The organism is Candidatus Tisiphia endosymbiont of Thecophora atra, assembly GCF_964026395.1.
Taxonomy (GTDB): domain Bacteria; phylum Pseudomonadota; class Alphaproteobacteria; order Rickettsiales; family Rickettsiaceae; genus Tisiphia.
On the sequence record NZ_OZ032145.1, the window covers coordinates 1,787,814 to 1,845,484 of the forward strand.

General features: G+C 31.4%; 51 protein-coding genes and 1 tRNA gene (1 of these 52 only partly in view). 25 read left to right on the plus strand and 27 right to left on the minus strand.

The window, feature by feature from the left end; all coding sequences use genetic code 11:
- Positions 1-52 precede the first annotated feature (52 nt).
- Positions 53-652, plus strand: coding sequence for an IS110 family transposase (locus AAGD45_RS08370; protein WP_341761420.1), 600 nt, complete (start codon positions 53-55; stop codon positions 650-652).
- A 16-nt stretch (positions 653-668) separates the two neighbouring features.
- Complete coding sequence (locus tag AAGD45_RS08375; RefSeq protein ID WP_341761421.1) at positions 669-797, plus strand: hypothetical protein; 129 nt, start codon at positions 669-671, stop codon at positions 795-797.
- Positions 798-929: 132 nt separating this feature from the next.
- Here AAGD45_RS08375 and AAGD45_RS08380 read toward each other — a convergent pair whose 3' ends face one another.
- Entirely contained in the window at positions 930-1,130 is a 201-nt protein-coding gene (locus AAGD45_RS08380; RefSeq protein ID WP_341761422.1) for a hypothetical protein, read from the minus strand.
- Positions 1,131-1,237: 107 nt separating this feature from the next.
- Here AAGD45_RS08380 and lepB point away from each other — a divergent pair, with 107 nt between their 5' ends.
- The 4 genes from lepB (at position 1,238) to recO (ending at position 4,636) form a co-directional block, all read left to right on the plus strand.
- On the plus strand, positions 1,238-2,041 hold the full coding sequence (lepB, locus tag AAGD45_RS08385) for a signal peptidase I (protein ID WP_341761423.1): 804 nt from the start codon (positions 1,238-1,240) through the stop codon (positions 2,039-2,041).
- Complete coding sequence (rnc, locus tag AAGD45_RS08390; RefSeq protein ID WP_341761424.1) at positions 2,038-2,748, plus strand: ribonuclease III; 711 nt, start codon at positions 2,038-2,040, stop codon at positions 2,746-2,748. The genes lepB and rnc overlap by 4 nt, the downstream gene beginning before the upstream one ends.
- Before the next feature lie 10 nt (positions 2,749-2,758).
- On the plus strand, positions 2,759-3,664 hold the full coding sequence (gene era / locus AAGD45_RS08395) for a GTPase Era (RefSeq protein WP_341761425.1): 906 nt from the start codon (positions 2,759-2,761) through the stop codon (positions 3,662-3,664).
- Positions 3,665-3,910: 246 nt separating this feature from the next.
- A complete protein-coding gene (gene recO / locus AAGD45_RS08400) occupies positions 3,911-4,636 on the plus strand; it encodes a DNA repair protein RecO (RefSeq protein WP_341761426.1) in 726 nt (241 codons plus the stop codon).
- A gap of 19 nt (positions 4,637-4,655) precedes the next feature.
- On the opposite strand, the gene rpoD is transcribed toward recO, so the two are convergent.
- From rpoD to AAGD45_RS08415, 3 genes are read right to left on the minus strand one after another with little or no spacing between them, the layout of a single operon-like run.
- Positions 4,656-6,584: an RNA polymerase sigma factor RpoD gene (gene rpoD / locus AAGD45_RS08405; RefSeq protein ID WP_341761427.1), complete on the minus strand. Its 1,929-nt coding sequence runs from the start codon at positions 6,582-6,584 to the stop codon at positions 4,656-4,658.
- A gap of 17 nt (positions 6,585-6,601) precedes the next feature.
- On the minus strand, positions 6,602-8,374 hold the full coding sequence (dnaG, locus tag AAGD45_RS08410) for a DNA primase (protein WP_341761428.1): 1,773 nt from the start codon (positions 8,372-8,374) through the stop codon (positions 6,602-6,604).
- The gene (locus AAGD45_RS08415) at positions 8,371-8,991 is read right to left on the minus strand and encodes a diacylglycerol/polyprenol kinase family protein (protein ID WP_341761429.1); all 621 of its coding nucleotides are present in this window, start codon (positions 8,989-8,991) and stop codon (positions 8,371-8,373) included. Before AAGD45_RS08415 ends, dnaG begins: the two co-directional genes overlap by 4 nt.
- Before the next feature lie 76 nt (positions 8,992-9,067).
- On the opposite strand from AAGD45_RS08415, the gene greA reads away from it, so the two are divergent.
- A complete protein-coding gene (gene greA / locus AAGD45_RS08420; protein ID WP_341752303.1) occupies positions 9,068-9,559 on the plus strand; it encodes a transcription elongation factor GreA in 492 nt (163 codons plus the stop codon).
- Between the two features lie 288 nt (positions 9,560-9,847).
- Entirely contained in the window at positions 9,848-10,540 is a 693-nt protein-coding gene (locus tag AAGD45_RS08425) for a hypothetical protein (protein WP_341761430.1), read from the plus strand.
- Positions 10,541-10,614: 74 nt separating this feature from the next.
- On the opposite strand, the gene AAGD45_RS08430 is transcribed toward AAGD45_RS08425, so the two are convergent.
- From AAGD45_RS08430 to AAGD45_RS08445, 4 genes are read right to left on the minus strand one after another with little or no spacing between them, the layout of a single operon-like run.
- On the minus strand, positions 10,615-11,100 hold the full coding sequence (locus tag AAGD45_RS08430) for a PD-(D/E)XK nuclease domain-containing protein (protein WP_341761431.1): 486 nt from the start codon (positions 11,098-11,100) through the stop codon (positions 10,615-10,617).
- A gap of 39 nt (positions 11,101-11,139) precedes the next feature.
- Positions 11,140-12,435, minus strand: coding sequence for an AAA family ATPase (locus tag AAGD45_RS08435; protein WP_341761432.1), 1,296 nt, complete (start codon positions 12,433-12,435; stop codon positions 11,140-11,142).
- A 33-nt stretch (positions 12,436-12,468) separates the two neighbouring features.
- Complete coding sequence (locus AAGD45_RS08440; RefSeq protein ID WP_341761433.1) at positions 12,469-12,702, minus strand: hypothetical protein; 234 nt, start codon at positions 12,700-12,702, stop codon at positions 12,469-12,471.
- Positions 12,702-15,989, minus strand: a complete 3,288-nt coding sequence (locus tag AAGD45_RS08445) for a hypothetical protein (protein ID WP_341761434.1) — start codon at positions 15,987-15,989, stop codon at positions 12,702-12,704. Before AAGD45_RS08445 ends, AAGD45_RS08440 begins: the two co-directional genes overlap by 1 nt.
- A 974-nt stretch (positions 15,990-16,963) precedes the next feature.
- Between AAGD45_RS08445 and AAGD45_RS08450 the strand changes: the two genes are divergently transcribed.
- On the plus strand, positions 16,964-17,326 hold the full coding sequence (locus AAGD45_RS08450) for a hypothetical protein (RefSeq protein ID WP_341761435.1): 363 nt from the start codon (positions 16,964-16,966) through the stop codon (positions 17,324-17,326).
- A 232-nt stretch (positions 17,327-17,558) separates the two neighbouring features.
- On the plus strand, positions 17,559-18,377 hold the full coding sequence (locus AAGD45_RS08455) for a HEPN domain-containing protein (RefSeq protein ID WP_341761436.1): 819 nt from the start codon (positions 17,559-17,561) through the stop codon (positions 18,375-18,377).
- A gap of 149 nt (positions 18,378-18,526) precedes the next feature.
- Here the strand turns inward: AAGD45_RS08455 and AAGD45_RS08765 are convergent, their stop codons facing one another.
- Entirely contained in the window at positions 18,527-18,706 is a 180-nt protein-coding gene (locus AAGD45_RS08765; protein WP_375331530.1) for a type II toxin-antitoxin system RelE family toxin, read from the minus strand.
- 35 nt (positions 18,707-18,741) lie between these two features.
- On the opposite strand from AAGD45_RS08765, the gene AAGD45_RS08460 reads away from it, so the two are divergent.
- Entirely contained in the window at positions 18,742-18,867 is a 126-nt protein-coding gene (locus AAGD45_RS08460) for a hypothetical protein (RefSeq protein ID WP_341761437.1), read from the plus strand.
- A 269-nt stretch (positions 18,868-19,136) separates the two neighbouring features.
- On the plus strand, positions 19,137-21,341 hold the full coding sequence (locus AAGD45_RS08465) for a tetratricopeptide repeat protein (protein WP_341761438.1): 2,205 nt from the start codon (positions 19,137-19,139) through the stop codon (positions 21,339-21,341).
- 170 nt (positions 21,342-21,511) lie between these two features.
- Here the strand turns inward: AAGD45_RS08465 and AAGD45_RS08470 are convergent, their stop codons facing one another.
- On the minus strand, positions 21,512-21,727 hold the full coding sequence (locus AAGD45_RS08470; protein WP_341761439.1) for a hypothetical protein: 216 nt from the start codon (positions 21,725-21,727) through the stop codon (positions 21,512-21,514).
- Positions 21,728-22,206: 479 nt separating this feature from the next.
- On the opposite strand from AAGD45_RS08470, the gene AAGD45_RS08475 reads away from it, so the two are divergent.
- Positions 22,207-22,677 (plus strand): recombinase family protein, encoded by a 471-nt coding sequence (locus AAGD45_RS08475; RefSeq protein ID WP_341761440.1) that lies wholly within the window; start codon positions 22,207-22,209, stop codon positions 22,675-22,677.
- Positions 22,678-22,760: 83 nt separating this feature from the next.
- Here the strand turns inward: AAGD45_RS08475 and AAGD45_RS08480 are convergent.
- A tRNA-Ser gene (locus AAGD45_RS08480) sits at positions 22,761-22,850 on the minus strand.
- Positions 22,851-23,067: 217 nt separating this feature from the next.
- Between AAGD45_RS08480 and AAGD45_RS08485 the strand changes: the two genes are divergently transcribed.
- Complete coding sequence (locus AAGD45_RS08485; RefSeq protein ID WP_341751650.1) at positions 23,068-23,481, plus strand: helix-turn-helix domain-containing protein; 414 nt, start codon at positions 23,068-23,070, stop codon at positions 23,479-23,481.
- Here the strand turns inward: AAGD45_RS08485 and AAGD45_RS08490 are convergent.
- The 5 genes from AAGD45_RS08490 to AAGD45_RS08510 form a co-directional block, all read right to left on the minus strand.
- Positions 23,478-25,715, minus strand: coding sequence for a tetratricopeptide repeat protein (locus AAGD45_RS08490; RefSeq protein ID WP_341761441.1), 2,238 nt, complete (start codon positions 25,713-25,715; stop codon positions 23,478-23,480). The two genes, AAGD45_RS08485 and AAGD45_RS08490, sit on opposite strands and share 4 nt — an antisense overlap.
- Positions 25,708-27,141 (minus strand): hypothetical protein, encoded by a 1,434-nt coding sequence (locus tag AAGD45_RS08495; RefSeq protein WP_341761442.1) that lies wholly within the window; start codon positions 27,139-27,141, stop codon positions 25,708-25,710. The genes AAGD45_RS08490 and AAGD45_RS08495 overlap by 8 nt, the downstream gene beginning before the upstream one ends.
- A 255-nt stretch (positions 27,142-27,396) precedes the next feature.
- On the minus strand, positions 27,397-27,945 hold the full coding sequence (pgsA, locus tag AAGD45_RS08500; protein ID WP_341761443.1) for a CDP-diacylglycerol--glycerol-3-phosphate 3-phosphatidyltransferase: 549 nt from the start codon (positions 27,943-27,945) through the stop codon (positions 27,397-27,399).
- Positions 27,946-28,056: 111 nt separating this feature from the next.
- Complete coding sequence (locus tag AAGD45_RS08505) at positions 28,057-29,424, minus strand: ankyrin repeat domain-containing protein (protein ID WP_341761444.1); 1,368 nt, start codon at positions 29,422-29,424, stop codon at positions 28,057-28,059.
- A 256-nt stretch (positions 29,425-29,680) separates the two neighbouring features.
- A complete protein-coding gene (locus AAGD45_RS08510) occupies positions 29,681-32,296 on the minus strand; it encodes an AsmA family protein (protein WP_341761445.1) in 2,616 nt (871 codons plus the stop codon).
- Between the two features lie 150 nt (positions 32,297-32,446).
- On the opposite strand from AAGD45_RS08510, the gene AAGD45_RS08515 reads away from it, so the two are divergent.
- Together AAGD45_RS08515 and AAGD45_RS08520 are read left to right on the plus strand one after the other, a co-directional pair.
- Entirely contained in the window at positions 32,447-34,231 is a 1,785-nt protein-coding gene (locus tag AAGD45_RS08515; protein ID WP_341761446.1) for an ABC transporter ATP-binding protein, read from the plus strand.
- The gene (locus AAGD45_RS08520; RefSeq protein ID WP_341761447.1) at positions 34,209-36,011 is read left to right on the plus strand and encodes an ABC transporter ATP-binding protein; all 1,803 of its coding nucleotides are present in this window, start codon (positions 34,209-34,211) and stop codon (positions 36,009-36,011) included. The genes AAGD45_RS08515 and AAGD45_RS08520 overlap by 23 nt, the downstream gene beginning before the upstream one ends.
- A gap of 47 nt (positions 36,012-36,058) precedes the next feature.
- On the opposite strand, the gene AAGD45_RS08525 is transcribed toward AAGD45_RS08520, so the two are convergent.
- On the minus strand, positions 36,059-36,973 hold the full coding sequence (locus AAGD45_RS08525; protein ID WP_341761448.1) for a LysM peptidoglycan-binding domain-containing M23 family metallopeptidase: 915 nt from the start codon (positions 36,971-36,973) through the stop codon (positions 36,059-36,061).
- A gap of 90 nt (positions 36,974-37,063) precedes the next feature.
- On the opposite strand from AAGD45_RS08525, the gene rpiB reads away from it, so the two are divergent.
- Positions 37,064-37,498, plus strand: coding sequence for a ribose 5-phosphate isomerase B (gene rpiB / locus AAGD45_RS08530; RefSeq protein ID WP_341747329.1), 435 nt, complete (start codon positions 37,064-37,066; stop codon positions 37,496-37,498).
- Here the strand turns inward: rpiB and AAGD45_RS08535 are convergent.
- From AAGD45_RS08535 to AAGD45_RS08545, 3 genes are all read right to left on the minus strand, one after another.
- Entirely contained in the window at positions 37,495-38,946 is a 1,452-nt protein-coding gene (locus AAGD45_RS08535; protein ID WP_341761449.1) for an ankyrin repeat domain-containing protein, read from the minus strand. The genes rpiB and AAGD45_RS08535 overlap by 4 nt on opposite strands.
- A 378-nt stretch (positions 38,947-39,324) precedes the next feature.
- Positions 39,325-39,864, minus strand: a complete 540-nt coding sequence (locus tag AAGD45_RS08540; protein WP_341761450.1) for a DUF2497 domain-containing protein — start codon at positions 39,862-39,864, stop codon at positions 39,325-39,327.
- On the minus strand, positions 39,864-41,213 hold the full coding sequence (locus tag AAGD45_RS08545) for a TolC family protein (protein ID WP_341761451.1): 1,350 nt from the start codon (positions 41,211-41,213) through the stop codon (positions 39,864-39,866). Before AAGD45_RS08545 ends, AAGD45_RS08540 begins: the two co-directional genes overlap by 1 nt.
- Before the next feature lie 256 nt (positions 41,214-41,469).
- On the opposite strand from AAGD45_RS08545, the gene AAGD45_RS08550 reads away from it, so the two are divergent.
- The 3 genes from AAGD45_RS08550 to AAGD45_RS08560 all read left to right on the plus strand — a co-directional run bounded on the left by AAGD45_RS08550 (position 41,470) and on the right by AAGD45_RS08560 (position 46,574).
- Complete coding sequence (locus AAGD45_RS08550) at positions 41,470-42,723, plus strand: hypothetical protein (protein WP_341761452.1); 1,254 nt, start codon at positions 41,470-41,472, stop codon at positions 42,721-42,723.
- A 288-nt stretch (positions 42,724-43,011) separates the two neighbouring features.
- Positions 43,012-45,438 (plus strand): DNA topoisomerase (ATP-hydrolyzing) subunit B, encoded by a 2,427-nt coding sequence (gene gyrB, locus AAGD45_RS08555; protein ID WP_341761453.1) that lies wholly within the window; start codon positions 43,012-43,014, stop codon positions 45,436-45,438.
- 122 nt (positions 45,439-45,560) lie between these two features.
- Positions 45,561-46,574, plus strand: coding sequence for a DUF2608 domain-containing protein (locus AAGD45_RS08560; protein WP_341761454.1), 1,014 nt, complete (start codon positions 45,561-45,563; stop codon positions 46,572-46,574).
- Positions 46,575-46,749: 175 nt separating this feature from the next.
- On the opposite strand, the gene AAGD45_RS08565 is transcribed toward AAGD45_RS08560, so the two are convergent.
- Entirely contained in the window at positions 46,750-47,586 is an 837-nt protein-coding gene (locus AAGD45_RS08565) for a DUF2608 domain-containing protein (RefSeq protein WP_341761455.1), read from the minus strand.
- A 149-nt stretch (positions 47,587-47,735) separates the two neighbouring features.
- Here AAGD45_RS08565 and AAGD45_RS08570 point away from each other — a divergent pair, with 149 nt between their 5' ends.
- From AAGD45_RS08570 to AAGD45_RS08580, 3 genes are all read left to right on the plus strand, one after another.
- Entirely contained in the window at positions 47,736-49,988 is a 2,253-nt protein-coding gene (locus AAGD45_RS08570; RefSeq protein WP_341761456.1) for a tetratricopeptide repeat protein, read from the plus strand.
- A gap of 207 nt (positions 49,989-50,195) precedes the next feature.
- Positions 50,196-50,642 carry a PH domain-containing protein gene (locus AAGD45_RS08575; RefSeq protein ID WP_341761457.1) on the plus strand — a complete coding sequence of 149 codons (447 nt, stop codon included), beginning with the start codon at positions 50,196-50,198 and terminating at the stop codon, positions 50,640-50,642.
- A 34-nt stretch (positions 50,643-50,676) separates the two neighbouring features.
- Complete coding sequence (locus AAGD45_RS08580) at positions 50,677-51,717, plus strand: YhcG family protein (protein WP_341761458.1); 1,041 nt, start codon at positions 50,677-50,679, stop codon at positions 51,715-51,717.
- Between the two features lie 19 nt (positions 51,718-51,736).
- On the opposite strand, the gene AAGD45_RS08585 is transcribed toward AAGD45_RS08580, so the two are convergent.
- From AAGD45_RS08585 to AAGD45_RS08610, 6 genes are all read right to left on the minus strand, one after another.
- Positions 51,737-51,979, minus strand: coding sequence for a palindromic element RPE1 domain-containing protein (locus tag AAGD45_RS08585; RefSeq protein WP_341761459.1), 243 nt, complete (start codon positions 51,977-51,979; stop codon positions 51,737-51,739).
- The gene (locus tag AAGD45_RS08590) at positions 51,972-52,631 is read right to left on the minus strand and encodes a 7-carboxy-7-deazaguanine synthase QueE (RefSeq protein WP_341762252.1); all 660 of its coding nucleotides are present in this window, start codon (positions 52,629-52,631) and stop codon (positions 51,972-51,974) included. Before AAGD45_RS08590 ends, AAGD45_RS08585 begins: the two co-directional genes overlap by 8 nt.
- A gap of 165 nt (positions 52,632-52,796) precedes the next feature.
- Positions 52,797-53,633, minus strand: coding sequence for a rod shape-determining protein MreC (gene mreC / locus AAGD45_RS08595; protein ID WP_341761460.1), 837 nt, complete (start codon positions 53,631-53,633; stop codon positions 52,797-52,799).
- Between the two features lie 3 nt (positions 53,634-53,636).
- Complete coding sequence (locus AAGD45_RS08600) at positions 53,637-54,677, minus strand: rod shape-determining protein (RefSeq protein WP_341751642.1); 1,041 nt, start codon at positions 54,675-54,677, stop codon at positions 53,637-53,639.
- Positions 54,678-54,711: 34 nt separating this feature from the next.
- A complete protein-coding gene (locus tag AAGD45_RS08605) occupies positions 54,712-55,800 on the minus strand; it encodes an LptF/LptG family permease (RefSeq protein WP_341761461.1) in 1,089 nt (362 codons plus the stop codon).
- Between the two features lie 422 nt (positions 55,801-56,222).
- Positions 56,223-56,816 carry an ankyrin repeat domain-containing protein gene (locus AAGD45_RS08610; RefSeq protein ID WP_341761462.1) on the minus strand — a complete coding sequence of 198 codons (594 nt, stop codon included), beginning with the start codon at positions 56,814-56,816 and terminating at the stop codon, positions 56,223-56,225.
- A 23-nt stretch (positions 56,817-56,839) separates the two neighbouring features.
- Here AAGD45_RS08610 and AAGD45_RS08615 point away from each other — a divergent pair, with 23 nt between their 5' ends.
- Together AAGD45_RS08615 and pheS are read left to right on the plus strand one after the other, a co-directional pair.
- A complete protein-coding gene (locus AAGD45_RS08615; protein ID WP_341761463.1) occupies positions 56,840-56,986 on the plus strand; it encodes a hypothetical protein in 147 nt (48 codons plus the stop codon).
- 129 nt (positions 56,987-57,115) lie between these two features.
- A protein-coding gene (gene pheS, locus AAGD45_RS08620) for a phenylalanine--tRNA ligase subunit alpha (protein ID WP_341761464.1) crosses the window boundary here: on the plus strand, positions 57,116-57,671 show its 5' portion. It continues 494 nt past the right edge of the window; only the first 556 of its 1,050 coding nucleotides appear in the window; its start codon is at positions 57,116-57,118; the stop codon falls past the right edge of the window.

The following is a 57,671-nucleotide window of genomic DNA, read 5'->3' on the forward strand; positions in this document are numbered from 1 at the left end:
AATCTTCTAGAGTTAATATTCAATATATTAAAACAACAAACAGGAGGCTAAGATGGAAGTTACCACAATTGGTATAGATATTGCAAAAAGAATTTTTCAAATTCATGGTGTAGATAAAAATGGTAAGACGGTATTAAAGAAAAAATTGATGAGAGATCAGGTTTTAACATTTATGGCTAATACGCCAAAATGTTTGGTAGGAATGGAAGCTTACGGTGGAGCTAGTTACTGGGCAAGAGAAATAACTAAATTGGGACATATAGTAAAACTAATGACTCCACAATTTGTCAAACCGTATGTTAAAACTAATAAAAACGATCAAGCTGATACTGAAGCTATATGTGAAGCTGTGACAAGACCTAATATGAGGTTTGTACCAATTAAAACTATAGAACAACAAGATATTTTGTCAATTCATCTGGTAAGAGAGAGATTGGTAAAAAACCGTACGGCACTTGCGAATGAAACTAGAGGATTATTACATGAATTTGGTTTTATTATTCCTCAAGGGATCAATAAGGTTGTGATAAAATTAACTGAGATTTTAGATGAAGGAAATTTAAGTCAGCTAGGTTACCAAATATTTAGTGAACTGAAAGAGGAATTTTTGGATAATGATAAAAGAATAACAGAGATAGAAAAAAGATTATAGCAAGTTTACGCAGTGGATGTTTAATTTATCTGAGCGAAATGGGCATAATAAAACAGTGGTTGCCATAGCTAATAAACTGGCAAGAGTAGTGTTTGCAGTACTCAGGTCGGGGGATAATTATGTGGAAAGTAAAGTTTGTAGCTAAAGAGCATGCTATAAATAACTAACCAACTGATGTAATGAAATAACATTGTAGAGGTAAACAGAATATTAGGAGATTCCAACCTAGAATATGCGAAAGAAAATGATAATGATGGTAAATAAGACGAACCTTAGCTTACAAAAAAACTGATTTATCCAATAGCTCTTTGAAGGCAACGAGTTGATAAGTATAGTTTGTAAGCCAGCGAATTCCATCAGGGCTGTAGAGTAATATTTTATCTGTATTATTGAAAATATTAATAAAATTCACTTTGCTATAAGCCGGATACATGACTGCATTTGCTTTTTTGCTATTGACGTTATTTTTTTCTTGCATTATAGGGTATATCCATACATGAACTAGGGGCGATTCAAAAATTGCTGGATTTAAACATAGTAATAAGGTATTATAAGCTAAATTTAGTTCGTTATTAAATAATAATTATGCAAACAACAGCTGCGGTTACCAACAAAAAAACACAAATTAAAGAATATACGTCTTTTATCTTTACAATATTTTTGGCACTGATGATAAGATTTTTTATCATGGAACCTTTTTTTGTACCAACAGGTTCAATGAAAGCAACCGTGCTGGAGAATGATTATATTTTTTCAACAAAATATTCTTATGGATATAGTAATTATTCTTTTCCTTTTAGTCCCAATATTTTGAATGGAAGAATATGGACCTCACAGCCACAAAGAGGAGATGTAATAGTTTTTCGCCCACCAAATAATATGGATATTCGATTTATAAAAAGACTAATTGGCCTACCTGGAGATAAAGTACAATTAATCAATGACGTAGTATATATAAATGATAAAGCCATAGAACGCACTGAAATTGGTACATATACAAGTGAAGAAGGAAAAAATTATATAAAATATAAAGAAATATTACCTAATGGTGTAAGTTATTTTTCTTATAAATTAAAACAAAATAATCATTCATTAGTAAATAAATATGGTAATACGGAGAGCTTTTATGTACCAGAAGGTAAGTATTTCTTCCTTGGAGATAACAGGGATGAATCAAATGATAGTAGGATAGATTTAGGATTTGTACCGTTTAAGAATTTTATTGCCAAAGGACAATTTATTATTTTTTCTACAAAAGAAGAATTATGGCAAAGTGATATTGGGATAATTAATCAAATACTCCGTGTTGGTACTTGGCTGGCATCTATTAGATTTAACAGGATATTTATGTCCCTCTATACAGATAAGGTTTATACAAATACAAAATGATAACGAGTAAAGAATCAGCTCTTTCTGCTCCGGAAAAGCTTGAACAAGATATAGGATATAATTTTAATAATAAAGATATTTTACTTGAAGCGTTAAGTCATCCTTCCCTTAAGCAACATACCCTAAAGCATGGAATTCAAAAAAACTATGAACGTTTAGAATTACTTGGTGATGCAATAATTAATTTTATCATTACTGAAATTTTATTTAAAAATTTCTCTACTTATGATGAGGGGAAATTAGCAAAAATTAGAGCATATCTAGTCTGTAAAGAATCACTTTGCAAAGTAGCTGCAAAAATCAATTTGTCAGACTATATTATTATGACCCATGGCGAAGAAGTATTAGGGGGAAGACAAAATCCTAATAATATTGAGAATACTATGGAAGCATTAATTGCTGCCATTTATCTTGATAGTAATATTGATACGACCCAAAAAATAGTATATGATTTGTGGTATGAGTTTATATCTATTACTGATTTAGCTGATTATGACCCTAAAACTACTCTTCAGGAATTAGCACAAAGAAAGGGAATTGAAAGACCCGTGTATGAAGTGATAAAAAGAGAAGGATCACCACACGCATCTATCTTCACTGTATTAGTAAAAATGGAAGCCTACCAACAAACTGGTACTGGTCATTCAGTTAAAGAAGCAGAAAAAGTTGCTGCTCGTAAATTAATGAACTACCTCAACAAGTTGTAAGGTTTAATCCGTGGGAATATCTCAAAAGACAATTTCTCTATGTATAATCGGCAAACCAAATGCTGGTAAATCATCATTATTAAACAAACTTATTGGACAAAAAATCTCCATAGTAACGAATAAAGTTCAAACGACTCGCTCCATTATAACTGGAATAGTTACTATAAAAGATACGCAGCTGATAATACTAGATACTCCAGGTATATTTGAGCCAAAGAAACAACTGGAAAAAGCAATGGTACGGTGTGCATGGTCAAGTTTACATGGTGTAGATTTAGTTTTATTAATAATAGATAGTACGAAACCTATAGACCAATTTACTTTACAAATATTGAAAAAATTACAAAATCTTAAAATAAATTTAATGTTTTTATTAAATAAGATCGATATTCCTTCTCAATATATAGAAGAAATAGAAAATATTATAAGGTCTCAGTTCATAGATGCTAATATATTTAAAATATCCGTTTTAAACGGCGAGAATATCAATAACTTACTAAGTTACATACAAAGCCAAGCAGAGCTATCGCCTTGGCTATACGAAGAAGATGATGTTACTAACCTACCTATGCGATTTTTAGCAGCTGAGATAACTAGGGAACAATTATTCTTGAATCTCCACCAAGAATTACCTTATAATTTAACTGTTCAAACTGAAATGTGGCAGGAGAATAATGATAAGTCTATCAAAATTCATCAGGTAATAGTGGTTTCAAAGAATTCTTATAAGACTATTATTTTAGGAAAAAATGGTTGTAAAATTAAAGAAATAGGATATAAGGCAAGAATAGAGATGCAGCTAGCTTTTGATTGTAAAATTCACCTTTTCCTTTTTGTGAAAGTACGTGAGCTTTGGGAAAATGATCCGCACTCATATAGCCATATGAGATTGCAACAAACCTCAATTTCGGATTAATTTCATTAATCCGAAATTGGAATGAGAATGTAAACAATCAGGCTTAAAGCGGTTTGACGCCTGATTGTTAAATATTTCATTTGCTAATAATCTTATTTTTATTGGTATAAAAATAAGATTATTAGCGATAATAGATTAAAATGCATTCGTACCAGCCGCTTCAAGAATGCATTTTTCTGAATATTCTAGCCAGTTTTGGATTAAAATTTTTAAATTTAATCCAAAACTGAGGTAACAAGTTTAAATATGAATTTTAAAGATATAGGTATAATAATTGCCAAAAAACCACTAAAAGAAAATACGGCTATTATTACAGTTTTTACTGAAAATCATGGCTTATATTCCGGTGTAATACGAGAAACATCTAAAAAATTTGGCTCTGTAAATCAACAAGGTAATATTGTTGATTTTTTTTGGCAAGCTAGATTACACGAGCATCTAGGAATGGCTAAATGCGAATTAATAAAATCTTACGCTGGTCTTTTAATAACTAATAAAATTAAGCTTTACGCTTTTAATTCAATTATTAGCCTTATTAAGATGGCATTTCATGAAAGAGAAAATCACAATAAATTTTTTCCAATTTTTGTAGAATATTTAAGTAGTCTAGCAAATAGTTTTATTTTTGAGGAATATATTAAATTTGAATTAGCCATACTTCAAGAATCAGGTTATGGTCTTGATCTGTATAAATGTGCGGTAACAGGTACTAGGGAAAATCTAGGTTACGTCTCGCCAAAATCTGGAAGAGCTGTATGCTTATCAGAGGGGTTACCATATCAAGACAGGCTTCTAATCTTACCACAATTCCTAACCTCCACTAATAGCCAAATTACTAATAATGATAAAAAACAAGCTTTTAATTTAACTACATATTTTTTTCACCGGTATTTCTTTCACAACCAACAACAACTACATGCACGAGAGAATTTCATAGAATATATTATTCGATTCGCAACACTCACATTGTAAAAATAAAACCTATAGAAAATCATCCTCCAAAAGCAGAATCTGAAGAATTGTTTTGCTTTCTAGATCCCCCCCGGAAACTACTAAGTTTTTTAGATCTAGTCGGATGCTTCAATTTGCGTAGTGCTTTGGACTCTATTTGCCTAATACGTTCCCTAGTAACGTTGAATTGTTGTCCAACTTCTTCTAGTGTATGATCAGTACTCATTCCTATACCAAATCTCATTCTTAGAACTCTTTCTTCACGAGGAGTAAGAGTTGCTAAAACTCTAGTTGTGACCTCTCGTAAATTCGATTGAATTGCTGCGTCAAGCGGTAATACAGCATTTTTGTCTTCAATAAAGTCTCCAAGATAACTACCATCATCATCGCCTATTGGATTTTCTAAGCTAATTGGCTCTTTAGCTATTTTCATTACTTTTCGTACTTTATCAACTGGCATAGAAAGGCGAGCGGCAATTTCTGCCGGAGTCGGTTCATAACCTAGCTCGTTAAGCATCTGCCTAGAGGTACGAATAATTTTATTGATCGTTTCAATCATATGCACGGGAATACGTATGGTTCTAGCTTGATCAGCTATAGCTCTAGTAATAGCTTGCCTAATCCACCAAGTAGCATAAGTAGAAAATTTATATCCCCTACGATAGTCAAATTTATCAACAGCCTTCATTAACCCAATATTTCCTTCCTGAATTAAATCTAGAAACTGTAATCCACGATTTGCATATTTTTTAGCAATTGAGATAACTAGACGCAGATTAGCCTCTATCATAGCTTTTTTTGCCCTAAGGACTTGTCTTTCACCCTTTTGTATTGTATGCACTAATTTTTTAAATTCAATAATTGGCAAACCAATAGTCATTTCCATGGTTTTTAATTCACTAATCATTTGATCAATAGCATCAGATTCTTTAGCAAGGAAATTTTTCCAATTAGATTGCCTATTTTTTTGCATTTGCCTTTTCCAGCTTTCATCAATTACTGCTCCCATATATTCATTTAGGAAGTTCTGACGACTTATGCCATATTTCTCAGCTAATTTAAGGAAGCTCCCTTCTTTAGTTACTAATTCTCTATTTAGACTATATATTCTATTAAGAATTTCTTCTGTCCTTTTAGAGTGAAAATGGATACTAGAAATTTCAATAATTAGTAATTGTAGATTCTTGGTATATTTTTTGTTATCATGCAATCCTTTAGGCTGAGGATAACGTGTGTAATGTTTTTTTGCCTCAATTAACAACTCTTCAGAAAGTTTAGAAACTTTTTCCATACGCTTGATAACACTAGGTAATAACTGTAACTCAATAGTAGCTATTGATAAATTACTAGCTTCTTCATGTTCTTCATGATCTGATTCTATATAATTATTTTGATTTTCTTCAGAATTACTATCATCCCCGTTGAGCATATTAGCTTCTAGATCAATCAAATCTCGGAGTAGTATTTTTTCATTAACTAAATCTTCATGCCATTTTATAAAGAATTTCATCGATATTGGATTTTCACAAAGTGACTTAACCATTATCTCTTTGCCTTCTTCAATATCTTGGGCTACTTCTATTTCAGTCTCACGAGAAAAAAGTCCAACTCCTCCCATATCTCGTAAATATAACCTTACTGGATCATCGGTCGTACCTAAATTTTCTTCTTCACTTTCGTCTTCAGGCTCACGATCAACATTATTAGACAGTTTAAATTCATCATCTACATTAATATCAAGTTTGATCTCGTCATCATCACCTTCTATAATATCAACTCCAGCCTCAGAAAACTTTGATATTACCTTTTCTAAATCGTTTACTGATATATTATTAGTCATTGGAATGACTTTATTTAGATCATAATAAGTGACTGCAGTGCCTTTTTCTTTAGCTGTTTTAACTAGGTTATCAACTGCAGTACCAACTGCAGTACCTTTTACATCTATTTTCTCTTTTGCTTCTGTCATAATTTATAAACCTTGGGTCAATTAGTAAAAGATTCGTTTAGATTATAAATCTCTTTAGAGATTTTCAAAATTTCTTCTCGATATAATATAGCTTTTTTTAGCTCTTCATCTGAGCCATTTTGAATAATTGAGGTATATTCTTGTTTTAATAGCACTAGGTGATGTTTTTTATGCAACCATTGCCAAAGTAAGTCAGAATCGATATCATCCTTATTAAATGACAAATCTAGAAATAGATTATTGGATTTTGACAATACTGAAAAAGTGTCATAAAATCCAGTTTTTTCTGCCAAACCAATAATATTTTCCTGATCTAATATATCGTTGCTAATAATTTCTGCAAAATACCAATCACGAAAAGCTTCAAGCATTTTATTTTGGAAATTTAACGTTAATAAGAAATCCTTTATTTCTTGCTTTTTGGTCATTTCAGGAAATTTAACCAATATTATACAAAAAGCTTGTTCTAATATTTCGATTTCTGAATAGTTAGGAGTGGTAGATGTAATATTTGAACTTGTTATAGTTACTTTATTTTGCCGTTTAATTAAATTTTGCCATATCTGATCTTTAAAATATCGATAATAATTATTGCTAAGTAGTTTATCCTTTATTTGTTTACAATAATCTCCAAGATTTTTTTCCAAAATAGCTTTGTCTTCTGGAGTTGAGAAAGTCTTACCTTCATATTCGGAACGCCAAATCATTTCAGATAGATTAATTCTTTTATCAAAAATTTGTGTAAAACTTCCTGCACCATCTTTATTTATAATATCATCAGGGTCACTTCCGCTAGGTAACACCACAAAGGAAATTTTCTTATTGCCATTTATCAGAGGTAGTACTAGATTAATTACCCGATGGGTGGCTTTTATTCCTGCTATATCACCATCTAAACAAAGTACTATTTCATCTCCGGCACGCCATAATTTTTGTAGGTGATTCTCTGTAACCGAAGTACCAAGACTTGCCATTGCTTCTTTAAAACCAGCCTGGTGCAAGGCAATAACATCCAAGTACCCTTCAACTAAGATTGAATGATTTTTCTTATAGGCAACACTAATTGCATTATTCTCCCCATATAATGTTTCATTTTTTTGAAATAATATGGTTTCCGGAGAATTTAAATATTTAGGTAACCCCTCACTAAGCACTCGCCCCCCAAAACCAACTACTTTATTATAAACATTTTTAATCGGAAAGATTATCCGATTATAAAATATCTCATATATTGTACCATCATCTCGCTTGCCCACTAAGCCTGCTTTTTGAAGTTTTTTCAAAGATATTGATTTTTTTTCAAAAAATTTCTGTAATGCTTTAGCTGGAGGAGCAAAACCGATGGAGAATTCCTTAATTGCTTCTTTACTAATACCGCGGTCATGTAAGTAGCTACATACTTCTTGTGACAATTGTGATGTAAAAAATCTTTCAGCCATCTCTAAGATATCAAATAGTTCATCCGATTCTTCATAGAGTTTCTGTTGTGCTGCTGTTAATTTAGGCAATTCAATGCCATAATCATTAGCAAGTTTAATGGCTGCTTCCTTATAAGATAAACCGCTAAAGTTGGAAACAAACTTTATAACATCCCCGTGAACAGCACAGCCAAAGCAATAATAAAACTTCTTGGCGTCGTTTACAGTGAATGATGGAGATTTTTCAACATGGAAAGGACATAATCCCAAGTAATTTCCAGATTTCTTAGTTAAGACTACTTTTTGTCTAACAACATCTGATAAATTAATCCGAGTTCTAAGAAGTTCATAAAATTCTAATGGAATTCTCATAAACTTAAAATAAAGGTGAATATGATTGTAGAGAAACAGTAGCTAAGAGGTATTAATAAATTATCGTTTATTGATACCTCTTTTGAGTAGAATTCACTAATAGTAGCAACTATAGAACTAATTATGATAACAGTAAAACTAGTGTGATAGCCGATGAAAAAATACACTAATATGCTAATAAAAATTGCAGAAATTAGAAAGGCAATGGAACCTTCCAATGATTTGCCATTTTTTAGAGGCGTACCTATTTTTGTACCCACTAACGCAGCAAGACAATCAGCTATTATCAATATAAGCCAAGATGAAATCGCTAAACCTTTTGAAAATAAAAGAGCAGTTAAGAAAAACCCAACCACCATAAAACTGCTACCACTTAGTCTGAATAAACCACTCTGTTCTTCAGGTCTCATAAACTTTCCAAGAAATTTATCTGTAAATTTCTTAACATATAAATTATAATGCCTTGTAATATCTATATATAATACACATATTATAAGTAGAAATAATAGTGTAGTAACAACTAATTTAGATGAAAATAAATAAAAAAGTGGTATAATCAAGCTGTATAAATGGAAAGTTTTACGTTGTATTTCAAAATTAAAGAGTTTAGTTTGCATAATAACCTAAAAGGCCTATTTGACAAAGTTTGACACAACAAATATACTAGAAAACTTAACTTAGACAAGACATATTATTATGGCAGATTTTCCTATTACACATAAAGGGTTTGATAGTTTAGAAAAAGAAATTAAACATCTTAAACACATAGAACGACCAAAAGTAATTGAAGCTATAGCAACAGCTAGAGATTTTGGAGATTTATCTGAGAATGCAGAATACCATGCAGCACGGGAAAAACAAAGTTTTATTGAAGGTCGCATTGTGGATCTTGAAGATAAAATAGCAAGAGCTAAAATTATTGATACCTCAAAACTCTCCGGTGATACCATAAAATTTGGGGCGTTAGTTAAGTTGATCGATGATGAAACAGAGGAAATAGTTATATATCATATTGTTGGAGAGTATGAAGCAGATATAACCAAAAAGAGGGTATCCATAGTATCGCCAATTGCTAAGGCTCTCATCGGTAAAGGGGTTGGAGATATAGTAGAAGTAACTACTCCTAAAGGTTCAAAATCTTATGAGGTTTTAGAAGTATCCTATCAAGAATTAGTAGATATTTAAGATAATAACTATTAGTGCTAGCTTATTTATATGTTATAACCTGAATTAGATGTAACTTGTTACATCTAATTCAGTATTGTATATAGAAACAATCAGGTTTGAAGTGGTTCTACTCGATAGTCAAGAATTAACCGAGATTTTAGATGAAAGAAATTTGAGTCAGCTAGGTTACCAATTAAAGATATTGTACTTTTTTATGGCGGTAATCCAAACTTGGTGGAGCTGAAAATATGATCCCATTCGAACTTTCGACAGTTGTGGGTCTATACTCTTAGGTCTATGGTAAACATGGCTAAAGAATTAGGCTTAAGAAGTAAAAAGAATTGTCACCTAAATAAAACTGTTATACATCGTTTAATACAACAACCATTTTATTACGGTGAAATGAGAGTAAAAGGAGAGATGTGGTCACATGGTTACCAAGCAATTATAACAAAAGAGACCCTATCATACTTAAAAAATACTAATGAGCTAAAAAAAGCTGAACATGACCAAACAACAGCTTCATTAAAGAAAGAACATACCGAAAATGAAAATAGATTAAATTCATTAATAGATTTACGACTCAATGGAGAACTTAGCACAGAAGAATTTCAAAGAAAAAAACAACAATTAAAAGATCGCCAATATGAAATTGATCGTTTACTAAAAACTTATGATGAAGCAGACGATAAATTTACTGATACCGCTACAACGCTAATAACTCTAGCATCTGAGGCCTATGAAACTTTTAAAGGTTCTGAAATGCCTCAAAAACGCAAAATGATAAATTTCGTATTTCAGAACCTCAAACTAAGGGGCAAAAAACTTGAGACCTCTCTACGTTTCCCGTTCGATATTTTTGAAAAAACAAACACTTGTACCAAATGGCGGGCTGCATGGTGTACGTTGCGAACTTTTTACCAGTTTAGGTTAGAACTTTTGCAAATCCCTTTAAAGGCTAATTATAACAAAACTCTGCCTTTAACAAGGCTTTTATAGTTAGCCCCAAATAACCTAACTAAAGAGTAAATTTTAATCATAGGGGTAAAGAATTTATGTATGTAATATTTTTCTTAATCAATTTGGTATTCTAGTACTACTTTTTTGCCACAAAAGGTCATAGAGATTTTAATGATCTTTTTGACATGTTTGTGTTCTCTTATCTTAGTGTCATATTGTTTATCTATAATTTGCTTTAAGCCCATTTTGGCTACTGAAAGCAAATCTTCTGCATTTTTAGCAATCTTATACTCAATAATAATTGCTTTATCTTCTCTACCAGCTTTGGGGATCATGATAATATCAGCTCTACCACTTCCTGACTCCTGTTCACTTGCTATTATATAACTAGGTGATAACATGTTAATAAGTCCTAGCATAAAGCCACTATAAAATAATTCTGCCTTTTTCTCTCCTGTTTGATGAAAACTTGTAGAATTTAGCAACAATTCTTGTAAACGCTCTTTAAATTCCTCTACTTTACCTGCTGGTAATAAGTTAATAAAAGAGTAATATCTAGAACTATCAATTTTTAACTGATCAGTTACCCATTGTAGCATCCGTGCCTTATATATGTGCCTTACTTCCCGATTTGGTGCTTACAATTCATAAATATTTTCTTCTGAATTTTGAACCGTAGGATTTAAATAACCGCTGAACAGTAATAAACTGAGCAATCCTACTGGTTTGTTAATATCAGCAAAGCTTATTTGTTTGGTAATAGGTGAGATAATACTTTTTCCAGCAGCTAAGCTCTGTAAATCTTCCTGCATTTCGTCTGACAATAATGCTTTATCCACAAGACCTGTGCCTCCACTATCTAGCCAATAATGATCGAGCTTACCTTTGTGTGCTAAACATTGCATGATTGACCATGGATTGTAAATGACCTCTCCACCAAAGGTGTAACCATTATACCAATTTTTAATTTCTTCAGGATTCGTTTCAGTTGGAACGATGGTTAGTAACTTATCAACTTCTGCTTGGGTGAAGCCATAGAACTTAGAGAAATCATCATCAAGTAAGGTATATTCTGTAACATTATTCAAATCTGAGAACAAATTAGCCTTAGCTATTCGTAATATCCCAGTAATTACTCCTTTTTCTACACAAGTATTACCTTTTAGGCTGCTGCCAAACATTCCTCTAAACACCTTAAGAATTCGTTCAAATTCTTTTGCTTTGTGACCAAATTCTAAATATGCACTATTAATTGGTGTATCATATTCATCTATTAATATGTATACTTTTTGTTTAAAATGCTTATATAAAATCTGACTTAAAAACTTCAAGCTGTTTTTTAAATAGCCTATATTAATATCACCACTTAGATAATTTCTTAGTATTATTTTTTGTGAAATACTGAGAAATGTATTATCTTCTTGAAGATATTGTTCTAAATAATGAAATTTTTCAAATAGTTCTATTATTTGATCTATAATACTACTAATAATTTCATTATAATCGCTCCCCTTCACTTCTTTAAAATTTATGTATATTACTGGAAATTGACCTTGGTAGTCAGAGATAATGTCTGAATACTGTGTTATCTGAAGTGGTTTAAGTAGTCTTTTTTTACCACTAGCTACTCCTAAATCAATTTCACCACCGATAAATAATTTATTATTTACTCTCTTTTCTTGAGCTAAAGGCTTACCTCTCTCGTCCACTTCAATTTCCAAGAACTTGCAAAGCATGTCCATATTAAGGCTTTTACCCCAACGTCTTGGCCGAGTGATTAGGATAACCTTACCGCTATCTTCTAATAACTCTTTGATCATTAAACTTTTATCAACGAATATATCGCTATTAATGAGCAGATCATAGAAGTCATCACTACCCACTAACATCTTTGGTTGATAATTAATATTATTTTTACTCTTTTTTTCTGTCATTGTTTTTACGATTTTCTACTAACTATAATACCATTATACACCTGTTTTATTATCCACTAATAGATTATTAGTAAAATTTTTGCTAATAATACTATTTTTTATCAATATTGAAATCAAACCTTCTTGATCTCTTGGTACTTCTACTGTCAACTTACGATTATCATCATCAATTACTGTCTTCTCATAGCTACCATTACGAATTAAAAAACCCAACGGACTTGGTAAAACGTATAATTGCAGCAAAACTGCTTTGCAATCTTTTAGCATTACAAATCACATTCTAAACCTGAGTCGCCAAGTAAATTGTTGGTAAATTCTTCATTTACCAGCTCATAATTGTAAAAATTGTGTTCCTGTGCTTTGGTGGTAAAATCTTGCCCTTGAGCAGCAGCATTAACCATAATATTACTAATTTTATTGTAAGCCGCAGCTTTAAAATTATCATCCTGACTTATGCTAGATGCGTTGAAATAATATTTTTTAGCTTGCTCAAATAACCCTACAGATTCAAAATACTCAGCCTGCTTTAGCATTATATCAGGATTCTCTGCATCTTGTTTTAGCCATGCTTTAAAACATTCTTTTATCCTAACCGCATTATTAATTACTTTATAGCAGTTAATCGCCTTAGCATATTCACCTTTATTAAAAAATAGCTGACCAAGTTTTTCATATATCTTTGGTAAATGGCTATTGGCTTCGATAGCTTTTACATAGTAAGCCAATGCTCCTTCTTCAGCATTCTGCTCAACGATATTAGCTAAGCAACTATAGGCTATAGCCTTAAGATTCTTGCAGGCAGGAGAGTCCGGATAATCCTCTAGATACTTTATAGCTTTATGATAATAAACTTGGTCAAGTTTTTCCTCATCAATATGCAAACTGCTAACTTGGTACTCAAGATTTTCTGCTACCTTATTATGGCAAGCCGTTATTAACTCTGCTGCAATCTTTGCATGATCAGGTAACTCAACTCCACAGACACTGGCAAAGAATTTCACATATTCATATTGCTGCTGTAAGCAATAACCATAGCTTTGGATTTGATGCTGAAGTTGAACATTACCCGGTTCAGCATATTCAGCAAAAATCTCTAATGCTTGCTGCAAGATTATTATGGCATTTGGTATGCTTACTATTTGCTCACAGTTAAGTACTTTCTGTAACTTTGATAATAAGTCCAGCTCTAGAAAATATTCATCTTTATTATGCCTTTGCAGTAGGTTATTGTAATGAATTGATGATGGAATCCAATCTTTGACAAGATGATAATTCTCAGAAAATGCATTGAGTGAATTAGCATCTGAGCATTTAGTTGCATTACCAATAGATTTAACTATCACCTCTAATAGTTGATTAAAATTATTACTGGCAGTATTTAACAGATGAGATGAACACTCCATAGCTTTCTTAGAAATAGCTATATTGACCATATCACCTTTAGCGTCAGAATATTTGGATGATGTGTCTATTGCCGCAAGTAAGTCAGGTACAGCTAACTCACCTTCGTCAGTTGGTTTATAGAATAGATGTATTGAGCCATTATCTTTGAGCTTATTAATCAGTGCCTTATGCCCCTCTGTTGCCCCTTGATTATCTTTTAATATTTTATCTATAGAGTTTTTAATATGCTGAATATTTTTGTTTGGTGGTACATGAGTAAATACTAAAGATATGCTGCCCTTTATAAATTCAATATTATTAAAACTTTTTATAAAATTAGATAACGTTTCAAGGAAATCACTACCTCTATTACTCCTTAAATATGATTCATCTACCACCAACACAAATTTTAGCTGTTCTGTAGTTTCAAAGAGCCTTTTAATATAGAAGCTGTTAGCAATTTCCTGAACAGGATCAGTGTCATTAAAGCCAGGGCAATCCCAAATGATTAGGTTTTTATCTTTAGCAAAACATTTATTAGGAATTTTAGTCTCGGAAGCCATTTTATGACCAATGACAATATCATTAAATGGTTGCTTTGCTTCAATAACCATCTCGTTAGTTTCATCATCAAAAATCGCCTGTAGCTCCCTGCCACTAAACACATGAGCGAGTGTAGTCTTGCCAGCTCCGGTATTACCAAGCAGCAATATCCCATTCTTACCATGTTCCTGCAGGCGGTCGTTACCATCTCGGATTAGATTCGATACTTGCTTGATAGTAGCCTGATCATCATTATCAAACTGATTATTCCCATCTGCTACCTCAAATAATTTCACAACCGGTATATCTAGTATATATTCTTTTACTTTTGCCTCCTCTATGGCTTTTAATTTAGCTGCTTCTTCTATTGCCTTAGCTTCCTCTTGCTCTCTAAGCTTTGCCTCTTGCTCAAGTCTCTCAGCTTCTTGTCTGGCTTTTTCATCTACCTCTGCTTGTTGTTGCTGTTTTAGTATCTTAGCGGCTTTTTTAGTAGGATCTCTATTAATCTGTAATTCTGTTTCTATCTCCTGTGCTATAATATTTCCTATATGGTTATTATCAAGGGAAAGATAAGTAATATAGGGATTAATCTTTAAGGCTTCTGCTAGACCTTTCGCTCCTGCATCTCCTATTTGGTTAACATAAAGGGAAAGATTAGTAATAGATTTATTATCCTTTAAGGCTTCTGCTAGTTCTTTCGCTCCTGCATCTCCTATCTGGTTACTCTGAAGCTGAAGATTAGTAATAGATTTATTATCCTTTAAGGCTTCTCCTAGACCTTTTGCTCCTGCATCTCCTATCTGGTTACCCCAAAGGTAAAGAGTAGTAATAGATTTATTATCCTTTAAGACTTCTCCTAGCGATTTCGCTCCTGCCTCTCCTATTTGGTTTCGTTCAAGATGAAGATTAGTAATAGATTGATTATCCTTTAAGGCTTCTGCTAGACCTTTCGCTCCTGCATCTCCTATTTGGTTTTGTTCAAGATGAAGAGTAGTAATAGATTTATTATCCTTTAAGCCTTTTCCTAGCGATTTCGCTCCTGCCTCTCCTATTTGGTTTTGTTCAAGATGAAGAGTAGTAATAGATTTATTATCCTTTAAGCCTTCTCCTAGCGATTTCGCTCCTGCCTCTCCTATTTGGTTTCGTTCAAGATGAAGAGTAGTAATAGATTTATTATCCTTTAAGGCTTCTCCTAGACCTTTCGCTCCTGCATCTCCTATCTGGTTACCCCAAAGGTTAAGAGTAGTAATAGATTTATTATCCTTTAAGGCTTCTCCTAGACCTTTTGCTCCTGCATCTCCTATCTGGTTATTTCGAAGATGAAGAGTAGTAATAGATTTATTATCCTTTAAGGCTTCTCCTAGACCTTTCGCTCCTGCATCTCCTATCTGGTTATTATTAAGGTTAAGAGTAGTAATATATTTATTATCTTTTAAGGCTTTTGCTAGAGCTTTCACTCCTGCCTCTCCTATCTGGTTATTTTGAAGGTAAAGATGAGTAATAGATTTATTATTCTTTAAGGCTTCGGCTAGTTCCTTTGCTTCTTCATCTCCTATCTGCTGCTCAAGGTTAAGAGTAGTAATAGAGTTAGTTGTTATTTGTTGTATAATAGTTTTGTCTAATGGCATTTTTTCCTCTCTTTTATTTAGGTCAAAAGTGATTAGTAGTTAGTAGTTATCAATAAAGTACTGTTATTCGATCTGTATCGCCGACATTAGCATAGTCTTTTATGTCATATAGCTAACCCAACTAATATTACTCCGTCTATTAGCAAGAAGCCGCTTTGTGACAACGAAGCAATTGTAAGTTGTCATTCTTAGCAACGGCGGGAATTTAGATACCTGCTTTTGCAGGTATGACACAAAACAGGATTGCCTCATCTTCTCTCAATGACATTTTTTTAGACTTACACAGTCCTATTCTATTATTAAAGTTATATGCTTTATATAAAATATATGATATATTTTGATATGTAAAGTGTATTTATAAAAAATTTGTGGGAATATAAAATTTGGCGGGAATAAAATATGATGCAAATTGTGATTTTTAGGATATAATAACTCCCTTACAATACTGATACTACAGGGGATTATATGTGAAAAATTGTTGTAAAATTTAACAAGTCAAAAGATATCGATAATCTTAGAACAATCATGAAAAATGTTTACGCAAGTAATAGTGATCATTTACCGGATATCGCTAAATTTCACTTAGGCAATAAGATTTTTATACCGAATCAGGTAGAGGAAGCGAAATTGCATATAATAACTGCGAGCGAGGTTAGGCTTTGGCTTAAATCTTTACTATTCTTAGGTTGTCCTGACTATTAACATAGATGATGTATTTTAGCTCTCTAACATTACTAGGAATCCGGTTTATTAGGTTTTTCAGATTATCTCTACCAACTCGGCTACCTAAGTTCCAAGGTAGCTGTATTGTAGGGGAGTTATTATATCATAAAAAATTACAATTTACATCATATTTTATTCCCGCCAAATTTTATATTCCCACAAATTTTTTATAATATGCTGAACCGGGTAATGTTCAGCTTCAGCATCAGATACAAGGCTATGGTTATTGCTTACAGCAGCAATATGAATATGTGAAATTCTTTGCCAGTGTCTGTAAATCTGAATTACCTGATCATGCCAAGATTGTAGAGTTAATAACGGCTTGCCATACTAAGGTAGCAGAAAATCTTGAGTACCAAGTTAGTAGTTTGAATATTGTCCAGCTTGTTAAGGCTTTGGAAACTAATAGAACCATCAGCCAAATAAACCTTAGCTATAACAATATTACTGACAATGGAGCAATAACACTGGTGGGACTTCTAGAGTCTAATAATAAAATTACAAGCAAAATAATAATAGATTTCACAGATTTTGAAAATGCAAATATTAGTTATCAAGTAGAAGAGCTGTTAATTGAGACTCTAGAAAGTCACAACAAAAAACTGGAGGTATAATTTTAAAAATATTCATCTTTTTTAAAATAGTAAATAATATTGATGCAATTAAAAAGGTATCTATTGCACCAAGAAATATCATGTTTTGCTTGCAACAATATCACGGTACTCAAATGAAATCTTAAATATTATAGAAAAGATTTCTTGTATATAGGTGAATTTGCAAAATTCTTTTTGCAATATTTATGCCGATTGTAGTAATCTACATTATAGATAGCTGCATTACAAATATATGAAAACTGTTTTACCTGAACGCTCCCTGATAATTCAAGAAAGACTTGATAATATCGTCAAAGAAATTCTCGCTGTATCAAAGCACAAGATTGCGATGATTATTTTATTTGGCTCTTATGCTAGAGGCGATTGGGTACAAGATGAGTATAAAAAAGGTCACATTACCTACAGCTATCAAAGTGATCTCGATATTATGTTGGTGATGAAGAAAGGCAAACATGCCGGTCTTGCCGGGTTAGCAATAGAAGATAAAATAGAAAAAAGGTTAGAAAAAAAATCATTAAGAAGTCCTTTTGAGTTATGGGTAACTTTGGTGATAGAATCAATCAAGACGGTAAATAGTCAGTTGGAAAAGGGGCATTATTTCTTTTCCGATATAAAAAAAGAAGGTATTCTTTTATATGATAGTGGTGAATTTCAGCTGGCGGAAGCCAAAAATTTACCATGGCAAGAACAAAGACAAATAGCTAAAGAAGATTATGAATACTGGTTTGCAAGAGGCAAAGGTTTTTTTCTTGCTTGTAAATATCAACTAACAAGAAAAGATTTTGCTTTGTCTGCTTTTGAGTTACACCAAACTACCGAAAGTTTTTATAATGCTATCCTGTTAGTTTTTTCTGGCTATAAACCTAAACTACACGATATAAGAAAATTAGGTAGTATAGCCGGAAATTACAATGAAGAATTATGGCAGATATTTCCTCATTCTAGCGTTGAGCAAAGGCAATGTTTTAGATTACTTGAACAGGCTTATGTTGAGGCTCGCTATAACAAAGATTATAGAATAACTAAAGAACAGCTACTTTACCTATATTGATAGAGTTAAAAAATTAAAAACAGTGACGGAAAAAATTTGCTTGAAAAGGATTAATAAAGAGATAATTTAAGCCCCTTAAATAGACAAAGTAAGTCTATAAACGCGATAACCTGTAAGTTTGAGGATATTGGGGTATAGTAGTTTTGTTGTTATGAATTATTATAACAATCTTTGCGGTGTTGAATTACTAGTATATTAATTGCTGTATCTACTATTTGATAAATCACTCTATAATCACCAATTCTGAGGGAGCGGCAACCTTTGAAGCTATGTTTTAAAGGTTTACCAAATTTTATCGGATCAGATAATAGCTTTTTTTCAATGGTTATCTTTTACCCCGATATTAATAAGTTTTACTGAGTGGATGTTTAATTTATCTGAGAAAAACGGTTATAAAACAGTTATCGCGGTAGCTAATAAGCTAGAAAGGGTAGTATTTGCAGTACTCAGTTCAGGTAATGATTATACCGAGAGTAAAGTTTGTAGTTAAAAAACTGCTCCAAATAATTGATGAAATGACATTATAGGTAATAAAAGTTTAACAAATTCCAATCCGGAATATGCGAAAAATGATAATATTGATGGTAAATAAGACGAACCTGAGCTTACGAAAAAACTGAATGTAGCAATGGCTCTTTAGAAGTCGATGGTATGATAAGTATAAGTTTGTAAGCCAGCGAATTCCATCAGGGCTATAGGGTAAATTGCTTGATTTCTTGTCTATAAGCCGGATAATTTATTTTTCAACAGTTTCATTATATGAAAAATTTTCTAATATCAATCATATTATTAATCATTAATACTAGAACTTTTGCTCAAGAACAAGTATCTAATTTAATCACTCCAGTTAGTTATTTTGTCAATCATGAGCAACAACTTAAAATTCTTGATGAATATTTAAATAAATATAGACAAGCAAGTATAGTTGGTACTAGTGGTATAGGTAAAACTCAACTGATTAGGATGTATGGTTATGAGAATAAAAATAATTATGATCTTATTTGGTTTTTTGATTGTAACCTTGATTTTGATGAACAATTTGTTAAATTAGCAAAACAACTTAATATGGTTAAACAAACTAATATATCTGAAAAAGTTGCTTTAGCAAAAAAAGAAGTAATATCATATTTAACTGCTACTAATAAATGGTTATTAGTGTTTGATAATTTAAAAGTTAATGAAAATAAGAAAGTACAAGATTTAATTGATTGGGAGCATAATGGTCAGGTCGTATTTTGTTCGCAAGATAATGAAAAGTTACCTAATATTATAGCAATGCCCATACTTGATAGACCTACTATTATAGTTTTAGCTAATAACTTATTGGATAATAAAGATAACAATAGCGTTGAATTTTTAACGCAATCTTTTAGTGGTTATCCAATATTGATAGTGCAAGGAACTCAATTACTTAACAAAATTAAAGGTTTAGATAAAGAGGAATATAAAAAGAAAATTTATCAATCGACTGATAAAATAGCAACGAATATTAATATGGCTATTCAAGAATTAACACCAAGTGCAATAAAGTTATTGAATAAAATAGCTTTATTAAATAACCAAGGTTTTTCAAAACAGATGCTTACCATCATTACTGATAATACAAATACTTTAGATGATGATATATATCAATTATCTAAATTTATGCTAATCAGTAATATTGATCCTAACAAGGATAATCCTATTTTTGAAATGCATGATATAGTTAGCAACAAAATCATGGAACTAAATGGTGATGAAAATAATAGAATATATTTAGAAAATATTATTGCTAAGCTACCTAAATCGAAAATAACTTACTCAGAATATTTGTGGAGAAGTACTCAGACTGTACCAGAAAATTTAGCAATTATGTTAAATAATTCTGAAAAGTACAATATAGACCTATATGCAATGCTTGATTTGAGAGTATCATTATTGTCTTTGTATATAAATTCTCATAATTGTCATGAAGCAAAACAAATGGTCGATTGGTTTGAACAGAAAGATAATAATAAAGAATTTAAACTATATAAAATGTCTGAATATCAAAAATATAGTTATGCTAAATACTTGAATACAGTAGGAACATATAATATTTTACTGAGAGATTATGACAGGACTATTTTGTATAGCACTAGATCATTAAAGATTATAGATGGACTTAATGATGATTATACTTATTTGCGATTTCATTCTATTTCACAGATAGCAGGATCTTACGCATCTTTAGGTAATATTGAACTCGCTGAACAATACATAGACCAAATGAAGCAATTACAAGGAATTAATGGATATCATGTTATGTATCCTTTAAAAGGCTATATATATTTTCTGCAAGGTAGATATAGTGAGTCTTTATATTATTACAATAAAAGTATTGAGTGTGAAATAAAAGATGGAGTACCCTATAATAGCATATATCTTACTGGCGATTATTTAAGTAAAGCAGAAATACTAAATTATCTTGGTAGATATCAAGAAGCATACGCTCAAATTAGACAATTATATGACATACATAAATCTACACAAAAAGGACACTATGTGTTTAACGATATTTATACACAAATGGCAAAAAGTGAGTTAGGTCTAGGTAAAATAGATAAAGCTTTCAAACACATTAATAAAGCTATAGCTATACTTTCAACAAATGAATATAACAAAACTGAAAATTTAGCAATAAGTTATGTGGTACAAGGGGACATTTTGCTTGCTCAAGGTAATATTAAACAAGCAATTGAATCCTACAAACAGGTATTTACAATATATCATTACTTATATAAAGAGAAAAGTAAAAATATTGCTCAAGTAAGTGAATTATATAATAAAGGAGCAAAAGCTGCCTGTAAAAGCAAAGACTTATACAATTATAAATTTTTTGGTAAGCCCCAAATAAAGGAATTTGGCATACACCACCCTAACACAGTAGATATGTTTGAATATTGTAAACAATATAACATGGATATATGGGGCAAGAATAATTAAGCATTAAGGTTCTTCTAGGAAACAAATCAATCAATCTGCTAAATTTTCACATTTTTAGCAAAGTATATCCTAGATTTTTTGCTTGTTTTTCTAAATTAAAGATTTAACTGGTGTAGAAAGCTTAGGGATATCTTTGTATATAACTTGATCTGAATAGAGAAGATTATACATTATTTCCAAGTGTCCATATGACTAATCCATTCCCTAGTATTACTTATCCTTTCATCTGCTAATTTAGCTAATATTTTGTCCTCTTGAAGTTCTAGACTAGTTATAATAAGACCTTTTGCTACTTTAGATAAGGACTCATTGTTGATTTTAGCAAGACCTGCAATTTCATCAAATATTTTCTCGTCTAAAGACACTAATAATCGTTTAGCTGCCATAAGATCATTATAAATTTATTTATTATGACTCAATTGTATCATATCTGATACAGAATATCAATAATGGGATCGATGTAAACAGCAGCATTCGGTTAAGTTTTTAACTTATCTATTATTTTAAAGCAAACCCATATAAAAAAAGCCCATATTTAGACTTGGAGAGTAATAATCAAAAGTACTCCAAAAAAATACGCAAGAATACTAAAATGCGTTGTGCGAGGCTTAAAATAGCTAAATAGGGGTATCTATGATAAAGCACTTGATAAAGTTACTCCTGATACGAGTTAAAACAATTATTTTTACAATAACCTAAAATTATTAATGCTAAAAAAATGTTACACTTGGCTCTAATACTGGGGTTACTTGGATAATTTAATGCAAACTCAACTTGACTTATCCAGTATTTGATCTATCTCTGAATGCATAATACTTATTAATTTAAACTCTAATTTATTATTACTATTATCAAAGGGAAAAATATGACAGACTCAGCACAAAAAGCCATAATTTTAGTTCGTGTTTCAACAAAAGAACAAGAAGAAGGACACTCTATCGAAGCACAAAAACACAGATTGTTGGAATATTGCCAACGTAAAAACCTAGAAATTATCCAAATCTTTGAAATTATCGAATCTTCCAGCAGAGGTGATCGTAAACAATTTAAGGAAATGATCAAATTTGCTAAAAGTCACAGAGATACTATTGCTATTGTTGCTGATAAAGTAGATCGTGTTCAAAGGAGAATCTCAGAAATTTCATTATTGGAAGAACCAATAAAAGCTGGTAAAATAGAATTACACTTTAGAACAGAAGGTTATGTAATAAACAAAGATTCTCAATCCCATGCAAGGCTAATGTGGGGGATGAACGTATTAATGGCACAATCTTACGTTGATAGTTTAAGTGATAACGTTAAAAGGAGTCTAGATCATAAATTACGTATTTCATAACCTCAAACTAAGAGGCAAAAAACTTGAGACCTCTCTACGTTTCCCTTTCGATATTTTTAAAAAAACGATGACTTGTACCACAGTGGCGGATAGGGTGGGATTCGAACCCACGGTACGGTTGCCCGCACGCTAGTTTTCAAGACTAGATCCTTAAACCACTCGGACACCTATCCAAGGTAATACATATCAGATAGATTGAAAAAATTCAAGTATAAATGTTTATAAGAGGGGTCAGGGTAATTTAAATTTTTTAGTAGATCATTAAAAATTAGTGTTACAAACTCCCATGATCTAAATAAATTAATTATAATTAATTATTTTAGTTATTTACTTTTTGATGGTTATACCTTATTATCTAGAAATATTAATTTTATATATAGAATCTTATCTATGGCAAATTTACAAACCAAACTTAGCTCATTAATGGTGCAAAAAAATATAAATGCTGTAGAGATAGAGAAAAAAACTGGATTAAGTAGAAATACTGTTTATAGCATTTTGTATGGTAGTTCAAAAAACCCTAGTGCTAATAATTTACAATTAATTGCAAAAGCCTTAGATATTAGCCTAGAAGCTCTTGTTGTTGATAACGAAATAAGCCATGAAGTGCTAACTATTGATCAAATGAAAATTTTTAGTAAAGCCACTAGTGCAACAATTAATATGTTAATTGAAAGAAACTTAAATTTTTCATTTACAAATCTTACAGTTCTAATAAAAGAAGTATATGAATATGCACTGAAAAAACAGTCTGTTGATAATACATTTATAGATTGGATGATTGATAAATATCACAAACCTTAATCTTGCTTTACCCATAAATCCATGTCATATTGTTTACAATATTCAAACATGGCGATAGTATTAGGGTGATTTATTCCAAATTCCTTAATTTGTGGTTTACCAAAGAATTTATAATTATATAAATCTTTGTTTTTACAAGCTGCTTTTGCTCCTTTGTTATATAACTCACTTACTTGAACAACATTTTTACTTTTATCCCCATAGAAATAGTGGTATATAGCATAAGCTTTTTTATAAGATTCTATACTTTCTTTAATGTTACCTTGAGCAAGTAAAATATCACCTTGTACTACATAACCTACTGCTAAATCTGGATCCTCCAAATGATCTACATTCTTAGGATTTCTACGTTCATCTGCTAACAATATTGTTATAGCTTTATTAATATGATCTAAAGCAATATCTATTTTATTTAATCCTAATTCACTTTTTGCCATTTGTGTATAAATATAACCTAATGCCTCTTGGTTTACAGATTTATGCATATTATATACTTGTTGAGTTTGAACATAAGCTTCTTGATATTTGCCAATAGAGCTTAATATTGCTGCCCTAAGTAAATAATCTCTAGTAAAACCTAGATCATTAGGATCTAACGTCTTCCATACCTCGATGCCTTTATTGACGTATTCTAAAGCTTCATTATATTTACCTTGAATAAAAAATATTCTAGCTTTCACATGATATAATATAAATATATTTCCTCCCTCTATCCTATGTTTAAATAGCTTCTCCATTTCATTAATAATTTCTTCAGCAGTTTTTATATTACCTAAATATACATGAGTTAGAGCAATGTTTAAGCTACAGTTAAATTTAGAATAAATATAATCATAATCATCACCTAGGGTATCTAAAACTTTAAGTGCTTTAGTTAAATAAGAAATAGTTTTTTGATAATTTATCGATGTTACTCTATTGTAAAGTCCTACTCCTACTAAATATCTAGCGTAACAAAATTTCTGACAGGTAGACATTTGCCAAAATTTAAACTGTTCGTCTTGTTCTTTTTGCTCAAACCAGTTAACCATTTGCTTTGATTTGTATAGATTCCAAGCATTCATATATGAGGCAAACAATTGCAATCTTAAGTTAAGCATTAAATATATGTTAATATTATATTTTTCAGCATTTTGAAAAATAATCTCTAAATTTTCGGATATAGTATTAGTAGCTCTCCATACATGGGCAGAATGCACTCCTTTGAGTTTAGGTAATTTTAGAATAATATCCTCTAAACATATTCTATTGTTTTTATCTCCATTCATCTCCATTATTTTGTTGCTAACTACATCATTCATTTCAAAAATAGGATTATCCTGATTAGAATCAATATTGCTAATCAACATAAACTTAGATAATTGGTATATATCATCATCGAGAGTATCTTTGTTATCAGTAATTATAGTAAGTAATTGTTTTGAGAAACTTTGGTTATTTATCAAAGCTATTTTATTAAGTAACTTTACCGCACTAGGCTTTAATTCCTTTATAGCCATGCTGATATTTGTTGCTATTTTATCAGTTGATTGATAAATTTTCTTTTTATACTCTTCTTTATCTAGGTCTTTAATTTTATTTAGTAATTGGATTCCTTGAACTATAAGTATTGGATAACCACTAAAAGATTGCGTTAAAAATTCGATACTATTTTTATCTTTATTATCCAATAAAGTATTAGCCAAAGTTACGATAGTAGGTTTATCAAACAAGGTCATTAATATAACATTAGGTAATATTTCGTTATTTTGAGAACAAAACACCACATTACCATTATGTTCCCAATCAATAAAGTCTTGCACTTTTTTATTTTCATTAACTTTTAAATTATCAAACACCAATAACCATTTACTAGTAGAAGTTAAATATGACATTACTTCTTTTTTGGCTAGAGTTACTGCTTCAGATATATTAGTTTGTTTGACCATATTGAGTTGTTGGGCTAATTTAACAAATTGTTCATTAAGGTCTAGGTTACAATCAAACAACCAAATTAGATCATAATTATTTTTATTCTCATAAGTATACATCCTAATTAACTGAGTTTTACCTATACCACTAGTACCAACTATACTTGCTTGTCTATATTTACCTAAATGTTTCTCAAGCATTTTAATTTGTTGCTCATGATTGACAAAATAACTAACTGGAGTGATCAAATTAGATATTTGTGTATGGGCAAATGAATTATTGACTATAAATAACACCATAAGTGGCAATAAATATTTATTCATTTTTTTTCCTCGTTAAAGAAGCTAGTAGAATCACATTATTTTCTGTTTTTATTGGTTGTTGGTTACTTTTATTTTCCTGTCTTATGCTTGAATCATTTGGATAGATTTCTATAATATTGCTTTGGTTATAACTTATTTTATAGTTGAATCCATCAGCTCTTAATATATTAAATATTTGACTTAAATTAAGTAAAAAAGGGTTAGCATGCGTTTTGAAAAAATGATTTGATGTTTTGAGTAGCTCTTCTGCTGTCATTATAGGATAACCGTCATATTCAAAACGTAGCTCTATTTTTTGTTTTATATTATCGATAGTTAACCTAATATTGTGTTTGGTAGTAGAAGATTGTTTTTTTAACAAAAAAAATAGATAGTTAATAACACTATAAATGATTTGGTACAACGCTGCATTAGAAGCAAAATATAATATTTTTGCTTTGCTTAAAATTTCAATCGATATATTTTCGTCTTCCTGATTAAATCTATCAGTAAATAAGTCAACTAATTTACTGGCATTAATTTCTTCTATTTTATTTTCTTGATACAGAAGTATAGAGCAAGGTACTTTATCACCAAAGTTTTTTAACCTATAATCCTTGATCATATCTTCTTGATTGTTAGAACTCTTATCAAGCAAGGATATTTGATTAGCTTCCTGAGCAAATAAACAATTAATTTCTAAATCTTTTTGTTTATTGAAATCATTATTCCAAATTTTCCTCATTAAAGAGGTTTCGCAATTTTTTAATTCCTGCTGATAATTAAACTTAAGCTGTTCTAATTCTGTAGCATGTTTGTCTTGATAATGTAATGCATACGATTTATTGAAACTCTTAAATAAGCTTTTAAAGAGAAAATATAACAATAGAAGATTAGCAGTAATAAATGCTGTTAATACCCAAAATGGTCTTTTAATATCTGCTTTTACTTTATGCCAATATGTACTATTAATTGCCAAACTAATATTAAGTTGGTTAGAAGCGTTGATAGGATATATTTTATCTATTTGATAATTTTGAGTTTTGATATTTGAATAAAGAAATTTTTTATTGAGTTCTATCTTGTAATAAATGAATTCCGGAACATGCTTATTCAATAATGCTCCAAAATTAAAAAGATTATAGTTTATACATTTTTCTGCCTCATTACATATCTCAAGTTCACTACCATTACTATTGATTGTAACATTTTTTTCCTGAATATTGCTAGATAAATGATACGCTAGAGAAGAGATTTTATTCATACTTACTGCTAGTATTTTATTATACTGGTTTTGTAGAATTTGTGTTTTTTCCATTTCAACTTTAGCATTATAATATTTATACAATGAAGCTATGATTGTACTATAAACTATAAAAATTAAGATAAATATCTGGAATAAATTTTGCTTTAATTTATCTAAATATGGTGAATTTTGCTCCTTCATAACCCAATAAACTAATAGTTAGAGATTACACAGCTATTCTTTTGTTCGAAACGTAAGTTGGCTGCTTATAATAGTTGCGTAATGTATCTAAAACATCTAGGATTAATACCTATCATTTAATTATATATCATACTTTTTATGCTACACTAAGTTACTATTATATCAATAATTTTATTTTTTTATTATAATAAATAATTGCTTTTAGATGGTAAAATTTAAATCAATAGTAATATTTTGGCTTAGGAACTAATTTGCTCAAAAATATTTACTACAGGCCTTCAAATATGAATATCCGGTTACTACAGTTAAAAGTGCGGCAATCCATAAAGCTATTTGACCTATTAAATCCATATAAATTATACCTGAACCTTTAGAACCAAGAATTAACGCTGACAAAGCAAACATTTGGGTAAATGTTTTAATCTTAGCTAATCTAGACACAGGAATACTTACTTGAATTAAAGCTAGAAATTCACGTAGTCCAGCCACTAAAAATTCACGAGCTAAAATTAATAAGCACGGTATCTCTCCCGCTGCTCCTTTTTTTACCAACATTATAATTACACAACCTACTAATAATTTATCAGCTATTGGATCAAACATTTTACCAAACCCTGATACTAAATCAAATTTTCTAGCAAGATAACCGTCAAAAAAATCAGTAATACTAGCTATAATAAATAATAACGCTGCAATTCTATGAGCTAGTTTAGAGTTATCTAGATAAAAAGTCATTACAATAATTGGAATAACCACAATACGAGCTATCGTCAGATAATTTGGTATATTTTTGTCAATAGTCATTTATTATATATTTTTACTTCTTGATTTCTTGAGAAAATGACAACGACGGATTATGACCTAAATCCAAGAAAATAGGAACAAATTTTTATAGAATAACTTAAAAGAACTAACCTAGCTTGCCAAAAAAACGCTGGTATCATTACTATCAACACCTAATGCTTTCCTCTCCTCTTCTGCTAAACCCATTGCAGCCAAATCTAACTCCTGTGTAATAGTACTACACTCAGGCTCTTTAGGAAGAGATGATAAATAAGATGTTTCGTCAGTTTCAATAATTTCTTCGTTTTTAAGATCATTATTCTGCAAACGTGCAAAATCCCAATTTTTTAATAATTCTGAAAAATAAGAATGGGGTTCATATCCAACTTGAAGCATTGTGTCTTTAAGACCTTGATCTTTTGAGTTCGATTCATGCTTTACTAATGATTGTAAAATGGTAGAAGGTGGATTTTGGGATTTAAGTTGTAGTATTATTTTATAGAAATCTTCAAAATTCGTATCTATAATTGTATTTATTTTTTCTAAGGCATTTGTTTCAGAGGCGGTACATAACCTCCAAGCTTCCGCTTTATTTATTATATACTTTTGTAATTTATTACTATCTTTACAATCTTTATATTTATAGTACTCATATAATTTAGCTAATGCCCATAAGCTTTCATAAGCAAAGTCTATTGTATTATGAGATATTGGTAATTCATTAAGGAAGGTTTTTATACTATTGACAGCCCTCACAAAGCATTCTCCTTGATTTCCATCCGATAAAATACCCTTATAAAAATTTGCCATTCCTTCATAGAATTTTATGTTTTCTTTTTCTTCAGGTGGTTGTAAGTTTGGCATCGTAACTTTTGCACTTCCCTTTGTCAATGCCTTATAGAGTTCCAAATAATTATAGCCTCTTTTATTTGCTACATTTTGCTTTGCTCCTACATCTTTTAATGTTGTTAATATTGAATAATCCTTATGAAAAATTGATAAGTGAAGTGGGGTATTACCATCCTGATCTTGAACATTTAAGTCTATCTTAGGATGTTTAACGAGTAGAATAACAGTTCCTAGACTATTAACAGTTATTGCATGATGTAATGGAGTGTGTCCATAAAAATCTTGATTATTAGGATCAAATCCTTTTTTAAGTAGAAAACTTACAATTTTTGCAGCTCCGTAGCAAGCAGCTTCATTAAGTAAAGTTGCACCTCTTTGATCTCTTTGTTGGCTTAAACTAATGTCGAATTTGTTAATTATTAATTTTACTATCTTTTCATATTTATCATTCGTGACTAAATACATTAATTCTTTAAATAAGTCTTCTAGTTTAATTTTAATAAAAGAATTGAAATCAGGACACCTACTATTTAACAATTCAAGTGTTTTTTTGTCCCTAGCTCTAATAGCATATATAAGAGCATGTTCCAAAAATGATTTATTTGATATGTAGCTATTTCTCTCTTTTTCTGTTATTTTAATTTTTGCCATAAAAACACTTTAATTAACAACCTCTATCAGTTATAAAATAATATAGCATAAATATTTAGTGCCACTAATAACAAAAGATATTATTCTCAGAAAATTATTTGAGTATATGTAGAGCTAACTAGGGCTAACATTACGCCAAATCCACAGACGTCATTGCGAGCTTACTTTTGCCCACATCTTTTTAAAGCCGTATACTTTAGCTCTATTAGTGAGGAGGGTGTAACAGATGAGGCAATGGTAAATCTAAAAAATGTCATTATTTAAATAATCCTTTTAATCCCTTTTCAATGGTAGACTTTACTTTGTTGGTAGGCTGCTCTCCATTAGTAGAAGATCCCCTATCTTGATCATTTTGCACTTCTTCTCCTGTGGGCTTTTTATCTTTGCCTACTCCAATAATATCTTTTAGTATGTCTTCAGGTTTTTTACCTTTCTTAACATCGTTAACCACGCTATTTACTAAATTCTTCACAAGATATTGCTGTAGTGCTTTAGTATCAAGTTTATGTTGTGGATTATTAAGATAGCCATAAAAACGAACTTTGAATGGTGGCATTAATTTTATATCGACAGTAATAATGCTATTCGTATCAAATGTATAGGCAGGAAGGTTAATATTGCCAGTAACTGCTACCTTTGACGAGGGGGCATCTAATGTGCCATGTGTTATATTAACTATGCCTTCTGTTATTTCAGTATCTACAGCAAGTTTTTGAAATTTTGTTTCACCACTTGCAAAGAAACCATCGAGCATTTTTAAAATAGTTTGAAGGTCTTTAATGTTTTTAAGGCTATCTAATACTTTTTGTAGATCAAATCCACTAACTTTACCATTGGACGCTGTTAATGTTGTTTTACCAAATAAGTTACTTACATATTGCAATTGGCTCTGACCTTTTGTTTTTAGATCGAGTACACAATTAACAACCCCTTGCGTAACTTTAATTTTACCTCCTTGTGGTACTATATTTTTTAACTCGGCATCCTTAATACTAGCTTTAAAGCTAACAGGTTGATTAATTTGAGAAGAAATTTTGCCAGTAGCGATTAAAGTGCCACCATATAAATTGCCATTTAAAGATTTTATATCCAGCACACCATTTGCTAATAACATAGTAGTTTTTATACTATCAAAAATCAGACTCCCTTTAATAATTTTTTGTATAGTTAAGGTTAAATCTCCATCAAACTTGTTTAAAAATGACAAATCTATCGTATCTTTAGACCAAGGCACAGAGTTGTCTACATTTTGCACCGAGTTAGTAGATCCACTATTAGGCGGTGCATCACTTAAATCATCTAAATTTAAGGAAGCTATTTTTATATCTGATAGAATCTTTGGTTTAGCAGATGTCAAATTTATATTTACTGCCCCACTAAAATTTACAGGGTTCTTTTTTAATGCAACAGTAAATTTATTTATGTTGATTTTTATAATTTCTGTCATATCTCCTTCGACTTGTGTTGAAAGAGAATAGCTACCAAGTATTTTATTAGGCGAACTAGTGGTTAATTGCCCTATAGTTTGACCTAAATTATCACCAAAACTCTCAATAGTAATAGCAGGTTTAATAACCTTATCTAAAGAGATAGTTCCTTTGATATTATTAGTAGTTTTTGCCAGCATTATTATACTATTAGTTTTAAGTAAATTTTGCTGTTTAATAGTCTCACCCTTTAGCAAAACATCACCAAGATTAACAGGTAAAGTTTTACCAAACAAACTAGCAATGGTTGGTATATCACTAATTTTTAAATTATAAGAAATAACTAGGTCTTTATCCCAATCCTTAATACCTATATTGCCTGTTATATTAGCTTTATCGACAATTAGATTAATATTATTTAGCAATAAATTTTGATCTAAATATGCAAAGCCTGTGGCAAAAGAGAATGGCTTATCCAATAATTTAACGCTTAAATCTCCCTTATTATCTTCAAAATAAAAATTAGCATTACTTGTAGCTGATAGCTTACCTGCCGTAAAGTCAATACTACTTATTTTAAATGATTTCTTATCACTATTGATGTTAAAGGTTAGTTTGTGATCTAAATCGTGTAGGATAGGTATATCAGGAAAAATACTTTGCAGATTCTTAGCAGCTCCTTCCAGTTTGAGCTGTCCAACAAAAGTCATATTGTCGTAAGCAAAGTCACCTGAGAGATTAACTTTTTCTTGCAGAACATTTAAATTCACTGTTAAAGCTATACTACCATGCTTCTCCTCTATATTACCTTTGATATCATAATGTTTTCCGGAAGAATAGAACTGGCAAGCTAAATCAGATGGTCCATGCAGGTTTTTAATTTCTAATCTATCAATATCTATTGTTGTTGGGGAAACACTATTACCTCTAGTACTACCGCTAAAATTAACATAATTTAGCTTAGCATCAACAATTTTAATTAAGTTTATATCTAACGAAAATTCTGCATTTTTATCATGCATTTTATCAGTTGAACTGTTACTAACATTGCTTTGTATTTTAGGAAATTCCCAAGAAGCTACACCATCTCGCATCCGTTCTAAATTAAGTACTGGTTTATTAATTTCAATCTTTGAGATTTCTATATTTCCTCTAAATAGCGATAATATAGAAAGAGAAGCAGATACTTCCTTAACTTCCAATAGAGAAGGATAATGAGCATTAGGTAGAGAAGCAAGCTTTATATCTCTAACTGTAATAGTAGGAGTTGGTAATAAAGATAGGGTGATCTTACCATTGACTTGTAGCTCTCGACCAGTTATTTCTTTGACTTTATCAGTTGCTAGGCCTTTATATGATTCTAAGGAAATAAATAAAGGAATTATTAGCAATATAACGATTATTAAAATAAATAACCCAGCTGAATATTTGAGAAATTTTTGCACTACAATTCCCTTTTAATTATGTAAAGAATTCATTATAGCAGGTTATAACTTTTCCACTAATTAAAAAAAATATTAAAGATAGTACTTAGTGGAGATATTATAACCTGCTATGATAAAGTGCATTTTTGCATAATTAGAAATAAATATTTTATGACTTCTACTAAACAACAAAACTATGAACTAAAATCATACTTATACGCCTTGGCTTACAAATACCGGCTGTACCTAGCTAGCCTTACGCTTATGTCCATTGGTGCTTCACTGTTTAATATGTTCGTTAACTATCAAATTAAAGAAATTATTGATACTATTGCCAAAGATCCAAAAATAGATGTTACCCTACTTCTTTGGTTATTTGTATTATATAAAATGATGAATCATGGTACGTTTTTTATCGTTAGGCTTTTTGATATTAAATACAAGCCAGCGATGCTTGCAGAAATCATCGAAAGCACTTATGGCAAAACTATCAGACACTCTTTACATTGGTTTGATTCTCATTTATCAGGAGAAATTGCCAGTAAAATCACTGATTTTCAAGATGGTATTATAACCATAATTACTGTTCTCAATCGTTCTTTGGTACAGCTTGTAACTATTGTAAGTGGCATAATATTTTTGTTCATGATGAATTATAAAATAGCAGGGGTTGTAATTGCTTTTCTTATTGTGTATGTACCAATAATGTCAGTTTTATTAAAAAAACAAGGACAACTGCAAGAAGAATATGTTAAGGCACGACAAGAAGCGGTTGGCATTATCAATGATTCTATTGCCAATATTTTTGGTATTAAGATTATTGGTAATAGTTGGACGGAGCTGAAATTAAAACTCCTTCCTGCCATTGATAAATGGAAAGGCTGGGATAGAAAAACTAGGCAGTATGATGCTTATTATGTAGATTTGATCGATTCCATATTACTTACTATACTAGCAGCAGCCCAAATATGGGTACTGGCATATTTATACCAAACTGAACAAATCACAGCTGGTGAATTTGCAGTTACTATAGCGATTACTTTTAACATTGAGTGGGCGATTGATCAGTTATTAGACAGTATAATATTTTCTATAAATCCTAAGATTGCTGCCATTAAATCTTCATTTAACTTTATTCATACTATCTCAGATGTTACTGATACAGAAAATGCTAAGTTGCTTCCTCGTGTCAAAGGTGATATTAAATATCAAGACGTAACCTTCCGTTATAGTAGTGGAAGTACTATATTTGACAATCTTACATTACACATCAAACCTGGAGAAAGGATCGGTATAGTTGGCACATCAGGTGCTGGAAAAACTACTTTAATTAAATGCTTGCTTAGATATTTCAATTTACAAAGCGGATATATTTTTGTAGATGGATATGATATTTCACAAGTAACGGAGGAGTCGCTAAGAAGCAATATCTCAGTAATCCCTCAAGATATTACGATGTTTCATCGTTCTATTCTAGAGAATCTACAGCTAGCTAAATATGATGCTACTTTACAAGAGATTGAAGAAGCTTGTAAAAAAGCTAAAATACATGATGATATTGAGAGAATGCCTAATGGTTACCATTCAATAGTTGGTGAACGAGGTGTAAAAGTAAGTGGCGGACAACGGCAACGTATTGCAATCGCTAGGGCTATTTTAAAAAATGCACCCATCCTTATTTTAGATGAAGCAACATCGGCACTTGACTCACCAACTGAAGCTCTAATTCAAAAATCTATTAATGAAGTTTTGGAAACTACTAATGCTACAACTATTGTCATTGCTCACCGTTTATCAACACTTCTGCATATGGATCGTATTTTAGTATTCGAGCGTGGCAAAATTGTAGAAGACGACACTCATACTATGTTAATTACTAAAGGAGGAATCTATAAAACTCTGTGGGATGCACAAATTGGAGGATTTCTGCCAGATGATAAAAATAAGGAAAGATGATATGGATTGCACATTAACACCAAATTTGTGGTCTTTTATATGGCATTTTTTGCGAGGCTACAAACGTTTTGTGATTATTTTTGTTTGTCTTGCTATGATCACTGGACTTTGGGGTCCTTGTAATAGCTTGCTTATTAAATATATGATTGATTCTTTAGGTACATCACAGCTAAACAATACGCTATCTATTATATTTTGGCTTGCTGTATTTTTTGTGTTGAATTTTGAGATACATAATCTTTGTTGGCGTGGTATGGGATATATAAACTATAAGTTCCAGCCAATGATAAAAAATCAAATTATTAGTGAAACTTTTGGATATGTACTACAACATACGCAACAATTTTTTCAAGATAATTTAGCAGGGGCTATTGCCACTCAAATTAATACACTTGCTGATAACATAGAACGTATTGTGCATGACATCACAAGGCATCTTATTCGAGTGGTTGTACTGCTAATGGTGTCCTTGGTGAATATGTATTATGTGCATCCGAAGTTTTTTTATGCCTTGTTCATATGGCTCCTTGTATTTGCTTCCTTTAGTCTACGCATGTCCAAAAAGCTTGTTAATTTATCAAAATCTCATGCTGCTGCTGAATCAATTGTTTCAGGGCAAATAGTCGATAGTATTACCAATACCAGTAATGTACAAATTTTTGCTAGACGTATTTATGAAATATCTTATCTTAAAAAAACTTTGCTTATAACAAAAAAAACCTTTCAAGCAAAAGAAATATTTGCAATAACATTGCGTTTTATGCAGGGCATTTCTCTTTCTATTATGCTTGGATTCATGCTTTATTTTTTAATTCAGTTACGGATGAAGCAAATGGTAAGTAGTGGTGATTTTGCACTTATTTTAGGTTTGAGTCTTGAAGTAGGATATATGACTTGGTGGGCTATGGAGCAAGTAGATGAGTTAAATAAAGCTGTTGGCAAATGTAGGCAGAGTATTGCCAAACTTCTTGTACCGCTAGAGATCAAAGATAAAGACAATGCCTCAAATTTGCTAATTACCAATGGTCAAATCACTTTTTCATCAGTTAAATTTCATTACAAAGGCATTGAACCGTTATTTCAGAATAAATCAGTAACTATTGAAGCTGGGCAAAAGGTTGGTTTAGTTGGATATTCCGGTAGCGGTAAATCAACTTTTGTAAATTTAATTTTGCGTCTTTATGATGTAACAGATGGCCAAATTCTTATAGATGGTCAAGATATTCAAGAAGTCAGGCAGGATTCCTTGCGAGAAGCTATTGCCATGATTCCACAAGATCCTTCACTGTTCCACCGATCACTTATGGAAAACATTCGTTATGGGCGTATTGATGCAAGTGATGAAGAAGTGATAGAGGCGGCGAAGCGTGCCAATGCCCATGCCTTTATAACCAAACTTTCCCAAATGTATGAATCTTTGGTAGGAGAACGAGGAGTTAAATTATCAGGTGGACAGCGTCAGCGGATTGCCATAGCTCGGGCTATTCTCAAAAATGCCCCAATTTTGATTTTGGATGAGGCAACCTCTCAGCTAGACTCTCTTACTGAAAGTACTATCCAAGAAAGCTTATGGGAACTAATGCAAGGTAAAACCACCATTGTGATTGCCCATCGTTTATCTACTTTGATGCATATGGATCGTATCCTAGTGTTTGATCAAGGTAAAATTATTGAAGATAACACCCATACTAAACTATTTGAGAAAGGTGGTTTTTATAGAACATTGTGGGATGCACAAGTTGGAGGATTTTTGCCAAATAATAAAAATAAGGAAGCATGAAAATATAGAGTAAAAATACCTAACGGCATTGAAGCCTAAAGTTGTACCTAATAGCTTACATAGGTTAGCGGATCAACAGCTATCTTCCCCTCGCGAATAGCAAAATGTAGCTGAGGATATTTAGCATCTCCAGTACTCCCTACATGTCCTATTATCTTTCCTTGTGAAATTGTTGCTCCTTTTTGAACAAGTAGGTCTTGCAAATGAGCATAAGCAACATACAGGTCGCTATTATCTAACTTTATTATTAATAAATTACCAAACTTTGTATCATTACCTGCAAACACTACTTGACCTGTTGCAATAGATTCTACAGCAGTTCCTTCGTCTGCGGCAATATTAATTCCTTTGCTTTTTCCTTTAGATGTTTGCTCACCAAATTTGATAATAATTTTACCTTCAATTGGTTTGATAAATTTTGCTGTATTAGTTTGAACAGTATTTTTCGTTTTTTTTACAAGACTTTCTTGATTTTTTTTATTTAATAACTCAGTACTAATTTGTATTGTGATAATTTGGGATTCATTAAGATGATATGGTGCAGATATGTTATTTAGCTCAGCTAATTCTTCAACCTTCTGACCATAATCATTTGCTATTGATACTAATGTTTCTCCTTGTTGTACCTCATGGTAGATTAGCTTACTATCATTTGGTTTCACTTTTGGAACTATTATTACGTCGTCTCGATTTTCAGTTTCTATGGCATTACGATCTTTTAAGAAACCAGTTGGAGCGTCAAAATCTTTTTCCTTCTCATCAATTTCTCTACTTATTATTTCACCTTCATCGCTTTCTAATAGTTTCTTATTTTCGGAGTATGCTGTAGTTGGTGAATTGATGGTTGTAGACTTTTTGGTAAAATCCTTTCCATGATTATACTCAATAGGGGCTGGAGATTGAGCACTACATCCAGAAATCAAAAATACTATAAAATAGACAAAAACTATATTACTCTTCATAACTTACCAAAAAATTTGCAATTTTATTATGCAATAAACTAACTTTAATATAGAATCAAGTCTAGTATTTTTTATCAAAATTAAGTAATTATGAAAACTTACGATCTTATAATAGCCAGTGATCACTCCGGATTTCTACTCAAGAGCAAAATTATCAGTTATTTACACGATAAAAATATATCTATTCTTGATTGTGGTACTTACAATCAAGAAATAGTGGATTATCCAGATTATTCTAAAAAAGTTGTTGATGGGATTTTAGAAAATGTAGCTCCTTTAGGAATTTTAATTTGTGGAACTGGCATAGGTATGTCAATTGCCGCAAATCGTACGTCTGAAATAAGAGCAGCTTTATGTTTTGACTTATTTATGGCAGAAAGATCAAGGGCGCATAATGATGCTAATATAATAGTGTTAGGAGCTAAAATACCTAATGAGGAACTAGCTTGTAAAATGATCGATAAATTTTTAACGACTAAATTTGAAGGTGGAAGACATAGTGCTAGATTAGCAAAAATAAACTAATTTGCTGTTGCTTTCATTATCAAACAGCCCACATTATTATTTTGTTCATCAGAGATGTCCAATGCCGTTCTACAATGATAATTAGTAGCCTTAATGTTTATACCACGCATAATTAACAATTTTGCTATATAGTAATTATTAGTTTCTGCAGCTTCATGTAAAAGAGTATAATTATCATTCCCCCTTCTTTGGATGATTGGATAATTATCCAAAAGAACCCTAAGAACAAATAAATTATTTTTTCTAACTGCCTCAAATGCTCTATCCGTTGCATCACTTACTATAGTAGTATGGAAATCACTATCATAATTATCAATAAAATTATCTATCATCTTTCTTTGCTGCTTTCTATTGTCACTATCATAAATTTTCTTAAACATTTGAATAAATGAATACATATCCATTTGCTCTAATCTTGCCTCTTCTGTAAGCTCTCCCAATACTACATCATCATTTGGTAAAAGTAACATTTGTGCTTCATCTTGTACAAATTCAGTTATTTTAGGCGATGTTTCTTTGATGGTGCTAGCTTTATCTTTTGTAATTGCAGATTGATGAGGTTGATACTTATTTACTTCTTGCACTTCTTTGATTACATTCCTATCTCTCTCTATGGTATCTTTCTCTAGGGCAGTTTTACTAGAGTCATCTAGTTGCTTATCCTTTTTTACAAATACTGGGATAAGAGTTTGAGGCTTAGTCACTTTAGATTCAGTATTTTCCTTAGGTAATACTATTGGTACGATAGGAGCAGTTACTTGCGGTGAAGCAGGCTTTTTTTCTTGCGAAGAAGGCAATATATCTAGATTAGGAGCAACCACTTCTTTATTATCTGCATTACTTGACTGCTGCAATATTACTGGATATTTCTCTTTATCAGGTATAGTTACAGAAGGTACAGTAGCTTGTGGCTCAGACTTATTACTACTCGGAATATCTATTTGAGGTTTAGACTGGGCAGATGAATCAAGTGGCTTAATAGGTACAGCATCTTTAACCTCAGTTGCTGGAAGAGTAGGAGAATCTTTGTTGGTATTACTGTCATTCTTACTAGGCTTGTCTAGATCAATTTTTTGGTACAGATGTTTATCTAATTGATCCAATTCTTTTGTATTTTCTAAGGTTGGTAATTTATTATTCCCTAAATCAATGAAGGAATCTGTTTCACCTTCTTCATTATTAGTATCTTGTGGTGTGGATGATGGTTTGCTTGATCCTGATACTTCATTATCAATTTTCTTAGAATGCATAAATTGTTGTATTTTTTCCAGCAAAGAACCTGCCTCTTCTTTCTGTTGATTCATTTTATCACTTTCTAATTGTGGCAATGCTGGGGGAAGAGGTGGTGGAGCAGCATCAGCCTTATCCATAAACAAAAAGATAGTTATTAGGACTATAAAAAATTTGTTACCTAAGATAATCTCCTTACTCTCCATGTTAAAGTACATTTATAATTATTCTCACGTTAAATTTATTATACTAGGTTCTTATATCTTTAAATCATGATATAAGAACCTAAGTAATCAAAAACGATAAATAGCCTAAGTAACATCCCCACAACTGTTGAAAGTTAAAAGATCGTCATTGCGAGGAGACCGTAGGTCGACGAAGCAATCTATATGACAAGCTTTATGGATTGCCACGCTCACGTACGTTCGCTCGCAATGACGATCTTTTAACTTTCAACAGTTATGTTGGCAATGCCTACGCGGGAATGACACCGAAGGTGTATTAAGAACTCTATCCCCTATTTATCAAAGCTTATAGCCAAACTTTTAAATTACCCTGTTAAAATAAGACTAACACAAATGATACCCTCCACTAAGTCATTTTTTATCATTTGGTATTAATTTTTGAATTTCTTTTTCTACCAATTGTTTTACTAATAAAGGTAAGTTTTTATTTAACCATTGACTCAATTGTGGTCGTAACATTTCAATAATTATATCCTCTAATGTTTTGACCGTAGGGTTCGAAGCATTTGTACTAATCTCCTGAGCTGTTTTAGAGAAATGCTGGAAAATCTTAGTAGTTTCTGCTGCAGATTTATCGGATACCAAGGATGTCTGCAATAGTTCCTCTTCTAGTTCACTATGCCTATTATTTTCTAACTTATTTGCCTCATCCCCTACTATATTTGTCAATTCTAGTATTTCATCATCGTTAGATTGATTACTATAGTCAATTGAGGAGAAGTCGGTAGCGTCGTCTTCGATCGCTCGCCTATTGCATATAGGCGTCGCTCCATCTCTCTTGCTACCCAATCCTGCTGAATTGACTATACCACGACTATCAATCATTCCTTTAATTGATTTCAATATCTCTTCAACTGACATATCTTGGTTTTTTTTATGATCTTTACTCATTAAAAACCTATAATAAGTTTCTTCTTGAGTCCTTTAAACTCATCTTCAGGAATAAAATATTTAACTTTCAATTTTAAGCTTTTTGCTGTCAATTCCCCAATTAAAGATTTCATTTGGTAAGCTGCTAAAATAGAGTCTCTGTGTGCATCAACTTTTGACACCCTAGCACTATGTAATTTTTCTTCAGCAGTTAAAACGTCTAAGATTGTTTTAGAACCAACAATTTCTTCTTGTATTGTCCCATCGTAAGCTATTTGAGCAGCTTCTACACCTTGTGATGTGGCAATAATTTTAGACTTTGCTGCTTCAAATCCTTCCCAACTAGCAATAGCACTTGCCCGAATTTGTTTTATTGTATCATCAAGTTGAATAGCTGCACTCCTAGTACTATTTTTAGCTTTCCTAATTCTTGAATATTCGCTACCCCCGTGAGAATAAATAGGTATATTAACTGATAATGTAGATGTAGTACTTCTATTATTGGTATTAGATAGGCTTTCTGGAGTGTAATGGGTTTTACCAGATTGAACTTTAAAGCTTACCTTGGGTAAAAGTTCAGCTTTTGCTGCCAGTTCACTAGCTTTATGACTTTTAACACTATGTCTTGTACTATCTATGTTAGGATTAACATTTATCGCTCTTTGCATTAAATCCTCTAATGAAGTAGGTAAGTTATCAGGTATAGGAGGCATATCAATATCACTTGCTTCTATACCGAACATTCGAATAAAGCTTGCTTTTGTTGCTTGATAATTAGCATATGCTGTTAACTTCTCAGTTTCAGCTTTTGCAAGACCAGCTTTGGCACTAGCTAAATCTATTGATGTTGCCTCACCTAATTTTAGTTTTTCTTCAATGGTTTCTAATTGCTGTTTGTTAGCTTTTACACTAATTTCAGAAATCTCATATTTTTCTTTTGTTTCATAACAATCGAGATAAGTTTTTATTAGGTTAAGAAGAATTTTTTGTTCTTCTGCATAATATTTAGCACGTGATGCCCTAAAAGCTGATTGGGCGGCTTTCAAAGTTGCAACACTACTCCCACCACTAAATATAGGCTGCTCTATTACTAAAGCTCCCTGTTGTGATTTCAGCTCTTTTTTAGTAGAAGTAGCATATTGACTATTCGGTTTATTCGTATTAATAGCAGAATCAATATTATAAGACGCACTGGGCATAAAACCTGAAAAAGCTGCAGAGAACTGTTCAATTTCATTTAAAAAAGTCTGCCTATTGATTTGTAACTCACCATTATTATTATACGCACTAGTTAGAGCATCAGATAAGTTAACAGCATAAACTGAATAGTTTAGTAAAATGATAACGGCGAAGTATAGGAATTTATGCATAATTGGTTTTCTAAAAATATGTTTATGTTAAAAAATTTTGCTAGCTTATGCAAGAAGTTAAAGGTATTCTTGATCTAAAACTTGATTTGTTGTGATAAAGCTAGCACGTATAGCTAAAAAATATTTAATCAGATCAAGTAGCTATAACATATCAAAAACTAACTGTCAGAGCAATATAACAGTTTTAAAGTGTAGTTTTTATTTGTATTATTTTGAGTAATAATTTAAAAATTTTAATATAATTCAATTATCTATTATGCCTAACATATACTCTTTCCTTTCAAAAGTCGCTTTACCCACTATCTTATCAAATGCTTCTATTGCTAGTGCTATAGAACAGTTAAAGTTTGATTCTATGAAAACACTCAAAACGTTTCCTAGGAACTTAAGAGCTATTAAAAAAAGAGTTGACTGTATATATAACATATTTCTAGATTCAGAAGATCAACAAAGGGAGCGAGAAATAGCTGAATCATTCAGAGAAACAGTAGGTAATTCTTTAGATGAATTAGAAAAGTACATTGATGAACAGCAACAGGTAAAGGAAGAGATATTATTCTTTGAAGATGCTTTCATTGAGCTAATAATAAAAGTTCTTGAAAGTATTTTGGAGTTTCAAAATAAACTAGATAACTTGTATCCTGGAGCGTCAAAAGATATAGTTGATTATTTAGGTAATTTATTAGTTGGTATAATAGCTGTACAAATGCCTGTAGTTGGTTTAATACTCAAGGGAAGTGGCTTATTAGACTCAGTAAAATCTTTTCTCAGTACTGAAAATCTAACGAAGACAGTAGAGAATTGGCAAGAAAAACTAGAAATAGTTAGAGAAAAACGAACCGAAATAGAAAAAAGTACAAACCTTAAAGAAAAATATTCCAAAGCTACGCAGATTGTTGAAATCACAGAAATAGCAGGGGTGTCACCTGTAGCTGTAGCAGAATTAGGGCTAGATATTGACTCTTTGAAGAAAATTAATAAATTGGTTGTACAAGATCCAAAAGAAAAAAAATCTTTTAAAAAACTTATTGACTTATCTGAAGAAATCCCTCATACTAAGGATGATATAATGGGAGGTGTTGACCTTCTACGTAAAGGTATGACTAAAATCCTTGGAAATATACCTAATCAAGGAAAAGATCTAAAAAAATCAATTGAAACCGAATTATCTCACATAAAAGAAAACCTCATTGCTGCATTAGATCCCAATAAAAGCATTCTTGAGAAGTTAGGATATTGCCAAAAAGCAGCCAAAAATATATTGATTATTGAGTCAAAAATACAAGAAACAGTCAAATTAATACCTGACAGGGAAAAAATCACCACATCTTTTGCGAATTTAGTTAAGGATAAGACAAAAAATATTCTACCAGCATATTTTTTGAAAAACCTTACATCGTTAAGAACCCCGCTAGAATCGTTACCTGAACTGCTACAAGTAGGAAATGCTATGAAAGTAGTCCTTGAAAATAGTAGTAGTAAAAACCAAGGTGTAGTACGAAAAAGGTAACATTTTTAACAAACTACACGCGAATTAGGGATAAGAATTAACTAATTCTTATCCCTAATTGGGGTAAACTACTTGAAAACTATACACTTGCTGTAATTTTGGTGTATAGTTATTCTTTATCTTTCATTTTATGTATACTCGGTGAACTTCAAGAATTGGCGGCGTCGTGTCTAAAGATCGAAGCTGCTCACGTACTAATGTACGCCTAGCAGCTCGACTTTGACACTCCTAGCTCTTCTTGAAGTTGACCTTCGTCTACCCAACTCTTCATTTACGAGCAGTTATAATATGTCAACTAATCAACAACAATCAATAGCAGAATTAGAATATGGAGCTGACTCCATCAAAGTTTTAAAAGGTCTTGAGGCAGTAAAAAAAAGACCCGGTATGTATATTGGTGATACTGACGATGGTTCAGGATTACATCATATGATTTATGAGGTTGTTGATAACGCAATCGATGAAGCTTTAGCTGGTTATTGTAACTTAATTGAAATAATACTAAATGCAAACGGATCTGTAACAGTGCGTGATAATGGACGTGGGATACCTGTTGATATTCATGAAGAAGGTATATCAGCAGCCGAGGTTATTATGACTCAACTGCATGCTGGAGGCAAGTTTGATCAGAATTCTTATAAAATATCTGGTGGATTACATGGTGTTGGTGTATCTGTGGTAAATGCTCTGTCAGAATGGTTAGAACTTAAAATTTGGCGGGCTAATAAGGAGTATTTTATAAAATTCAGAGATGGTGCTACTGAAGTACCATTGTTACTGAAAGGAGATTCATCAGAGAAGAATGGTACTGAAATTACTTTTCTTCCATCTGTTACAACTTTTAGTACGATTGAATTTAATTTTGCTACTGTAGAGCATAGGCTTAGAGAACTAGCCTTTTTAAATTCCGGTGTAAGGATATTATTAAAGGATCATCGTTTTTCTGAACAACAGGAAGTAGAATTCTGCTTCACTGGTGGTGTAGAAGCTTATGTCAAGTATGTTGATAGAGCCAAAACCTCATTACATAAATGTATAGCACTCAATACCAATAACCAAGCAACAGGGATTACTTTCGAACTAGCTATGAATTGGAATGATTCATATCATGAAAATATTTTATGTTTTACCAATAATATAAGGCAGCGTGATGGTGGTACGCACCTTATTGCCTTTAAAGCCGCTCTTACTAGAGTTGTCACAACTTATATTGAGAATACTCAGCTTAACAAAAAAAATAAAGTAAATTTCACTGGTGATGATACGAGAGAAGGTCTCTCATGTATTTTATCAGTAAAAGTACCAGACCCTAAGTTTTCTTCACAAACTAAAGATAAATTAGTTAGTTCTGAAGTTCGACCTATCGTAGAAAGTGCCGTATATACTAAGATTTTGGAATGGTTTGAAGAACATCCTAGTGACGCAAAAATAATTATTAATAAAATTATTGAAGCTGCAACTGCTAGAGAAGCAGCAAAAAGAGCAAGGGAATTAACTCGTCGGAAATCGGCTCTCGAAATTTCTAACTTACCTGGAAAACTTGCTGATTGTCAAGAGAAAGACCCTGCTCTTTCAGAGTTATTTATTGTGGAAGGAGATTCTGCCGGTGGTACAGCAAAGCAGGGTAGAGATAGAAAATTTCAAGCAATTTTACCACTGCGAGGTAAAATCTTAAACGTTGAAAGAGCTAGATTTGATAAAATGTTAAACTCTGAGCAAGTAGGGACTCTAATAACAGCTCTTGGCACTGCTATTGGTAATGAAGACTTTTCTTTGGAGAAGTTAAGATATCATAAAATAATTATTATGACTGATGCTGATGTTGATGGTTCGCACATCAGAACCTTATTACTTACTTTCTTTTACCGGCATATGCGTCAATTAATTGATAAAGGATATCTATATATAGCTCAGCCGCCTTTATATAAAGTAAAAAAAGGTAATAACGAACTTTATTTAAAAAATGAACAAGCTCTGCAAGATTATTTAGTCAAATCTACTATTAGTGATGCAACAATTATGTTGTATAATGGAGCAGAGATCATTGGTAATGATCTTGAGGGGGTAATAAAGGCGGTTATCAGGTTCACTACGTTACTTGACCAAGTAAGCAAAAAATTTAATCGGCAAATTGCAGAATGTCTAGCTATAAAAGGTTTATTAGGTAATCAAATATTTGATGAAAATAAAACGAATGAAATAAATCAGGCTTTAAATATTTTAAATCTTGGTGATATCACACCTGATAAGACAGACTGGCAGTTTATAGTTAACGCAAATAATATAGAATTTTTTCGTTTTGTTCGGGGGGTAAAAGAAAGTAAAATTTTATCAAAAGAACAGCTTGAGTCTTTTGAATTTATTCAGCTAGCTAAAGCATTTACCCCACTTGTAAATTTATTTATTGGACAAGCAAAGTTGTTGATCAAAAATCAGGAATTTATGATTACGTTACCTAGTATCTTGCTGAATTATATATTAGAACATGGTAAAAAAGGTATATCTATTCAACGTTTTAAAGGTCTTGGAGAGATGAATTCTGATCAGTTAGGAGAGACAACATTAGATCCACAAAAAAGAACTTTACTGCAAGTTAAAGTACATGAACAAGATAGTGCCGAGGTGATTTTTTCAACATTAATGGGAGATATTGTTGAACCTAGAAGACAATTCATTCAAGCAAATGCTTTGAATGTAGTTAATTTAGATGTTTAAAACTCATAGGCACTCCCTTAAAGGTTAACTAAGTTTTTATAGCAAGAAGTAGAAGTGTATTGGGATACCATTCATCCAAATGGTGACTAAAAATAGACATCATCAAGATAGGTTGTGTAACGATGAAAAATTACTTGAACCAAATTAAATTGGGTATACTCTTCTGCTTTAAAGAATTGGCTTTTGCAAATACTTGTGGAGAATTCGCGTACAAACAATGGTTTACTACGCCTAGTCCGCTCGCCTCTTGTTTTACGCTCCAATTCTTCAAATTATTTGAGTATATCAAGATTGCATTCATGGTGTTCATGGGCTTTTTTGCTTTTGAAGCAAATGCTCAAATTGTACAAGCATCTTCGGTTAACGAGATTAAAACATATACTTCTCAATTTGATGGCGAAAACACTCTTATTTTATTTGACCTCGATTATGTGCTGTTTGTCCCACGGGATAGCGTGTTGAGATATGTGGGCGAAAAAGACAATTATCGCTCAAAACACCTCAAAGCCATCTTTAAAGATTTCCAAGGAAAAGAGATTGCACTTAATGGGCGTAAAGTACCGATGGCTGAGTATTTAACTAGTCAGATTTTGTCTTCTATTAAGGTTGAATTGCTTTCTCCAGACATGCCAAATTTTGTTAACGAACTTGATGCTCAAAAAATGACTATTGTTGGGTTTACGGCCAACAGCAGTGGGAACTATGGTATCGTTCAGAATGAAGCACAACTTCATTTATCACGCTTAAAGTCTCTTGGATATCATTTTAAAGATAATGGTGATTTATTAAAGGAGGACTTTCCTAAATGTATCTCTCGTGTTATATTCACGAACAAAACAGATAAAGGGAAAGTGCTTTTAGGTTTCTTGGAGCAATTAAATAAAAATTACAAAAATATCATTTTTGTCGATGACCACTTGAAAAATCTAATTTCAGTGCAAAATGTACTTAAAGATAAATATCCTCAAATTAATTATCTAGGTATTCATTATACTGAACTCAAAGATAAAAATGAGGTATTAAATCAGGATATAGCAGATAAACAGTTTCAAGCATTATCCCAAGAGCATATATGGCTGAGTGACGATGAGGCACAAGCTCGACTGAAGATGAGATCCATCCGAAATTCTGATTAAAAGGGATCAAATTTCAATTCTAGTTAACCACCTCTCTCTTACTCAAGGCATTTTGTACAATATTTATGTCCTCTGATAGTAATTTTTTGTCCGAAAATTACACTTTTTGCTCCTACTTAGAAATGTTCACAAAGGCTAATTTTACAATTCACATTTAACCTAATTTTTCTTTACATTACTCAACTTTGGCTTTATTCCTCATTTGTAATAAAACTGAGGCTTGTTTATCACTTAACCAAATAGATTGAGTTTTAAGAAAATTTTGCTGCAAAGTAGAAATATTGTTTGTAAATTTTTGTTCTACAAATTTATCATAGCTATATTCTACTAGCACTATTTTACCAATCTGATTTTTTAGGTGTTTTTCAATAGAATCTAAATTTTGAGGTTTATCGTCTATCACCACTATCTTGCTATAGGCAGTATGTTGTTGATCAAGGTATGCCTTGAGAACTAATCCCTTTTCATATCCTCTTGCAAAAATAACTCCCTCAATGGCTTTTGGCTGGGGTCTTTTTTGTTTATCAATTTTTATTTGACCGTGATATCTTTTATCAAACAATAATCCTTTATCTTTAAGCATATCAACACGATCTTGTTCCTGATCAAAATATGGATTATTTGGTCCCATTGATGTTAAGGCAATAACGTTGTAACCATTGAACTTTAGAAACCAAAAGTGTTTCATTAAGCTTGGTTCAATTAGCTTATATTCCATCTGAGCAGCAATAAGTGCATATATATTTTTTCTCTGAGCTAGACCTTGTGATTTTTCAATGTCATCAAGAAATTTATGACGTACTTCACGATTATTATGGCTTAAATAGCTGTCCTTAGGACAAAGAATAACTCCATCAATATCAAATACAATTAGCACATCTTTACCTTTTATTGTGTCATTTTTAATTTGATCAACTAAATTATCAAAAGAATGTAGCTTTATTCTTTCAATACTTGCAAATGCTTCTATTACGATAAATTGCAAAATTAGAATTATTAAAATTTTTCTCATAAAAATTCTCTATTCATATTTTTAATGATGATTATTATTAATATTCAAACTTAAGTTGAGTTATTTTTGCTTATTCTTTATAATTATTCGTAATAATATGTTTTATACGTACCGTTAGGGCATAATTTATTTTTCAACAGTTTCATTATATGAAAAATTTTCTAATATCAATCATATTATTAATCATTAATACTAGAACTTTTGCTCAAGAACAAGTATCTAATTTAATCACTCCAGTTAGTTATTTTGTCAATCATGAGCAACAACTTAGAATTCTTGATGAATATTTAAATAAATATAGACAAGCAAGTATAGTGGGTACTAGCGGTATAGGTAAAACTCAACTGATTAGGATGTATGGTTATGAGAATAAAAATAATTATGATCTTATTTGGTTTTTTGATTGTAACCTTGATTTTGATGAACAATTTGTGAAATTAGCCAAACAACTCAATATGGTTAAACGAACTAATATATCTGAAGAAGTTACTTTAACAAAAAAAGAAATAATATCATATTTAACTACTACTACTAAATGGTTATTGGTGTTTGATAATTTAAAAGTTAATGAAAATAAAAAAGTACAAGATTTAATCGATTGGGAACATAATGGTCATGTAGTGTTTTGCTCGCAAGATAATGAAAAGTTACATAACATTATAGCCATGCCACTACTCGATCACCCTACTATTGTAGCTTTAGCTAATAACTTATTAGACAATAAAAATAACAATAATATCGAATTTTTAACACAATCTTTTAGTGGTTATCCAATATTGATAGTGCAAGGAACTCAATTACTTAACAAAATTAAAGGTCTAGATAAAGAAGAATATAAAAAGAAAATTTATCAATCAACTGATAAAATAGCAACGAATATTAGTATGGCTGTTCAACAATTACCCTTTAGTGCAGCAAAGTTACTTAATAAAATAGCTTTACTAAATAACCAAGCTTTTTCAAAACAGCTGCTTACCATCATTACTGATAATAAAGATACCCTTGATGATGATATATATCAATTATCCAAGTTTATGCTAATTAGTAATATTAATGCTAGCGAGAATAACCCTATTTTTGAAATGCATGACATAGTCAGCAATAAAATAATGGAACTAAATGGCAATAATAATAAAATATATTTAGAAAATATTATTGCTAAGCTACCTAAGGCGAAAGGAACTCACTCAGGATATTTGTGGAGAAGTGCTCAAACTGTACTAGAAAACCTAGAAATTATTCTCATAAATTCTGAGAAATATAATATTAACATATATGCAATACTTACCTTAAGAAGTGAATTATTGTCTCTATATATAAACATTTACAATAATAATAAAGCACAACAAATGGTTGATTGGTTTAGTTGGAAAGATAAAAACAAAAAATTTAAATTGTGGCAAATGTCTGAATATCAAAAATTTTATTACGCTAGATATTTAGGAGCAATAGGAGTGTATAATAAAATAATATTAAGAAATTTTGAAACAGCGATTTCTTATCTTATTAAATCATTAAAGATTTTAGGTAAACTTGATGATGATGAATCTAGTTATTCTCTCAAATTTAATTTTATATCTCATATATCTGGATCTTATATGTTTTTAGGAGAGATAAAACTTGCTGAAGAATTTCTTAAAAAGATAGAAAAATTAGTAAAACAAAGAACAATACAAGAAGCTGATCTATCTATAATATATTCTTTAAAAAGTGCATTATTTAATATGCAAGGCAAATATAAGGAAGCTTTAGAGGGTGAAGATAAAATTATCGAACTATTTATAAAAAATGGATCGCATATTAATGACCCATACTTTACTGGAGCTTATATGCCTAGAACAAAGATATTGAATTCCCTTGGTAGATATCAAGAAGCTTATGCTCAAGCTCAACAGTTATATTATATACATAAGCCCATAAAGAATGAAGATAATGAAATATTTGCAGATATTTATACAGAAATGGCAAGAAGTGAATTAGGTTTAGGTAAAATAGATAAAGCTTCTGAATACATTAATAAAGCTATTCCCATATTTTTAGCAGATGAAAACAACAATCCGGAAAAAACAAATTATTCTAAAAATCCTAGCTTAGCAGCTAGTTATGTAGTACAAGGTGATAGTTTGTTTGCTCAAGATAGCCTTAAGCAAGCAATAGAATCTTATAAAAAAGCGTTTGTTATATATCATTATTTATATGGAGATAGAAGTAAAAATGTTGCTCAAGTAAGTGAATTATATAACAAAGGGGCAAAAGCCGCCTGTAAATCAAAAGATATATATAATTATAAATTTTTTGGTAAACCGCAAATTAAGAAGTTTGGCATACACCACCCTAATACAATTGATATGTTTGAATATTGCAAACAATATAACATGGATTTGTGGGCCAAAAATCATTAAGGGGATCTAAGCTGTATGATTTATATAGGCCTAGGACTAAGGATCAGGTTTTAAACAACTTACTAAGGATGGGTTGCTATTTTTAGCCTTACCCCAATTATGATTGTAAAGTTATATCTTATTTCCTGTAACTTCACTAAATGTTTAGTTTTAGGGTATGATGGTTAGTAATATGTAAATAAACATCAATATGGGAGCGAATAATATATGAAACAAATTAAGCTTATATTAGATTTTAGGTATTATGGTATGTATGGAATACTAATTTGTATTCCTTATATGTGTATTCTTAAAATTTTATATATATCAGATGTCAATACACTACTTATCCTCACTTTATTAATTCTAGTACCTTTTATATTATTTGGAGCTATAGCGTTAGAATATCATTGTACAGATTTTTTAATTGGGGCAGATAAAGTTTCATATATTAATAGTTTTATTAATTATACAAGGGTAGATATTAAGTACGAAGATATAAAAGAACTAAGTTTAACATGTGGTGTCTTACAACGTATTTTTGGATTGGGTACTGTTTCAATGATTAGTAACGCAACTATGAATCAAGTTGGTGTAACATTTTATAGTCTAAAAAATCCCCATAGAGTTTACGAGCTGATTCAAGCAAGAATAGCTGAGCATAAAAAGTCATAATTAAAATAACCATATGCAAGGATAGGAAAAATAAATGAACCAAATAATAACGAATGACCATAATTCTTTGATAGAGGATATAAAATTTCTGATTATTCAAGCCAAAAGCCGAGTAGTAAGAGTAGCAAACTCTGAGATGACTATGGTATATTGGCACATAGGTAAGAGAATTAAGGAAGAAATCTTAAAAGATCAAAGAGCAGAGTATGGACACTCGATCGTACAAACACTAGCACAGCATCTTTCAGTCGACTATGGAAAAGGGTTTACTTATACTGGAATAACTAGGATGATTAAGTTTTATGATTCTTTTGAAAATTATCAAATTGTTGCGACACTGTCGCAACAATTAAGCTGGAGTCATATAATAGAATTATTGCCGTTGAAAGAACAAAACCAAAGAAAATTCTACGCATATATTTGGAGTGTACGGCAACTTCGCACTAGCATCCATAAAATGACTTATGAAAGAAGCGAGTTATCCAAGCAATCTGAAAAACATAGTGGACAAATCTTGTCGTTATTAAAATCAAATAATGAATTAGTTCCAGAGTTAGTGTTAAAAGACCCATACATATTAGAATTTTTAAACTTGCCTGATGCACCTTATGAAAGTGATCTAGAAAGTGCTATTTTGCAGCAAATTGAACAATTTATTTTAGAGCTTGGTACAGGATTCTCATTTGTTGCACGTCAAAGGCGAATGACCATAGATAATGAGCATTTTTACTTAGATTTACTTATGTATAACCGGAAACTCAAAAGGTTAGTAGCGATTGAACTCAAAACTGGCAAATTTAAGGCAGAATATAAAGGGCAAATGGAGCTTTATATAAATTGGCTTAAGAAGTATGAGATCTTTGAAGGAGAAAACCCACCAATTGGTATTATTCTTTGCACTGAAAAATCACATGCTCAAATTGGGCTTTTGGATGTATCAGCAAGTGGCATACATGTAGCAGAATATTGGACCGAATTGCCACCTATTAAGGTCTTTGAGAAAAAAATTCAGGAAATAGTTCTACAAGCAAAAAATCGATATGACCAAAAAGCAGTAGAAATAAAAAAGCATTAGTAAATATGAATGTTATTAATCAAGAGGAAGCGTATCTCAACTTTATGCCCATAAACTCCGTATGTTTGAACCTAACTATTCTACTTAGTTGGTTATCAGCTGTTATATTCTTGGCTGCTACTTCTGCTGGTAATTTATTCGTGCTACCGGTACTCTGCTCCTCACATACATCATCGTCCGCTGCGGGTTGAGATTCCATGGCTTCTTTAAATTCTTCAGCATAAGCGAGTTTGCCAAAGATATCTAATATATAATCACTCAATACCCAAAATCTTATGAGTTTGTAAGGAAAGGCGATGACCATACTTAATGGCCAAATCAATAGCTAACCGTTCATTTTCTTTATTTAGCAACAGATTATTTTGATCCATAGGCTGAATAAATACTGGTATATTATACTTGCTTTGTCCTACTTCTGGTATGTTAGAGTATTTGGGTATATTTTTAGCCACCAAAAATTTTAGGGCATTAATATGAGATAGTAAATCATCTCTCAATAGTGCATAACCATTTTTCCCAGCTTTTGGTGAACAAACTATATGGACTTTATCTGGAAGATTACGATATAATGTGCCATTAGTTTCAATTTGCACCATATAGTCCAAATCTACTAATTTATAGCACAATAATTCTATAGGTTGACGAAAAGGCTCACCACCAGTTATAACCACTAATTTGATATTAATCGTAAGTTTTTCAACTTCTTCGATAATATTGTTAATGGTTAACATATTAAAATCTTCAAAGTCTGTATCACAGAAATTACAAGCAAGATTGCATCCACCAAGCCTAATAAAAACAGCAGGCATACCTATAAAAGGGCCTTCTCCCTGAATAGTCTTAAAAATACTCTTAATTTCTAGACTAGTTCCATCATGAAATATGGCTGGTCTTTTAGGATTTTGTCCAAACATAATATACTCAGGTAGAATAAGGTCGTTGTGTCTAAAGATTTCAGCTGCTCCGTTACTCATGTACGCCTAGCTACTCGACTTTGCTACTGCCTAGCTCTTCTTAAAATTGACCTCTTCGTCTATCAACTCTTGAAATCATAGCAGTATAAAAGCCGATTATTAGATTCATTGAGGAAACAATATACTGACAAACTCAGTTTTTGATAAGTCAACTACAGGCTTTACAAGAACCTTTTCTGCATTTGCTTTTTTTACGTAACCTACCGTTATGCCGTAAGGATAAATATTACCATAACCAGATGTTATAACTTTTTCGCCTTTTTGGACAAGATGAGTTTTTGGTAAATAGAGTATTTTGCTACCATTACCATAACCGCTCATGATGCCTTTTTCTTTTGAAGATACGGTAGTGATCGGGATTCGAGAGTTTACATCATTAACTAAAATTATTTTAGAGTAATTGTTGCTTACTTGTATTACTCGCCCAACTAATCCTTCACTGTTGGTAACTATCTGATCAACTTCCACACCATGTCTCACTCCAGCTGACACTAAAGCAGTTTTACTGAAGGGGTTTAATGAAACACTTAGTAATTTAGCACTGACATAGTTATATTGTTCTTCTTCTACAACTGATAGTAGTTTTTTTAGTTCTTTATTCTCAGATTGGATCAAATATATATTACTATGTAACTTTCTTAGTCTTGCCACTTCTAATTGTAGTTCGATATTTTCTCTTGCTAAGTCTCGTAAATAAATAAAATTTTGGGTTATTAAATTAATTTGCTTAAATATGTTTTCATGAATTAGCAATCCACCAAAAATAACATGTCCAACGACTTCAAGAGAAATAGAAGAAAATCTTTTTGGAGCAGCAATAAATAAGTAAAGTGAGGCGATAACAAAAAATAAAACGAAAACACGTCTCAAAGTAACAAGTATAAATCTAGCAAACTCTACTATTTTACTAGAACGCTTTATTCTGTTTGCAAGTAATGCCATTGGTTAATCTTGTTTAAATAACACATGCTTAAATTTTTGAAAATCTTCTAGTACTTTTCCCGTACCAAGAGCTACGCATGATAGTGCTTGATCAGCAATAATTACCGGCAGCTTAGTTGCTTCTTTTAGGACATGATCTAAGTTTCGGAGTAATGCCCCACCACCAGTCATAACAATTCCCGTATCTACAATATCGGATGAAAGCTCTGGAGGAGTGCATTCCAACGCCACTTTTACTGCTTCTACAATTTGACTAATTGGTTCAATTAGACTGTCAGCAATTTGTCTTTCGTTTAGTAGCATTTCTTTAGGGATACCATGGATTAAATCTCGTCCTTTAATTTCCATTACTCTTGGTTCTAAACTATCATCTACGTAAGCAGCCCCAATCTGCTTTTTGATTTTTTCTGCTGTAGCTTCACCGATTAGTAAATTATAATGCCTTCTAATATAAGAAATAATAGACTCATCCATTTTATCGCCACCTACCCGTACTGATCTAGCATACACAATACCACCTAACGATAGGACTGCTACTTCTGTTGTTCCTCCGCCTACATCAACAATCATTGAACCAGTTGCTTCTGTTACTGGTAAGCCAGCACCAATTGCTGCTGCCATAGGTTCTTCTATAAGGTATACATCTCTACCTCCTGCACTCTCTGCTGCTTCTTGAATAGCTCTACGCTCAACTGGTGTAGAACCTGAGGGTACACAAATTATAATCATTGGACCAGTAAATGATCTACGATTATGTACTGTTCTGATGAAATATTTTATCATTTCTTCAGCTCCCTTAAAGTCGGCTATAACACCATCTTTTAGTGGTCTTTTTGCTTCAATGTCTGTTGGGGTACGTCCTAACATATTTTTTGCTTCCTGACCAAATGCGTATGGCTTAAATGCTCCGTCCACTTTAATCAATGCAACTACAGAAGGTTCGTTAAGTACGATTCCTTTGCCTTTGACATACACTAAAGTATTAGCCGTACCAAGATCTATGGCCATATCACATACAAATTTCCTGAAAAAGTTTGTTAACATTTTTATTTCTCCAAAATCAAATCATTTTAACGCATCAGGTTTCTTTAGAATGCATAATAACAAAATTACTGAAAAATAATATACATATATTTGGCAATAAAATAGCTAAGAAAGGGGGGGTTGCATTATATGCGAGTATTTTAAACAAAATCTCTAATAGGAAATAAATAATAAAACCTAGAAATAAGCCAATTACTAAGATTTTTTCTTGAGAATTATCACGTTGCTTGAGACTAAAAAAGCAGGCTGCTAAAATCACTGTGGTAGCCATAATTATAGGCTTAAATAACTGTTTATAGAAATAAACTTGGTAGTTAGTTATTGGCAAACCAAATTCTACTAAATGTTTAATTATATCTGGTAAATCCCAAATAGCAATCATCTCAGGATTTATAAAACTATTTAGTAAGTTACTTATTGATAAATTTGTTAAAACGGTAAAATGCTCATATTGTTTGACATTATAGTTATCCGAAATTTTTACAGAAGTTAGTTTTAAATTATTATCAACTAAAATAGCATATTCCCCATCAATTCTTTTTAAGAAATTATTTTTGTCATCTAAAAATAATATAATAATCTTATTTAACTTATTGTTCACTACATCAATAGACCCAGCCTGAATAATTCTTTTATTGCCTTGATAATTCTCAAAAAATAGTAAACCAGATTTTGATATTATAAAATTATTAGATGTCTTTTTACTTAATTTTGCTTCTAAAGATTCATATTTTTGTAAACCAAATGTACCAATAGGGTTACATATAGTTATTAGTATTATACCAAAAATCACCGCTGCAAAAACTGGAACAGCAATAACCCTCCAAATATGTATACCATTGCATAAAATAGTTATTAGTTCATTATGTTTAGTTAGTCTTTTTAGAAAAAATAACATCGCAATGAAGCTAAGAAGAGAAGCTACTTCATTAACTAAATAAGGTATTTTATATAATACAAGTTTCCAAAAAAAATGTGTTGGAATATATACAGCTTTAAATTTTTGCAAAAGGTCAAAGATATTTGAAAGAATTAAAACCCCGATAATCAGAAGCAATATACCGATGAAATAGCCACAATATAGCCTGAGTAGGTAAATTGAAAGAGTTTTAAAATTAATCATTTAAAAATAAAAATTGGTGACCGTAGTGGATGATTTTGATTCTATCGTCTATCAACTCTTCATTTACTAGCAGTATATTACATTTGATACAAAAGTTCAATGTGATTTTTATTATAAAAATAACGAGCATTTTTATCTAATCATCTAGCTGTATAAACTACGAAATAATTATAAGATTATTATTTTTTAAAGTTAAATTCAGTAAGTATTGTGGGAGTAATTAGGGTCAAATAAAGTGAGCCAAAGGAAAATATAGAACCAATTATAATGTGAGCCAAGAAATTTTGAGAGTCAATTAAATCGAGCTAGACTGTATTTTTAATAAAGTCATTTAATTTGAGTTACTTGTTACCGATAAAAGCGAGCTTGTGTCATATTGAAAGCAAGCCGCTACAACTAGTCATATAGTTTTTTATCTCCATTTAAACCTCAGGAATAGGAAATGTTACATCTCCTGTAATATTGAGTGAGTATTCCAAAATATTATTATCTTGCGGTACTGCATTAATATCATCGATAATTGTTTTAGGAATGTCCAAACTGTTAACATTTCCATACAAATTAATTACAGCAAGCTTGCCTATGATTGTTAAAGGTGCAACGGGATCTGAAAGTAATTTGCATCCAATATCATTACCACGAGCTTTAGTAATATCGCACGGGGTAATATTTTCTTTATTAGGTATAAGAGCAGATTTTTGGTCGCGTCTGATCAGTAGAGCTAATTCATTATTTTTATTTAAATCCGCCGCATAATGATAAACAGTATTACCATTTGCATCTTGATACTTTAAGTCATAATAACACTTTTGGAGTAATAGCTCTAAAATCTCATATGAACCATATATAACAGCCACTTGCAAAAAGGATTGACCAGCCGCATCACGCACCGATTGATTTGTATCAATCGATCCTTTAGAATTAATAAATTTTTCAAGAGCATTGAAGTTTTTATTACGAATTAAGCTAACAAAGCTTTCGTTTTCAGATTCTGATAATCGTTGTGTGTCAGGCATAAATATAATATTAAGTTAGTTCTATGAATTATATAGGAATATTAATAAAAAATCAAGGGTTTTATCACATTTGTAAATCGTGGTCTAGCGAGAATCGTAAAACCTTAAATTTTGGACATTATGATGCCATGAGCATAACAAAATTCTCAAAAGTAGCACCAAAATGCTAAGCATTATGTAATAACATAAACAAGAGGCAGCCCTGCAATAACATGTTATTGACATTTGCTTCTAATTAATCTAGAGATATAATAAAATTTAGTCTAATATTTATGGCTCGATATTATTATTAACTTGTTATGAATCATCTAAACCAAATATTAAAATCTGCACAAAGCAGAATAGAATCAACTCAAGCTCTATCAGAGTTGCAACAAATTAGGGTGGAGTTTCTTGGGAAACAAAGCTTACTTAACCAAGAAATGAGAAAGCTTGGTAGTCTTGAGCAAAATGATCGCAGAAAGTTAGGCGAGGCAGTTAATTTGCTTAAAGGACAGATTAGTAATTTGCTAGAAGCAAAACAAGCAGTCTTGGAGGAAATTGAATTAAATAAACGATTTGCTGAAGAAAAGACAGATTTAACAATTCCAGCCCGGCAGTATAAGAAGGGGAGCATACACCCCATTACCCAAGCTACCGAAGAATTAATTCAAATATTTGCAAAATTTGGGTTAACAATTGAGTATGGTCCAACTATTGAAAATGATTGGTATAATTTTACTGCCCTAAATTTTTATGAAGAACACCCTGCAAGGCAGATGCACGATACTTTCTATCTAAAAGCACAAGAAGGAGAACAGCCTTTATTGTTGCGTACCCATACTTCAACGATGGAAATCAGGACAATGGAAAAAG

Bases quoted from the DNA above. Each gene is read 5' to 3' on its own strand.
- AAGD45_RS08590 (WP_341762252.1), bottom strand. From the start codon at position 52,631: ATGTTTGGACAAAATCCTAAAAGACCAGCCATATTTCATGATGGAACT.
- AAGD45_RS08610 (WP_341761462.1), bottom strand. From the start codon at position 56,816: ATGCCTGACACACAACGATTATCAGAATCTGAAAACGAAAGCTTTGTT.
- rpiB (WP_341747329.1), top strand. From the start codon at position 37,064: ATGAAAACTTACGATCTTATAATAGCCAGTGATCACTCCGGATTTCTA.
- AAGD45_RS08490 (WP_341761441.1), bottom strand. From the start codon at position 25,715: ATGAATAAATATTTATTGCCACTTATGGTGTTATTTATAGTCAATAAT.
- AAGD45_RS08580 (WP_341761458.1), top strand. From the start codon at position 50,677: ATGAACCAAATAATAACGAATGACCATAATTCTTTGATAGAGGATATA.
- AAGD45_RS08475 (WP_341761440.1), top strand. From the start codon at position 22,207: ATGACAGACTCAGCACAAAAAGCCATAATTTTAGTTCGTGTTTCAACA.
- AAGD45_RS08465 (WP_341761438.1), top strand. From the start codon at position 19,137: ATGAAAAATTTTCTAATATCAATCATATTATTAATCATTAATACTAGA.
- AAGD45_RS08520 (WP_341761447.1), top strand. From the start codon at position 34,209: ATGATAAAAATAAGGAAAGATGATATGGATTGCACATTAACACCAAAT.
- AAGD45_RS08540 (WP_341761450.1), bottom strand. From the start codon at position 39,864: ATGAGTAAAGATCATAAAAAAAACCAAGATATGTCAGTTGAAGAGATA.
- rpoD (WP_341761427.1), bottom strand. From the start codon at position 6,584: ATGACAGAAGCAAAAGAGAAAATAGATGTAAAAGGTACTGCAGTTGGT.
- AAGD45_RS08470 (WP_341761439.1), bottom strand. From the start codon at position 21,727: ATGGCAGCTAAACGATTATTAGTGTCTTTAGACGAGAAAATATTTGAT.
- AAGD45_RS08435 (WP_341761432.1), bottom strand. From the start codon at position 12,435: ATGACAGAAAAAAAGAGTAAAAATAATATTAATTATCAACCAAAGATG.
- recO (WP_341761426.1), top strand. From the start codon at position 3,911: ATGAATTTTAAAGATATAGGTATAATAATTGCCAAAAAACCACTAAAA.
- AAGD45_RS08460 (WP_341761437.1), top strand. From the start codon at position 18,742: ATGTTTAATTTATCTGAGAAAAACGGTTATAAAACAGTTATCGCGGTA.
- AAGD45_RS08505 (WP_341761444.1), bottom strand. From the start codon at position 29,424: ATGGCAAAAATTAAAATAACAGAAAAAGAGAGAAATAGCTACATATCA.
- AAGD45_RS08560 (WP_341761454.1), top strand. From the start codon at position 45,561: ATGAAAAATTACTTGAACCAAATTAAATTGGGTATACTCTTCTGCTTT.
- AAGD45_RS08415 (WP_341761429.1), bottom strand. From the start codon at position 8,991: ATGCAAACTAAACTCTTTAATTTTGAAATACAACGTAAAACTTTCCAT.
- dnaG (WP_341761428.1), bottom strand. From the start codon at position 8,374: ATGAGAATTCCATTAGAATTTTATGAACTTCTTAGAACTCGGATTAAT.
- AAGD45_RS08515 (WP_341761446.1), top strand. From the start codon at position 32,447: ATGACTTCTACTAAACAACAAAACTATGAACTAAAATCATACTTATAC.
- AAGD45_RS08600 (WP_341751642.1), bottom strand. From the start codon at position 54,677: ATGTTAACAAACTTTTTCAGGAAATTTGTATGTGATATGGCCATAGAT.
- AAGD45_RS08535 (WP_341761449.1), bottom strand. From the start codon at position 38,946: ATGTACTTTAACATGGAGAGTAAGGAGATTATCTTAGGTAACAAATTT.
- AAGD45_RS08375 (WP_341761421.1), top strand. From the start codon at position 669: ATGTTTAATTTATCTGAGCGAAATGGGCATAATAAAACAGTGGTTGCC.
- AAGD45_RS08440 (WP_341761433.1), bottom strand. From the start codon at position 12,702: ATGCTAAAAGATTGCAAAGCAGTTTTGCTGCAATTATACGTTTTACCA.
- AAGD45_RS08485 (WP_341751650.1), top strand. From the start codon at position 23,068: ATGGCAAATTTACAAACCAAACTTAGCTCATTAATGGTGCAAAAAAAT.
- AAGD45_RS08575 (WP_341761457.1), top strand. From the start codon at position 50,196: ATGAAACAAATTAAGCTTATATTAGATTTTAGGTATTATGGTATGTAT.
- AAGD45_RS08525 (WP_341761448.1), bottom strand. From the start codon at position 36,973: ATGAAGAGTAATATAGTTTTTGTCTATTTTATAGTATTTTTGATTTCT.
- pgsA (WP_341761443.1), bottom strand. From the start codon at position 27,945: ATGACTATTGACAAAAATATACCAAATTATCTGACGATAGCTCGTATT.
- AAGD45_RS08605 (WP_341761461.1), bottom strand. From the start codon at position 55,800: ATGATTAATTTTAAAACTCTTTCAATTTACCTACTCAGGCTATATTGT.
- AAGD45_RS08370 (WP_341761420.1), top strand. From the start codon at position 53: ATGGAAGTTACCACAATTGGTATAGATATTGCAAAAAGAATTTTTCAA.
- AAGD45_RS08425 (WP_341761430.1), top strand. From the start codon at position 9,848: ATGGCTAAAGAATTAGGCTTAAGAAGTAAAAAGAATTGTCACCTAAAT.
- AAGD45_RS08380 (WP_341761422.1), bottom strand. From the start codon at position 1,130: ATGCAAGAAAAAAATAACGTCAATAGCAAAAAAGCAAATGCAGTCATG.
- AAGD45_RS08430 (WP_341761431.1), bottom strand. From the start codon at position 11,100: ATGCTACAATGGGTAACTGATCAGTTAAAAATTGATAGTTCTAGATAT.
- gyrB (WP_341761453.1), top strand. From the start codon at position 43,012: ATGTCAACTAATCAACAACAATCAATAGCAGAATTAGAATATGGAGCT.
- AAGD45_RS08615 (WP_341761463.1), top strand. From the start codon at position 56,840: ATGAATTATATAGGAATATTAATAAAAAATCAAGGGTTTTATCACATT.
- lepB (WP_341761423.1), top strand. From the start codon at position 1,238: ATGCAAACAACAGCTGCGGTTACCAACAAAAAAACACAAATTAAAGAA.
- AAGD45_RS08570 (WP_341761456.1), top strand. From the start codon at position 47,736: ATGAAAAATTTTCTAATATCAATCATATTATTAATCATTAATACTAGA.
- AAGD45_RS08455 (WP_341761436.1), top strand. From the start codon at position 17,559: ATGAAAACTGTTTTACCTGAACGCTCCCTGATAATTCAAGAAAGACTT.
- AAGD45_RS08545 (WP_341761451.1), bottom strand. From the start codon at position 41,213: ATGCATAAATTCCTATACTTCGCCGTTATCATTTTACTAAACTATTCA.
- AAGD45_RS08445 (WP_341761434.1), bottom strand. From the start codon at position 15,989: ATGCCATTAGACAAAACTATTATACAACAAATAACAACTAACTCTATT.
- mreC (WP_341761460.1), bottom strand. From the start codon at position 53,633: ATGGCATTACTTGCAAACAGAATAAAGCGTTCTAGTAAAATAGTAGAG.
- AAGD45_RS08550 (WP_341761452.1), top strand. From the start codon at position 41,470: ATGCCTAACATATACTCTTTCCTTTCAAAAGTCGCTTTACCCACTATC.
- AAGD45_RS08565 (WP_341761455.1), bottom strand. From the start codon at position 47,586: ATGAGAAAAATTTTAATAATTCTAATTTTGCAATTTATCGTAATAGAA.
- rnc (WP_341761424.1), top strand. From the start codon at position 2,038: ATGATAACGAGTAAAGAATCAGCTCTTTCTGCTCCGGAAAAGCTTGAA.
- AAGD45_RS08495 (WP_341761442.1), bottom strand. From the start codon at position 27,141: ATGAAGGAGCAAAATTCACCATATTTAGATAAATTAAAGCAAAATTTA.